This is a genomic window from Gemmatimonadaceae bacterium (assembly GCA_036003045.1).
In the GTDB taxonomy this organism is placed as follows: Bacteria; Gemmatimonadota; Gemmatimonadetes; order Gemmatimonadales; family Gemmatimonadaceae; genus JAQBQB01.
Map to the genome: position 1 here is coordinate 1 of DASYSS010000098.1, position 42,529 is coordinate 42,529.

The 42,529-nt window shown below is 65.9% G+C and carries 34 protein-coding genes; 20 read left to right on the top strand and 14 right to left on the bottom strand.

The window, feature by feature from the left end; genetic code table 11:
- Positions 1-175: 175 nt before the first annotated feature.
- Positions 176-769: a hypothetical protein gene (locus tag VGQ44_21030; GenBank protein HEV8449321.1), complete on the top strand. Its 594-nt coding sequence runs from the start codon at positions 176-178 to the stop codon at positions 767-769.
- Positions 770-781: 12 nt separating this feature from the next.
- Here the strand turns inward: VGQ44_21030 and VGQ44_21035 are convergent, their stop codons facing one another.
- Entirely contained in the window at positions 782-1,093 is a 312-nt protein-coding gene (locus VGQ44_21035; GenBank protein ID HEV8449322.1) for a hypothetical protein, read from the bottom strand.
- Positions 1,094-1,228: 135 nt separating this feature from the next.
- Here VGQ44_21035 and VGQ44_21040 point away from each other — a divergent pair, with 135 nt between their 5' ends.
- A complete protein-coding gene (locus VGQ44_21040; protein HEV8449323.1) occupies positions 1,229-2,059 on the top strand; it encodes a TauD/TfdA family dioxygenase in 831 nt (276 codons plus the stop codon).
- 19 nt (positions 2,060-2,078) lie between these two features.
- Positions 2,079-2,585: a GNAT family N-acetyltransferase gene (locus tag VGQ44_21045; protein ID HEV8449324.1), complete on the top strand. Its 507-nt coding sequence runs from the start codon at positions 2,079-2,081 to the stop codon at positions 2,583-2,585.
- Here the strand turns inward: VGQ44_21045 and VGQ44_21050 are convergent.
- The 4 genes from VGQ44_21050 to VGQ44_21065 are packed head-to-tail and all read right to left on the bottom strand — an operon-like array spanning position 2,582 to position 6,976.
- On the bottom strand, positions 2,582-2,851 hold the full coding sequence (locus VGQ44_21050; GenBank protein ID HEV8449325.1) for a hypothetical protein: 270 nt from the start codon (positions 2,849-2,851) through the stop codon (positions 2,582-2,584). The genes VGQ44_21045 and VGQ44_21050 overlap by 4 nt on opposite strands.
- 34 nt (positions 2,852-2,885) lie before the next feature.
- Positions 2,886-3,932, bottom strand: coding sequence for a trypsin-like peptidase domain-containing protein (locus tag VGQ44_21055; protein ID HEV8449326.1), 1,047 nt, complete (start codon positions 3,930-3,932; stop codon positions 2,886-2,888).
- Between the two features lie 33 nt (positions 3,933-3,965).
- Complete coding sequence (locus VGQ44_21060; GenBank protein ID HEV8449327.1) at positions 3,966-6,638, bottom strand: ABC transporter permease; 2,673 nt, start codon at positions 6,636-6,638, stop codon at positions 3,966-3,968.
- Positions 6,635-6,976 (bottom strand): PadR family transcriptional regulator, encoded by a 342-nt coding sequence (locus VGQ44_21065; protein ID HEV8449328.1) that lies wholly within the window; start codon positions 6,974-6,976, stop codon positions 6,635-6,637. The genes VGQ44_21060 and VGQ44_21065 overlap by 4 nt, the downstream gene beginning before the upstream one ends.
- Positions 6,977-7,394: 418 nt before the next feature.
- On the opposite strand from VGQ44_21065, the gene VGQ44_21070 reads away from it, so the two are divergent.
- From VGQ44_21070 to VGQ44_21110, 9 genes are all read left to right on the top strand, one after another.
- Positions 7,395-8,579 (top strand): hypothetical protein, encoded by a 1,185-nt coding sequence (locus tag VGQ44_21070; GenBank protein ID HEV8449329.1) that lies wholly within the window; start codon positions 7,395-7,397, stop codon positions 8,577-8,579.
- Between the two features lie 62 nt (positions 8,580-8,641).
- The gene (locus tag VGQ44_21075; GenBank protein HEV8449330.1) at positions 8,642-9,655 is read left to right on the top strand and encodes a GNAT family N-acetyltransferase; all 1,014 of its coding nucleotides are present in this window, start codon (positions 8,642-8,644) and stop codon (positions 9,653-9,655) included.
- Positions 9,652-11,355: a thiamine pyrophosphate-binding protein gene (locus VGQ44_21080; protein HEV8449331.1), complete on the top strand. Its 1,704-nt coding sequence runs from the start codon at positions 9,652-9,654 to the stop codon at positions 11,353-11,355. The genes VGQ44_21075 and VGQ44_21080 overlap by 4 nt, the downstream gene beginning before the upstream one ends.
- Before the next feature lie 346 nt (positions 11,356-11,701).
- Positions 11,702-12,685, top strand: a complete 984-nt coding sequence (locus VGQ44_21085) for a hypothetical protein (GenBank protein ID HEV8449332.1) — start codon at positions 11,702-11,704, stop codon at positions 12,683-12,685.
- 184 nt (positions 12,686-12,869) lie between these two features.
- Positions 12,870-13,208: a PadR family transcriptional regulator gene (locus VGQ44_21090; protein ID HEV8449333.1), complete on the top strand. Its 339-nt coding sequence runs from the start codon at positions 12,870-12,872 to the stop codon at positions 13,206-13,208.
- Between the two features lies 1 nt (position 13,209).
- Positions 13,210-15,861 carry an ADOP family duplicated permease gene (locus tag VGQ44_21095; protein ID HEV8449334.1) on the top strand — a complete coding sequence of 884 codons (2,652 nt, stop codon included), beginning with the start codon at positions 13,210-13,212 and terminating at the stop codon, positions 15,859-15,861.
- Positions 15,858-16,373 (top strand): hypothetical protein, encoded by a 516-nt coding sequence (locus VGQ44_21100; GenBank protein ID HEV8449335.1) that lies wholly within the window; start codon positions 15,858-15,860, stop codon positions 16,371-16,373. The genes VGQ44_21095 and VGQ44_21100 overlap by 4 nt, the downstream gene beginning before the upstream one ends.
- Complete coding sequence (locus VGQ44_21105; GenBank protein ID HEV8449336.1) at positions 16,370-17,134, top strand: hypothetical protein; 765 nt, start codon at positions 16,370-16,372, stop codon at positions 17,132-17,134. The genes VGQ44_21100 and VGQ44_21105 overlap by 4 nt, the downstream gene beginning before the upstream one ends.
- Before the next feature lie 158 nt (positions 17,135-17,292).
- Complete coding sequence (locus VGQ44_21110) at positions 17,293-17,778, top strand: hypothetical protein (protein ID HEV8449337.1); 486 nt, start codon at positions 17,293-17,295, stop codon at positions 17,776-17,778.
- A gap of 2 nt (positions 17,779-17,780) precedes the next feature.
- Here VGQ44_21110 and VGQ44_21115 read toward each other — a convergent pair whose 3' ends face one another.
- Together VGQ44_21115 and VGQ44_21120 are read right to left on the bottom strand one after the other, a co-directional pair.
- Positions 17,781-19,547 (bottom strand): ABC transporter ATP-binding protein, encoded by a 1,767-nt coding sequence (locus tag VGQ44_21115; protein HEV8449338.1) that lies wholly within the window; start codon positions 19,545-19,547, stop codon positions 17,781-17,783.
- A gap of 89 nt (positions 19,548-19,636) precedes the next feature.
- Positions 19,637-22,096, bottom strand: coding sequence for a phosphoketolase family protein (locus VGQ44_21120; protein HEV8449339.1), 2,460 nt, complete (start codon positions 22,094-22,096; stop codon positions 19,637-19,639).
- Positions 22,097-22,147: 51 nt separating this feature from the next.
- Between VGQ44_21120 and VGQ44_21125 the strand changes: the two genes are divergently transcribed.
- Positions 22,148-23,392: an acetate kinase gene (locus tag VGQ44_21125; GenBank protein HEV8449340.1), complete on the top strand. Its 1,245-nt coding sequence runs from the start codon at positions 22,148-22,150 to the stop codon at positions 23,390-23,392.
- A gap of 10 nt (positions 23,393-23,402) precedes the next feature.
- Here the strand turns inward: VGQ44_21125 and VGQ44_21130 are convergent, their stop codons facing one another.
- Both VGQ44_21130 and VGQ44_21135 read right to left on the bottom strand, forming a co-directional pair.
- The gene (locus VGQ44_21130) at positions 23,403-25,820 is read right to left on the bottom strand and encodes an ABC transporter permease (GenBank protein HEV8449341.1); all 2,418 of its coding nucleotides are present in this window, start codon (positions 25,818-25,820) and stop codon (positions 23,403-23,405) included.
- Between the two features lie 32 nt (positions 25,821-25,852).
- Entirely contained in the window at positions 25,853-26,845 is a 993-nt protein-coding gene (locus tag VGQ44_21135; GenBank protein HEV8449342.1) for a helix-turn-helix domain-containing protein, read from the bottom strand.
- Between the two features lie 179 nt (positions 26,846-27,024).
- Here VGQ44_21135 and VGQ44_21140 point away from each other — a divergent pair, with 179 nt between their 5' ends.
- Positions 27,025-28,044: a glycosyltransferase family 2 protein gene (locus VGQ44_21140; GenBank protein ID HEV8449343.1), complete on the top strand. Its 1,020-nt coding sequence runs from the start codon at positions 27,025-27,027 to the stop codon at positions 28,042-28,044.
- Here the strand turns inward: VGQ44_21140 and VGQ44_21145 are convergent.
- Together VGQ44_21145 and VGQ44_21150 are read right to left on the bottom strand one after the other, a co-directional pair.
- The gene (locus tag VGQ44_21145; GenBank protein ID HEV8449344.1) at positions 28,028-29,242 is read right to left on the bottom strand and encodes an FAD-dependent oxidoreductase; all 1,215 of its coding nucleotides are present in this window, start codon (positions 29,240-29,242) and stop codon (positions 28,028-28,030) included. The two genes, VGQ44_21140 and VGQ44_21145, sit on opposite strands and share 17 nt — an antisense overlap.
- Positions 29,243-29,254: 12 nt before the next feature.
- Complete coding sequence (locus tag VGQ44_21150) at positions 29,255-29,662, bottom strand: FdtA/QdtA family cupin domain-containing protein (protein ID HEV8449345.1); 408 nt, start codon at positions 29,660-29,662, stop codon at positions 29,255-29,257.
- 311 nt (positions 29,663-29,973) lie between these two features.
- On the opposite strand from VGQ44_21150, the gene VGQ44_21155 reads away from it, so the two are divergent.
- Complete coding sequence (locus VGQ44_21155; protein HEV8449346.1) at positions 29,974-30,294, top strand: C-type lectin domain-containing protein; 321 nt, start codon at positions 29,974-29,976, stop codon at positions 30,292-30,294.
- Between the two features lie 175 nt (positions 30,295-30,469).
- Here VGQ44_21155 and VGQ44_21160 read toward each other — a convergent pair whose 3' ends face one another.
- A complete protein-coding gene (locus tag VGQ44_21160; GenBank protein ID HEV8449347.1) occupies positions 30,470-31,030 on the bottom strand; it encodes a DUF937 domain-containing protein in 561 nt (186 codons plus the stop codon).
- 97 nt (positions 31,031-31,127) lie between these two features.
- Between VGQ44_21160 and VGQ44_21165 the strand changes: the two genes are divergently transcribed.
- Positions 31,128-31,703, top strand: a complete 576-nt coding sequence (locus VGQ44_21165; GenBank protein ID HEV8449348.1) for a DUF2231 domain-containing protein — start codon at positions 31,128-31,130, stop codon at positions 31,701-31,703.
- A gap of 63 nt (positions 31,704-31,766) precedes the next feature.
- Here the strand turns inward: VGQ44_21165 and VGQ44_21170 are convergent, their stop codons facing one another.
- Complete coding sequence (locus VGQ44_21170; protein HEV8449349.1) at positions 31,767-34,190, bottom strand: ABC transporter permease; 2,424 nt, start codon at positions 34,188-34,190, stop codon at positions 31,767-31,769.
- Positions 34,191-34,461: 271 nt separating this feature from the next.
- Here VGQ44_21170 and VGQ44_21175 point away from each other — a divergent pair, with 271 nt between their 5' ends.
- On the top strand, positions 34,462-36,753 hold the full coding sequence (locus VGQ44_21175) for an ammonia-forming cytochrome c nitrite reductase subunit c552 (protein HEV8449350.1): 2,292 nt from the start codon (positions 34,462-34,464) through the stop codon (positions 36,751-36,753).
- Between the two features lie 178 nt (positions 36,754-36,931).
- On the top strand, positions 36,932-38,671 hold the full coding sequence (locus VGQ44_21180; GenBank protein ID HEV8449351.1) for an arylsulfatase: 1,740 nt from the start codon (positions 36,932-36,934) through the stop codon (positions 38,669-38,671).
- 83 nt (positions 38,672-38,754) lie between these two features.
- On the opposite strand, the gene VGQ44_21185 is transcribed toward VGQ44_21180, so the two are convergent.
- Positions 38,755-39,792 (bottom strand): HAD family hydrolase, encoded by a 1,038-nt coding sequence (locus VGQ44_21185; GenBank protein ID HEV8449352.1) that lies wholly within the window; start codon positions 39,790-39,792, stop codon positions 38,755-38,757.
- 301 nt (positions 39,793-40,093) lie between these two features.
- Here VGQ44_21185 and VGQ44_21190 point away from each other — a divergent pair, with 301 nt between their 5' ends.
- On the top strand, positions 40,094-40,432 hold the full coding sequence (locus tag VGQ44_21190) for a PadR family transcriptional regulator (protein ID HEV8449353.1): 339 nt from the start codon (positions 40,094-40,096) through the stop codon (positions 40,430-40,432).
- Positions 40,432-42,529, top strand: a 2,098-nt coding sequence (locus VGQ44_21195; GenBank protein HEV8449354.1) for an ABC transporter permease, incomplete at its 3' end; no start/stop codon positions are given. The genes VGQ44_21190 and VGQ44_21195, both read left to right, overlap by 1 nt.

The following is a 42,529-nucleotide window of genomic DNA, read 5'->3' on the forward strand; positions in this document are numbered from 1 at the left end:
CTCAACGATTCTTCGCGACCGACGACGCGGCGGCCCAGTCGATCATCAGTTGGCAGTCGCCGACCAGCAGTCTCGTTCCCGTGAGCGGGCACATCGTGCTCTCGCCACCTCCGCTTCTCTCATCTGTTCTCGACGGCGCGACGGCGTCCACGCTCTGGCGCAAAGGAGATTGATCATGCGTACCACGCTCATCCCGTTCGTAGTCACGCTCGCGACGAGCGCGGCGGCCGCGCAGCAGCCCGCACCGGCGCGCCCGCCTCAGACGGGCGTGGCGGTATGCCCGATATACGTCGTCGATGGGAGGCCCATCGCGCCTGCGGCGAGCGATTGCGTCCCCGTGCCGGCGCCGGCCGCCCGCAACGTTCCAGGAAACCTGTCGCCGACGGTCGCCCCGCCACCGGCCGCTGACCCTCTCGCGCGTTTTCTCTATCCGCCGGAACTGGTGATGGGCAACCAAGAGGCCCTCGGGCTCACCGACAAGCAACGCTCGGCGATTCAAGACGCCGTCAAGGAGGCGCAGGCCAAGGTGGTCGACGTTCAGTTCAAGATGAGCGCCGAGGTGGAGAAGCTGCAGCGTCTCCTGCAGGTCTTCACGCCCGACGAGCCCAGCGTGCTTGACGAGGTCGGTCGCGTGTTGACGTTGGAGCGCGACATGAAGCTCACACAGATGACGCTCATGGTCCGCATCAAAAGCCAACTGACCGAGCGCCAACAAGGGCTGCTCGATCAGATGCGCGTGAGCTGGATTCCGCGCCCCGCGAAAGAGTGAGCCGCGTCGCGGCTAGTGCGGCGTGATGACCGTCGATGGCAGCGACGACGGCCGCGCGGGCGCGTCGTGACGGTCGGCGAGGATGCGCGCGGTGAACCGCTGCGCCTCCGAGATGCGCTCGACCTCGATCGCGAGCGAATCCAGCGCGTCCATCACGCGTGAGTTCGGATCCTTCGCTTCGCCGCGGATCTGCTGCGTGAGCATCATGCGATCGAGCATCGTCTCGGCTCGCTGCGCGCGCTTGAGGGCCATGATCCACAGCGTCCCCAGCAGGATGGTTACGGGCGGGCACGCCAGGCCGAGCACGAGGACAATGTCCTTCATCGCCGATTTCTCCGTTGGTGTTCGTCGCGGACCGGAGTCGCTTGACGCCTGTACGAAAGCGCCGATCTGGCGGTTTCGCCAGCCGTTCCGCCCTCGTCCTTCCGTCCCTTTCGACCGTCGGCCATACTAGCTCCCATGGACTATCGAACCATTCAGGTCACGCCCTGCTCGCCGGTCATCGGCGCCGAGATTCGCGGCGTGGACCTTACGCAGCCGCTGTCCGACGATCAGTGGAACGAGGTCCTCGACGCGTTCCACGAATACGCGGTGATCTTCTTCCGCGACCAGCGGCCGATGACCCCGGAACAACACGTGGCGTTCGGCAAGCGCTTCGGCCCGCTGCATTTCCACCCTGCCGCGCCGCATATGGAGGGTCATCCCGAGGTCTTCGTGATCCACGCACACAAGGACTCGAAGATCGCCAACGGCGAGTTCTGGCATTCGGACGTGTCGTGCGACGTGGAGCCGCCGCTCGGCTCGATCCTTCAGATCCATCTGCTCCCGCCGTCTGGTGGCGACACGCTCTTCGCGAGCATGTACGCCGCCTACAACGACCTCTCTCCGCGCATGCAACAATACCTCGAGGGCTTATGCGCGGTGCACGAGTCCGAGCACATCTACCGGGGCCGCTACTCCGATCGGGGTGTGAAAGACGCGGGCAAAGTCTACCCAACCGCGGTCCACCCGATCATCCGGACGCACGTCGACACGGGGAGGAAGTCGCTGTTCGTGAATCGGACGTTCACGACGCGGATCGAAGGCTTGCCGGAGGACGAGAGCAAGGCAGTTCTCCAGTTCCTGTTCAACCACGCCGAAAGCCCCTGGTACCAGACCCGTTTTCGCTGGCGCGAGAACGACGTCGCGTTGTGGGACAATCGCTGCACGCAGCACATGGCGATCTGGGACTACTGGCCCAATGAGAGAAAAGGAAACCGGGTCACGGTGAAAGGAGAACGGCCGGTCTGACGGCATTGATTCGCGTCACATGAATTTCTTGTTCCGACCTCTCACGACGTCCGACGTTCCAATGCTGCACGAGTGGCTGAGCCGCCCGCACGTGGCGGCCGTGTGGACGCCGACGCCATCGATGGAGGAAGTGCGCGAAGAGTATTTGGGGAACGCGGACGACCCGTCGTTCCCGCGCGCCTACATCGCGCATCTCGACAGCACGCCGATTGGTTTCATACAGTCGTACGTCGCCGCGTACTCAGGCGACGGCTGGTGGCCGGACGAGCGCGATCCCGGCGTTCTCGGCATCGATCAGTTTCTCGCCGACGAGGCGCGGCTGAACCAGGGAATCGGCTCGGCGATGGTACGTGCGTTCGTCGACCGATTGTTCGAGGATCCGACGACCACGCACGTGCAGACCGATCCGAGCCCGACCAACGCGCGCGCGATTCGATCGTATGAGAAGGCTGGGTTTCGTCGCGTGGGTGAAGTCGACACGCCCGACGGACCGGCGCTGCTGATGATCCGCGAACGGCCGGCTTAACGCAGAAATCGGCGCGCCAGCGACTCGAGCCGGTCGTCGCCGCTCGCCTCGGCGCGCGCGCGAATCCGCCGCACGTGCTCGTGCAGTTTGGGTTCGCCCCAATAGTATCCGGTGGCTTGTTCGGCGCTGGCCGTTTCACCTTCGCGCGCGGCCTCGAGCAGCACCTCCGCCGCCACCGCGTCGAACGACGGATCGTCGCGTGTGGGAAGGACGTACTGCTTCCCCGGCCCTCCCCCGGCGTCTTCGTTCACGAACGCGCGCGACATCGTTCTCTCCGATCTCCGTCTTGTCGGCGCGAAACTAGCGCGCCGGATTCTCGGCCGGAATGATCGGGAAAATCCGCCGGGCTCCGTCTCGAACGATCGTGATCGGAACCGTCTTCCCGATCCGCTCCTGCGCGAGGAGGCGTTGCAGGTCGTCGACGCTGGCGACGCTCGTGCCGGCCAGCTCGACGACGATGTCGCGCGGGCGCAGCCCCGCCGACTCGGCCGGACTGTTCGGCATCACCGCCGTGATCAACACCCCGGCGGCACTGTCCAGATGGCTGATTTGGACCCGCCGCCGCGAGAGCGTGATCGTCTGGCCGCTCACGCCGATCCATCCGCGCTGCACACGTCCGTGGCGAATCAATTGCGGAATGACGAAGCGCGCCGTGTTCACCGGAACGGCGAAACAGATCCCCTGTGCTCCGGCGATGATCGCCGTGTTGATCCCCACGACTTGCCCGCGCGAATCGACCAGCGGACCGCCGGAGTTCCCCGGATTGAGCGCCGCGTCCGTCTGAATCACCCCGTCGATCAGACGTCCCGACTGCGAGCGCATCGTGCGACCGAGCGCGCTGACGACGCCGGACGTCACGGTGGATGAGAAGCCGAGCGGATTGCCGATCGCGATCACGACTTGCCCCGCACGCAGGCGCGATGAGTCGCCGAGCGACGCGGCGACCAGCGACGGAACATCGACGCGAACCACCGCAAGATCGGTGTCCGGATCGACGCCGACCAACTCCGCCGTATGGCTTTCGCCGTCGGCGAAGGTTGCACGAATCGTCGACGCGTTCTCGACGACGTGACTGTTCGTGAGAATGAACCCGTCGGGCGTCAAAACGAAACCCGAACCGGCACCAGTGCGTTCGGAATCCGGCGGTCGGCGTCCGCGCGTGCGACGACCCGGAGAAGCGTTCAACGAGATCTCGAGATGCGCTACCGCGGGCGCGACCCGATCGACCGCGCCCACGACGGCGGTCGAGTAGGCGTCCAGAAGCTCCGGGCTGTTGTCGTGCGTTTGTGCCTGTTCCGACGAAACGGCGGAGGCCGGAACCCGATTGTTCCTGAGTAGCTGCAGCATACTCTTGGAAAATACGGATGCGGAGAAGGCCGTTCAGGTTCTCAGCGCTTCGAGCGGGTCGATCCTCGTCGCCCGCCTGGCGGGCACATAGCTCGCAACCGCCGCCACCAGCGCCAGGAGCGCCGCGACGATGGCGTACGTCTTCACGTCGTGCGTCGTGATTCCGTACATCAGCGCCGCCAGAAACCTCGCGAGCCCGCTCGCGACAACCGTTCCAGCGGCGACTCCTGCGACGCCGAGCACGATCCCCTCGCGGAGCACCATCCACTGCAACGCCCCTCCTTGCGCGCCCAGGGCCATACGAACTCCGAATTCGTGCGTGCGCTGCGCGACGAGGTACGCGATCACGCCATAGACGCCGACGATCGCCAGCGCGAGTCCCGTTCCGCCGAGCAGGATGAGTAGCCACATCGTGAAGCGCGGTTTTGCCTGCAGATCGGAGAATGCCGTCTCCATGGTCGTCGTGCCGGAAAGCGCGAGATCCGGGTCCACCGTTGCAACCGCGCGGCGGATCGACGGGAGGAGCGTCGAAACCGGGAGCGCACCGCGAATCAGATATGCCATCGAGAAGTTCTGCGGCCACTGCGCGCTCGGCATGTACATCTCACGCGGCGGATCGACGGCCTTCCCTTTCGCGTGCGTGTCGCCGACCACGCCGACGATCGTGCGCCACACCGGTCCGCTGTTGGTCGTCGACGCGCAGCTCGTGATCAGCTGCCCCACCGGGTCGGCGTCGCCGTACAGATCGTGCGCCAACCCACGCGTGACAATCGCGACGGGCGGCCCGTCGGCCACGTCCGTATTGTTGAAGGCGCGCCCTCGAATGACGGGCTCCCCAATCGCACCGAAGTACGCCGCATTGGCGCCGCGCATGTTCGCGCCGAAGGCGCCGTCGTCGTGGCCGTTGCTCCCCGGACGCATCGCGTTGCAGTTCCACTGCCAGCCGCGCTGCACCGGTGCGAGCGACGTGCGCCCCACCGACTTCACACCCGGAATCGCGGCGAGCGCTTCATCCAGCCTGAGAAAGCCCGCCTCGAGCGCTCCGGGCGCCGTGGCGTAGCGCCGCGGCGGGAGCATGATGTTGGTGATCAACAGATTGTCGGTGGCGAATCCGGGTTGAACGGCCTGCACAAGCATCGCGCTCCGAATCAGGAGCGCAGCGCCGACGAGCAGCACTTGCACGAGACACAGCTCGCCGACGACGAGCAACCCACGCACGCGATCGCGCGCCGACACCGACGCCTCGCGGCCGCCATCCCGCAGCGTTTGTTGAAGATCGGTTCGCGCGGCGCGGAGGGCGGGCAAAAGGCCGAAGAGCACCGCGCAGGCCACCGCCACGGCGAACGTGAACGCCACGACCGCCCCATTGAGCGTTGAATCGCGCAGTCGCGCCATCCCCGCGGGACTCGTGACCAGGAATCGAACGCCGCCCCATGCGACGGCCAGACCGAGAACACCTCCGGTGAGAGCGAGGATCAAGCTCTCGACGAGCAGTTGACCGACGATGCGGCCGCGTGAGGCGCCCAGCGCACCGCGAATCGCGATCTCGGCTCGCCGCGTCTTCGCCCGCGCGATCAGCAGGTTGGCGACGTTGGCGCAGGCGATGAGCAGCACGAGCATCACCGCGCCAAGCAGCGTAAGCAGGAGCGTGCGATTGACCGGTCCGACCATGTCGTCGGCGTAACGATGGACGTCGACGTCCTCGAACCCCGAGTTGGGATATTCTTTGGCCAGTCGCCGCTCGATCCCGGACAACTCGCTGCGCGCCTGGTCGATCGACACACCCGGCTTCACCAGCGCATGAACCGACAGCTCGTGATCGCTGTGGTCGTTCCAGCGTGCCGGCGGCACCTTCATCGGCACCCAGACCAGCTCCGCCGGCCATCCGATGGTGTGATCATACGGCGCGACGCCGACGACCGTGTAATCGGTCCCGTCCAGCGTGATCTGTTTGCCGAGGATCGACGAGTCACCGCCGAGTCGCGTGCGCCAGAAGCTCTCGGACACAACAGCCACCGGTGTCGCGCTCTGGCGCTCGTCGTCGGCGCTGTAGTAGCGGCCGAGCACCGGCGGGATGAACTCGACGTTCCAGAAGCTGCCCGTCGTCGACAGCGTCTTGACCGGCGCCGGATCGCCGCGGCCGGTCATCGTTCGATCGCCGCCGCCCCAGAACGCGCCAATGACGGCGAGCGAGTGCGCGTTGTCGCGCCACGTGGCGTAATTCCCGAAGGTCACGGAATTGACGTTCGCGCCAGTGCGTTCACCGACGGTGATGATGCGGTCGCTGTTCGCGAACGGCAGCGGCTTGAGCATCACGCTGTACACGACACTAAAAATCGCGCTGTTGGCGCCGATGCCGAGTGCCAACGTTGCCAACGCGGCGGCGGTGAATCCCGGAGCCTTCCGCAGTTGTCGGACGCCGAACGCGACGTCCTGCTTGATCGTCTGCCACCACTCGGTTCGTTGCATCGTCTTCTCCCGCTGCCGGCTGAGGGTGTACAGCGTTTCCCCGATGCGATCGACGTCGCCGAACTTTCGCTTCGCCGCGTCACGCGCGGCGTCGCGCGACATTCCCGCCGCTATCAGCTCCTCGATCGTGGATTGCAGATGGAAGTCGAGCTCCTCGTCCACGTCGCGCGTTGGATTCCCGCGGAGGAATCGCGCATACCGGCGCCACGCGGGAACGCGGTCGTCGCCCGGGATCACGCCGGCTCTCGCCGCGCGGCCATGATCTTTCCGATCGCGCCGGTGAGCTGGGCCCACGATTCCGACTCCGCATCGAGCTGGCGCCGTCCGCTCGCCGTGAGTCGATAATACTTCGCGCGACGCCCGTTCTCGGTGAGCGCCCACTGCGCCTTGATCCAGCCCTTGTTCTCCATGCGATAGAGCGCCGGATACAGCGACCCTTCCTCGACCTGGAGAAGGTCCTCGGTCGTGTGCTGAATCCATCGCGCGAGTCCGAAGCCGTGCATCGGTCCCCAGGAAAGCGACTTGAGGACGATGAGATCGAGGGTGCCTTGAAGGAGGTCGAGGCCGCGCGTCATGCTCACCTAGACACTCTAATGGAAGAGAAGGTTTGGAACGAGTCCCGGGCTCCGGGACGGCCATCTCCGAAACTGCCCGAGGCCGAAACTGCCATCGCCCGAAAGTGCCATGGCCGAGACCGCCGCAGCCTCGGAGTTCCCCAGTCTCCGGATCCGGCAGTCTCGCAGTCCGGAGTTCGGTGCCGATACTATATCTCCGGAGGTTCTGGCCTCAGAACCGCGGCCGGGGGGCCCGCGGAACCTGCCGGGACGCCGCCGACGCAATTTGTCCGCGCCGCGCGGCCGTTTGTCGTTCTTGCCTCGGTCCACCTCATCCGTCTGTGTGGTTCGCTCACCCCCCGCAGTGACCCAGTGAGCGCATAAAGGAAAGTTTATTTTGCCTTTCAGCGGAGTTCGCCAACCACTAAGATTCTCAGGCGTGAGCACGCCGAGACCGCCTGTCCTGGTCCTGGGATCGGGTTTGACCGTGCTCGGTGCTATTCGCCTGCTGGGTCGCGCTGGATTTACGCCGCTCGTCGTCAGCGACCGGCCGGGCATCGCGAAGAAATCGCGCTGGTTCCGAGCCGCCCCGCGCTCCACCTCGAGCGCCAGTCCGCGAACCGATCTTCCGGAGTGGCTGTCTGGCCTACCCCTCGACCGCGCAGTTCTGTTGCCCTGCGAGGACGACTGGGCATTGCGCGTCGCGAAGTGTGCGTCGGAAGTCGCCGAGCGTTTTCCGACGAGCCTTTCGAGCTACGCCTGCTTGGAGACCGTCATCGACAAAGGGCGCCTCGCCTGCGTGCTGGACGACCTCGCGCTTCCGCATCCCCGCACGATCCCGATCGATGCCGACGAGGAAGGAGCCCCGCGGCCGCAGTCGGCGCTCGAGCACGTGTTCCTCAAGCCGCGCGATTCCGCCGCGTTTCACCGCCAGTTCGGCGTCAAGGCGTTTCAGGTGACGACCGACGCCGACCTCGCGGCCAGGCTGGCGGACGTCAGGCGACTCAACCTCGCGGTACAACTACAGGAGTACGTACCCGGGCCGCCGTCGAACCACTACTACGTCGAGGGCTTCATTGACCGCGACGGACGGCGGCGGGCGCTGTTCGTTCGACGTCGGCTGCGCATGTACCCGGCGGACTTCGGGAACAGCACCTTCTTCGAGAGCGTCGATCCGTCGGCCGTTTCCGACGCGGTGGCCACGGTGACGACTCTGCTCTCGCACGTCCGCTACCGCGGCATGTTCAGCGCCGAGTTCAAGCGCGACGCGCGCGACGGTATCTGCCGACTCATCGAGGTCAACGCCCGCCCGTGGTGGTACGTCGAATTCGCCGGCCAATGCGGCGTGAACGTTTGTGGAATGTCCGTGCTCGACGCGCTGGGCGAGGACGTCCCGGAGACGATCGGCTACCGCCTCGGCAAATCGTGCGTGTATCCGTACTACGACTACTTCGCCTGCCGAGAACTGCACGCGAGAGGTGAGCTGACCACGTTCGAGTGGATGTCGTCGTGGCTGCGGTCCACCCAGCCGGTCTTGCGCTGGAGCGATCCCTTTCCCGCGTTCAGCGAAACGGCCACGCTCCTCAAGCGGCGCGTGGCCTCCTACCTGCGTCGCGCCGGCTGATGGGGTGGGACGTCGAGGTCCGAGCCCTCGAGCAAGATGCGTGGCCAGCGTGGGAGAAGTTCGTGGCGAGCGCGCCCGGAGGAAGCGTCTACAGTCTTCCCGGCTACCTCGACGCGCTGTGCACCGCCGGCGGCGGACGCTTCCGAATTCTCGGCGTGATGCGCGGCGAGGAGATCGTCGGCGGGGTCGCGCTGTACGAGCGAACCTCGCGCGGCGGGCCGTTCGTCTCTCCGCGCCTCCTCTTGTACTACAACGGCGTCGTCGTCCGGCGGTATGAGACGTCGTACCCGTCCGAGGCGACCGCGCGCCATGTGAAGATTCTCACGGCGCTGGAGACGGCGCTGTCGGGAATGCAGCTCGGCAGCATCAACCTCCGCTCGCGTGGGCTGCACGACGTGCGACCGTTCGTTTCGAAGGGATGGAGCGTCGCGCCGAGCTACAGCTACGTCGTCCCGCTCGACCTCGCGGCGGCGTGGGGAAAAGTCGAACAGAATCTGCGCCGGCTCATCGATCGCGCGCGCAACGCCGGCATGACGCTGAGCGACGCCGATGATTCGTTCGACGACTTCTTCCGGTTGCACGAGGCGACGCTCGACCGCCATGGCGCGGGTGTCTATTTACCTCGCGAGGCGTTCCGCAAGTTCTGCGGCGCGCTCGGGCGAAACGGCTTGGGCAAGCTGTATCAGGTTCGAACAAAGGACGGCGCTCCGGCCGCCGCGCAGCTGGTCCTGCTCGGACCGCACTCGGTGAGTCATACCGCGTGCGCCGGAGCGGACCCCGAGCTCAACAAACAGGGCGCATCGGCATTCCTGCGTTGGAGCGCCTTCGAGACGCTGTCCGCGCTCGGCTACAAAGGAAACGACCTCACCGACGCGTCGCTCAATCCGGTCACTCACTTCAAGAGCCAACTCGGCGGGACGCTCGAGCTTTCGCTCGTGCTCCAGAGTCCGCGCTCGCGTCGCTACGTCTGGAACGAACGGGCCGACACCGCGGTCGCGCGCGCGCGAAGCCGGGCGGGCGCGCTCGTGAGACGCATCGCGCGGCGCGGTGCAAACGGGAGCGAGGGAAGCGCGTGACTCCGCGCACGGGCGCCGAAGCATTCTGCGATGCGTTGCAACGCGACGGCGTCGAGTGCGTGTTCGGGTTGCCCGGCACGCAAACGGTCGAGATCTACGACGCGCTGCGCTCGAGCCGCATCCGTTCCATCGTGCCGACGCACGAGTTGGCCGCCGCCTTCATGGCCAACGGCTACGCTCGCGCCTCGGGGGCGCCGGGCGTTCTGATCACGATCTCCGGCCCGGGCGTCGCATTCGCGGCCGCCGGCTTGGTCGAGGCGAAGCTGGACGGCGTTCCACTCGTTCACTTCACGATCGCGCCGGCGACGGGACCGACGGGCGAGCCGTCGTTTCAAGCGTTCGATCAGGCGGCCTTCGCCCGCCCGATCGTCAAGGCCGTGCTGCGAGCCGACGAGCGCGAAGAAATTCCGAGAGTCGTCCGCGAAGCGCTCACGATGTCGATGGCGCCGGAGCCGGGCCCGGTATTCGTCGAGTTTTCGGCGCGCGCGTTGCGCGAGCGAGCTACTGATTCAACCGCGACGATCGCCGACGCTGACGAATCGAAGAGCGCGGCGGATGATCCTTCGCTCGACGAGTTGGTGGAGGCTGTCGCATCGGCGACGCGGCCCGTGTTCTACATCGCGTGCGACTGCAGCGGATCGGCCGACGCGCTGGCGAACGTCGCGGCGCTCGGTCGTATTCCGGTGCTCGTCCCCGCACCGTCTCGCGGCGTCATGCCGGAAGACCACGCGTGGTCGCTGTGCTGCGACGATCAGCGCACGTCGTTCGATCACATCCAGACTGTCGTTTCGAGCGCGGACCTCGTCGTCGTCGTCGGCACGCGGCTCAGCCACGTCGCGACGGCGGGCTTTCGACTGAAGCTTTCCCCCGAGCGCGTGGTCTGCGTGTCGGATTCGGGCGCGACCCTCCCGCACGGATATTCCGCGCGCGCGTACGCGTCTTCGTCGCCATCTCGGGCGTTCGCGCGTCTTTTGGCTTCGTCGCCACGCTTCGGATCGACGTGGTCGGCGAACGAGGTGGCGCAATTGCAACGTGGCTTCGGCTCGGCCACGCCAACGGATCCCCCCGAACCGGTCGTCGAGGGAGGAACGCCGGCCGCCTTCTTCGGCGCGCTGCGCGCCGCGCTCCCGCGCGACGCATTTCTCGTCACCGACTCGGGTCTCCATCAAGTGCTGGCCCGCCGGCACTACACGGTGTTGTCGCCGCGCGGGTTCTTGTATCCGAGCGACCTTCAGTCGATGGGGTTCGGGCTTCCCGCGGCGATCGGCGCCAAGCTTGCCGCTCCCTCGCGAACGGTCGTCGTCGTGATGGGTGACGGCGGACTCGCGATGACCGGACTCGAGTTGCTGACGGCGGCACGCGAGCAGATTCCGGTCGTCGTCGTCGTGTTCAACGACGGCCAGCTCAACCTGATTCGTCTTCAGCAGCTCAAGGAATTCGGACGCGCGAGCGGCGTCGAGCTGCTCGTTCCCGACCTCGAGCAGTTCGCCGACGCGGTCGGCGCGCGCTATTTCACCGCGGCGAACGATTTCGCGGAGGCGATGGCGGCCGCGATCGCGGAGAACGGACCCGCGTTGATCGAGGTCGCCGTCGGCGATTCGAGAACAATCGCGGGAGTTCGCGCGAAAAGCCTCGCCCGCGAAACCATGCGGAAGGTCGTAGGGCCGGGCGTCGTCAGCTGGCTCAAGCGGCTGCGCTAGACTCGCTCGCTGTCACGGCCGCAGCGGCCGTGAGAAAATGCTGTCGTGCGTCGTCAGGGCCGGCTTCGGCGACACGCCTGCCTTGACGGACCCCAGCGACGCGAAGAGCGGAAGTGGCGGTCTTGCACGACGCGAGCGCGGTCAGCGCGATCGGCCATACGGCGCGCGAACAGGTCATTTGTCCAAGCCCCCAATCGGGTTTTCGGACGACGGCTAAGCAACGAGGTTGCGCAGTCAGCATCGAAATCTCAACGCGGCCGGGTGACTGGTGTCACACTCTAATGGAAATTTCCGTATTTCTTTTGTGAAAACGCCGCCCTCCCCTCCCCCCAAGGCCGCTCACCCCATGCGCATTCGACTCGCCGCTCTCGTCATCGCGGCCGTTGGAATCTCCGGCCGGACCGCCAATGGCCAAGAGAAGCAGACGCAGTCGACCCCCGCCCTGATCTGCGGCGCTCACGAGCCCGAGATCAAGGTCGACTCGCTGACCGATTCCGTCCGTGCCTGCATGCGCCATTTCGAGGCCGACGTGATGCGGGCGCAGTTCGAGCATTCGTACATCACGAGCACCTCACTGACCGGCAGCCAGCCCCGCCTCGTGTTCGAGGGCAACATCGCGCCGGCGTTCTCCCTCGTCACGCCCGGCAAGAACATCGCCCTCGTGCTGACTCCAAAAGTCGTGATGCGCATGTTCGCCGCGAACTCGGTTCCGGTGAAGACGCCCAGCTACATGCCGCGCATCACCCTGTATCGGTTTGCCGAGCCCACGGTGCAAAGCGTTCGAGATTCCACCGCGCGCTTCATGTTCCTCACGGTCAGCCATCATTCGAACGGCCAGAGCGGCCCGTTTCTCAATCCCGACGGCTCGGTCAACCACGACACCGGGAATTTCTCGACGAACTTCGTCGAGTGCGGCGGGGTGATTGGTGTCGCCCTGAGCCCCCTCACCAGCATCACCGGGCGATCGTCGATCGAAGTGCATGGACTCTATGACGACTCGTCGAACGTGCACTATAGCCACCTTCGGCCGCACGTCGGTTTCAACCTCAGCCACAAGGGAGCGCACAACGGCAACGGCGAGTGGAACGCGATCTCGATCGACGTGGCCGTCACGTATCTCTCCGGCGACGTCGCGGTCCCGTTTCACGGCCGCGGCAGATTCCCGCTCACGACGAACATCATCTACCGTCCGAGCTGGGCGCGCGAAATCGCGTACCTGGTGAGCGGCTACTGGGGTCAGGACTACTACAACACGTATTTCGACCAGAGCCGATCGATGGTGCGCTTCGGCATATCCGCCGGCACGATCAACGGAAGCTTCGGCCGGTGAGGCATCCCCGCGCTGCCTGATTGATACAATCGGCGCGCCGAGACCGTGGCCGAACCTCGTTCTAGTTCGGTGCGGCCAGTACGCGACGCGCTACCCTGCGACGTTACCCGGTCCCGCGTCGCGCCTCTTGACGCCGGGGAAACCCGCGGCCAACTTGATCCCTCACTTAGTGAGTGGAGAGCTGATGACGCGCGACGCCAACGCGCTGCTCCACGGCGCGCTCGACGTGCTCGTGCTGCGGACCCTCGCCGCCGGGCCCATGCACGGCTACGGCATCACCCGGTCCATCGAGGAACGCACGCGGCACGAGCTCGACATCCTCGACTCCGCCCTCTACAAAGCGCTCCAGCGTCTCGAGGCGGCCGGCGCGATCGACTCGGCCTGGGGCGTGTCGGACAACAATCGCCGCGCCAAGTATTACTCGCTCACCACGCAGGGCCGGCGGACGTTGCGCAGCGAGACCGCGACATGGAAGCGCTTCGTGGCCGCCGTGACGGGCGTGTTGGAACCCGACGAGGCGTGAGATGCAACGCTTCTCATCGAAAGTCCCGGCAGGCGTGCGCCGCCTGGTCCGCTTGCCGTGGACCCGCGAGCGAATGAAACGCGACCTCGAGGACGAATGGCGCTTTCACCTCGAGGCTCGAGCGGCCGAGCTCCGCACGCAGAATCCGGAACTGAGCCAATCCGACGCGATGGCCGAGGCACAGCGTCGCTTTGGGGATCTGCAGGAGCTGCGCGGCGCATTCCAGAAACTCGAAAGGGTCAGCGCGCGCCGGTTGTTCCTGGCCGAGTGGCTCGACGATTGGGCGTACGACCTGCGCTATGCCATCCGGCAGTTCAGACGGTCCCCGGGATTCTCGTTCGTCGCCGTGTTCACTCTCGCCATCGGCATCGGCGCCAATGCGGCGATCTTCAGTGTCGTCAACCGAATCCTGCTCGATCCGGTGCCCTTCCCCGGCGGCAATCGAGTGGTCGCGCTTCGACAGGTGTCGGCGGACGGCGGCCTGATGTTCCCGATGGCCGGATCGATGGTGCGCGCGTGGGCCGGGCACGCCACGACCATCGAAGCCATCGCGAACCTCGGCGAGCGACAGGTGCATGCCGACGAAGCCGCTGACCGCGATTCGATTCAGGCTGCCGTGGTCACGTCCGAGTTCATGAGGGTGGTCGGCCTTCGGCCGGCGCTCGGACGATCATTCAACGCCGACGAAGCGCGGAGCGGGTCCGGCGTGGTGATGATCGGCCACGCGCTCTGGCGCGGCAGCTACGCGGGGCGACGCAGCGTCATCGGCTCGACGATCCATCTCAACGGCAAACCTTACGTCATCATCGGCGTGACGCCCACGGGGATGGCGGTGCCGATGTCGCTCAGTCCTCCGCCCGACGTCTGGCTGCCGTACGACCTCAACGCGATTCAAGGCGCGACGTTTGGAGCGTTCGCGCGACTGCGCCCCGGCGTGACGACGGACGTCGCGTCCGCGGAGTTGCAAGCCGCGGTGCGCGCGCTTCCCGACTCGATCTCCGACTCGAACCTGCGCGCGCGCGTCGTCCGCCCGCGCGAGTTCGTGGAAGCGCGCGAAGCGACGACGTTGCGCGTGCTGTTCGCCGCCGTGGGGCTGCTGGTCCTCATCGCGTGCGCGAATGTCGCGAACTTGCTGCTCGCTCGAGCATGGAACCGTCGACGCGAGTTTGCGGTGCGTGTCGCGCTCGGCGCCGGGCGTTCACGCTTGGTCAGGCAAGTGATGGCGGAAAGCCTGACGCTCGCGGTCGTCGGAGGATCGCTGGGCGTGCTGCTCGCCTGGGAAGGGCTGCGCATCATCATCGCGATGCGACCGCCTTCGCTTCAGCATCTCGTGGCCGTTCACCTTGACTCGGCCGTCGTCCTGTGGAGCGCGGCCCTCGCGCTCGGGTCGGGCCTGCTGTTCGGTGCCGCGCCGGCGATTCTGGCGACCGACTCGATCGGCGACGCCATGCGCGCGAGCGCGGGTGGTGCCGGAGGAGCCGCGAATCTCGTCGCGCGGAAAATTCGGGGCGCGCTCGTCGTCAGTGAAGTGGCGCTTGCCCTCGTGCTCCTCGTCGGTGCGGGACTGCTGGTTCGTTCCTTTGTCGCCCTCCAGCACATGGACGTCGGCTTCGACCGGCGCGGTCTCATGTCGATCGGCATCCACTTTGCTCGGGGCGTCGAGGTGCAGCAGCGGGAAGACCTGCGCGCCGCGTTCGTGGCTCGCGTCGCAGCATTGCCCGGTGTGACCGGAGCGGCAGTCGGTACACTGCCGAGCACCGGGTTCCTCGTCGGCGCCGAAGTACAGCGCGAAGGCGGGGGCGGTGGCCAGCCATCGCCCGTAAAATCGTTCACGGCGGGCCTCGTGACGCCGAACTATTTCACCGTCTCGCGCATCCCGATCGTCGAGGGCCGCACTTTCGACTCGACGATCGCCGGTGCTCACGAAGCAGTCGTCAATCGCACGCTCGCGCGCCGGCTCTGGCCCGACGGCCACGCCCTCGGCTCTCGGTTTCGGACGAGCCCGAAAGGCGATTGGACCACCGTCGTCGGTATCGCGACCGACGTGCGAGTGCCGTGGTTCGGCGGCGACCGAAGCGACCTTCAGATCTACACGCACCCGCCGATCAACATGTTCGCCCTCGGCCTGTTGGTGCGCTCGTCGCTGCCGATCGGCGCGTTGATGCCGATGCTTCGTCACGCCGCCGAGGAGACCGACTCGCGGATCACGCTCGGGCAAGCGACCGACGCCGACGAGTTGGTGTCTCAGGCGCTGTCCCCATCGCGGTTCGCGACGACACTGCTCGGGGCGTTCGGCGCGATCGCGTTGCTGCTGTCCGCCGTCGGGCTGTACGGCGTGGTCGCCTATGCGGTCAGCCAACGCACGCGAGAGATCGGCGTGCGGGTCGCTCTTGGCGCGAGGCCCGAAGAGATTCGTCGATTGGTGGTGGGGCATGGGGTGCGGCTCGCGACGATCGGCATCGCGATCGGGCTGGCGGGTGCGGCGGCGGTCGTCGGCATGATGAGAGGCCTGCTCTATGGCGTCGCTCCGCTCGATGTCACGACGTTCGTCAGCATCGCCGTCGTTCTTCTCGCCGTCGCCGCGCTTGCGTCGCTCGTGCCCGCGCACCGAGCGTTGCGAATCGATCCGATGGACGCGCTCCGCGCCGAATGAGGATTCACTCGGTCCGCCTCGCGCTTACGGTCGCGCTTCTTGCGGCCGGTTGCCGCCACCACGTCGAGCCCGAGCCGCTGCCGGCGATGCGACCGCACTGTTGGTGGAACAGTCAGTATTTGGCCGTCGCGCCCGTGTGGGTGGCATCGCGGTTCGAGAGCGCCATGGAGTCCGGCGGCTATCCGAACCCCCGGATGCTGCGCGATGCCGACAGCGCGTGGGCGACCGCCAATCCGCGACCGGCCATTTCCTCGAACGGGCCCGCGTATTCGTTTCGTGTGGTCGCCTACCCCGCGAGCGACAGCGTCGCGTGCGCTTGGCGCGGCGTGGCGGATGCACCCATCGCGCGAAAGCCCGCCGGCGCGCTCACGTGCTTTCATGTCAATGCGTTGATCTATCGGCCGACGGGCGGCTGGACTCCCGCGGACAGTGAAGCCTCGCGCGGCCGTGTGCTCTCGCTGTGCGGCGATCTTTACAAGGAAGCGGTGGGTGACTTGGTCAAGCTCAAATGAGCATCCACCAATGGTCGCGACACCTGGCGCCGTTCGGCGTGGTTGTGGCCTCCCTGTTTTGTCCGACGACCGTTCGTGCGCAAGCTGACGGCGCGCCGGGTGACTTTCTCAAAACGTCCGCTGTTCCAATCGCGACAGCGCGCCGGGGCTGTCTCGAGCTCGGCGACGGCGCCAACACCGTGGACGTTCGTCAGGTCGGTCCATGCGTCTCGCTCGGCTTCAAGGCGATCGGGGTCGCCGATGGATCGCGCTGGTATTCATCGATCGCTCACCGCCGGTGGTTACTCACCGACCCGGCCAAAAGTTCGGCGGATACCGCCGCCGAATCCGAGCTCGTTCTCTTCAGCGTGGACACGCAAGCGGCAACGCGCGACACGCTCGCGACGCCGGTCTGGCATTACCGGTTCGAACCCGAAATGCTTCGGTCGGTCACTCCGCAGGTCGCGGTGGTGAACGGCGCCGTACTCGTCGCGATTGACAGGTGCGTGAATGGCACGGGCGGCTGCAGCCAGAACTTTCTGCTCCGGCGCGACGCCAAATGGAGCATCGTGCGGCTGTCCTTTCTCGATTCGCTGAACCGCCAGTTCCCACAATCGGTCAACCACGGGTATCACGTCGACGTTCGAACGTTGCGCGGCGACGCGGCGGTCTACTCACCCAACGACGCCAACTGCTGTCCGTCCCGCGTCGCCGAGATGAAGTTGCGGCTGCGCGGAAATGCGTTGGAGATCGTCGAGCTACGCGTTCGGCCCAGCAACTGATTCCGCCGTTCTCCTCGTACAAATCGGCGACGCATCTCGAATAGTGAATTCGATCCGGCGGGCTCCCGTGCATCGGGCGGCTTGACAGTTTCTTACGCCTCCCTATCGTGCGTGCGTAGCCTCTCCCCCACCCGTCCACACTCGCCCCCAGAGGCCCTATGTCCGTCGCGCAACGAAGCAGGATCGCGCTCGTCACGGCGCTGTGCATCTCCGCCTGCGTCAAGCACGAACAGGCACAGGATACGGCCAAACTCGGCCCGGCGGCCGCACCGCCCGCGCCGGCAACGCCGGCGGTGACGCTCGCCGACTTTGCCGGCAAATGGCAGATGTCGGCCACACCGGAATCAGGCAAGGACACGACCGCGGTGAAGTTCACGATGACGGCGAGCGCCGACACGAGCGGCTGGATGGTCGAATTCCCATCAGGCGTGAAGACCCCGCTCCAGGTGCGGATGTCCGGCGACACTCTGATGTTCAAGAGCGCGGCGTTCGCGAGCCAGCGTCGCAAGAACGCCAAGGTGTGGAGCGACGGCTGGGTGCGCCTCGACGGCGGCAAGCTCACCGGGATCACCACGGCGCACTACGGGGGCACCGGACCGGATTCCGTTTTGAGGCAAAAGACCCAAGGCATGAAGCTGCCGTAGCTCTACACGAGCAGCTGCGTATCGAAGAGCCGAGCGTAGACCCCGCGCTCGGCCATCAGCTCGTCGTGCGTTCCCTGCTCGGCAATCACGCCGCCGTCCAAGACGAAAATCATGTCCGCACGCTCGACCGTCGCGCGGGAATGGGCGATCGTGATGGACGTGCGCCCCTGCATCAGACGCGACATGCCGTCGAAGACCGCCTTCTCCGACTCCGGGTCGAGCGCCGCCGACGGTTCGTCGAGTAGGAGAATCGGCGCGTCACGGATGATCGCGCGGGCGATCGCGACGCGCTGGCGTTGGCCGGTCGACAACGTCTGACCGCGCTCGCCGAGCACGGAGTCGTAGCCCTCGGGCATTTGGCGGATGAACTCGTCCGCGTTGGCCATCGTCGCGGCGCGGATGATCTCGCCCTGCGACGCGCCGGGCTTGCCGTACGCGATGTTCTGCGCGATCGACGCGTGGAAGAGAAGCGCGTCTTGCAGCACGAAGCTGATCTGGCCGCGCAGCGACTCGAGCGTGAAGACGCGGACGTCCTGGCCGTCGATTTTGATCTCACCCTTGAGCGAATCGTACAACCGCGGGATCAGGCCGATGAGCGTCGATTTGCCGGCGCCCGTCTGGCCGACGAGCGCCACGCGCTGGCCCGCCTCGACCACGAGGTCGATGTCCTCGAGCACGAGACCGTCCGGCTGATATCCGAACGCGACGTGTGAGAACTCGATGCGCCCCTTGAACCGCGGCGCGCGCTTGGCGTTCGGCCGCTCGCGCACTTCGCTGTCGATCGAGAGCAGCTCGCCGACCCGCTCGAGGCTCACCGCCGCCATCGACAGCGTGTCGCTCATCTTCGACAGGTCCTTCATCGGCTTGTACATTTTGTCGAGATAGAGCACGAAGACGAGGAGCGCCCCGGCACTCAGCTCGTTGCCGATCACGAGCCGGACACCAAACCAGAGCACGACACTGGTGCCGATGGCGACGAGCACGTCGACTTGCGGTCCGAGCCTCGCCTTGAGACTGCGCGCGCGGAGACTCAGGTCGACGATCGCCTGCGATTCCTTGTCGAGCCGCTTTTCCTCGAGCTGTTCGCCGGCGAACGCCTTCACGACCCGCGCCGACGATATGGACTCCTGCGCGACCGACGCCAGCTCGCTCTGTTTCTGCTTCACGTCGCGCGAGGCGTGCTTGATCCGGCGCGTGAAGCCGTAGATCATCGCGAACAAAAAGGGCGCCACCGACAACCCGATCAATGCGAAACGCGCGTTGAGGTAGAACATCACGCCGATCATGCCGACAATCGTCAAGGCGTCGAACAGAATACCAAGCATCGCCGAGGCGATGAAGCTCTCGATCGAGTCGATGTCGCTGGTGAGACGCACGAGCATGTCGCCGGTTTGGCGCTTGTCATAGAAGGAGAGCGACAGCCGCTGCACGTGATGATAGAGCAGATGGCGCAAGTCGAACCCGACCCGCTTGGCCACCGTCGTCGCGAGGAAGTCGTCGAAGTACGACGCGACCGCGCCGATCAGCGCGATGACGATCACGGCGAGCGCCGCCACGTCGAGCGCACCGAGTTTGTTCGCGTCGCCGACGTGCGCCGCGAGCCAGCCGGGCATCGGCTTGGTCCCCAGGACGTAGTCGAAGATGACCTTGAGGGGCCACGGCTCGGCGAGTCCCATCCCTGCCTCGACCAACATCGCGAAGAACGCGACGGAGAGCAGCGGCCAGTACGGTCGTAGCAGTCGAGCCCGATTCAGCCGGCGCGTCGCCATGTCTGCGAGCGTTGCAACGGCCAAGCCCGACCTGTCAGAGCGGGCCGAGCGTGAACGCTAACGTTTTCTCTCGGAGCTTGTGGCACTCCTCAGTCCGTCCAGCGCCAATCCCGAATCTGGGGGAGATCCTCGAAGTGCTCGCGCGTGTACGCGGTGGCCTGCTCGAGGTGCTTGCTCAACTCTTCGGTCAGGTCGTGCGCGCGACGCGCCGACAGCGGTGAAAATCGGATGGCGAGAGCAGCGAGATGGAAACGGCTCATGTGGTTCAGCGCGACCATGTCGAATGGCGTGGTGGTCGTTCCCTGCTCGTTGAACCCCCTCACGTGAAAGCGCGACGGATCGGGTCGCCGGTGCACCAGCTGGTGCACGGCGAACTGGTAGCCGTGGAACGCGAAGACCACCGGCTTGTCGCGCGTGAACAGGGCGACGAACCGCTCATCCGACATTCCGTGCGGATGGATGGACGGCGCGAAGAGGCTCATGAGGTCCACGACGTTCACGACCCGCACGCGCAGCTCCGGAGCGAGGCGGCGCAGCCACCACGCCGCGGCCACCGTCTCCAGCGTCGGCGTGTCGCCGGCACACGCGAGGACCACGTCCGGTTCGTCCTCGGTGTTCCCGGCCCATGCCCACGTCGATGCGCCGGCCGCCGCGTGCTCGCACGCCGCGTCGATCGACAACCATTGGAGCTGCGGCTGCTTGTCGATGACGATCAGGTTGACGTAGTTGCGCGAGCGCAGGCAGTGGTCGGCGACGGACAGCAGCGTGTTCGCGTCGGGCGGCAGATAGATGCGCGCGACGGTACCGCGCTTGGACAACATCACGTCGATGAGCCCGGGCCCTTGGTGGCTGAACCCGTTGTGGTCGTTCCGCCAGCATGTCGACGTCAGAAGGATGTTCAGCGAGGCGACGGGCGCGCGCCACGGCAGATTCACCGCCTCCTCGAGCCACTTCGTATGCTGCACGATCATCGACGCGGCGACCATTGCGAACGACTCGTAGGTCACGAACAAGCCGTGCCGGCCGGTGAGCAAATACCCCTCCAGCCAACCTTCGCAGAGATGCTCGCTCAAGACTTCCATCACGCGCCCGTCGGCGCTCACGTGATCGTCGATGGAGAGGCGTCGCTCGACGAGGCACCGCGACTCGACCTCGAACACCGCGGACAGCCGGTTCGAGTCCGTCTCGTCGGGACAGAAGAGGCGAAAGTTCGACGGGGCGGCGTTGGCGAGAAATGTGTCGCGCAACAGCTCGCCCAGCGTACGCGTCGACTCTCGCCGAACATGCGCCGGCTTCGGCACGTCGACGGCGTAGCGGCGAAAATCGGGCAGCACGAGCGGGGCAAGCAGACGCCCCCCGTTGGCGTGCGGATTTGCGCCCATGCGGCGATCGCCGCGCGGCGAGAGGGTCGCCAACTCGCCGACGAGGCCGCCCTGATCGGTAAACAACTCCTCCGGGCGGTAACTGCGCATCCAATCGTCGAGCGCCTGCAACTGGTCCGGGTCGCTTCGCGCATTCGGCAGAGGCACCTGGTGCGCGCGGAACGTGCCTTCAACCGGTTTGTCCCCGACGACTTTCGGTCCCGTCCACCCTTTCGGCGTGCGCAGCACGATCGCCGGCCAGGTGGCGCGTGCACGAATGCTCGACGCGCCGCCGATGCCCGCGCGCGCATCCGATTGAATCGCTCGAATTCGATCGAAGCATTCGTCGAGCACGGCGGCAAGACTCTGATGGACTTCGGCGGGCACGTCGCCCGACACGACGAACGGCTCATAGCCCTGGGCTCTCAACAACTCGCAGACCGCTGTGTCGTCCTCGCGGCCCAGGACGGTCGGCCCACTGATCTTGTACCCGTTGAGGTGGAGCACAGGCAGCACCGCGCCGTCGCGCGCCGGATTCAAGAAACTCGTGCACTTCCACGACCCCTCGAGCGGCGCGGTTTCGGCTTCGCCGTCGCCGACCACGGCCACCACGGTGAGGTCCGGGTTGTCGAACGCCGCGCCGAACGCGTGCACCAACACGTACCCCAACTCGCCGCCTTCGTGGATCGACCCTGGCGTGGGAACGCTGACGTGGCTCGGAATTCCGCCGGGCGTCGAGAATTGTCGAAACAACCGTCGCATCCCGGCGATGTCTCGCGTGACTTCGGCGTAGACCTCCGAGTAGGTTTCCTCGAGGTACACGTTGGCCACGAGCGCCGGACCGCCGTGTCCCGGACCGGCGAGATAAATCACGTTCGCGTCCCGCTCGACGATCACTCGATTCAGATGCGCGTAGAGCAGGCTCAAGCCGGGCGACGTCCCCCAATGTCCGAGAAGGCGGGGCTTGATGTGCTCCCGACGAAGCGGCTCCCTGAGCAGCGGATTCTCCTGAAGGAAGATCTGCCCGACCGTCAGATAGTTCGCGGCCGCCCAATACCGGTCTATGCGGCGCAGCGCGTCGTCGCCGAGCGGGCCGCGCACGCGGCGCGTCTCCGCCACGGCCGGCTCTTCGGTCGCGAGCACGGCGCTCGAGACGCTTTCATCGAATACGAATCGTGAGTCCGACACGGCCCACCCCCGCCCTCGGCTGACGGTACCTTCTTCGTCGAATCCCTCTCCGTGCGCATCCTCGTCCTCAACGTCGGTTCGTCGAGCCTCAAGTTTCAGCTCGTCGAAACGGATTCCGACGCAATCGCAAACCATCACGACCGGCGGCTCGCCCGCGGGCAGATCGAACGAATTGGCGGCGAGGCAATTTGCACGCTCGCTCGCGAGGGCCAACCGGCCGCCACGACCACGGCCGCCCTTCGCGACCATGACGCCGCCATTGCCTACCTCATCAATTGGCTCACGACCGCACAGCGCGCCGCGCCGGCCGTCGTCACGCGCGTCGGCGACATCGACGCCGTTGGACATCGTGTCGTCCACGGCGGAGAGCGCTTCACCGCGTCGACCCTCGTCACCGACGAAGTCCAACGCCACATCGAAGCGCTGATCGACCTGGCGCCGCTCCACAACCCGCACAATCTGCGAGGCATTCAAGCTGCACGAGCCGTGCTCGGAGCGGGCGTCCCGCAAGTCGCGGTGTTCGACACGGCATTTCACCAGACGCTTCCCGAGCGTGCCTACCTGTACGCGATTCCCTATCAGCTCTATCGCCGCTACCGGGTGCGGCGCTACGGCTTCCATGGCACGTCGCACCGCTACGTGGCATACCGCTACCGTGAGCTGACCGGCCGCGCTCGTGACAAGACGCGCATCATCACGCTCCACCTTGGGAACGGCGCATCGGCGTGTGCGGTCGTCCAGGGCGACTCAGCCGACACGTCGATGGGATTCACGCCACTGGAAGGTCTGGTCATGGGCACGCGATCCGGCGACCTCGACCCTGCCGTCCTCGATTTCGTCGCGACGAAGGAAGGGCTCGACCTTCGCGAAGTGGATCTGCTGCTGAACAAACAGTCGGGCCTACTCGGGATTTCCGGCCTCACGTCCGACATGCGCGAGCTGATCGCCGAGGAGGGCGAGAACGGCGACCGCCGCGCCGCGCTCGCCATCGAGATCTTCTGCTACCGCGTCAAGAAATATCTTGGCGCCTATCTCGCGGCGATGAACGGCGCCGACGCGATCGTGTTCGCCGGCGGCATCGGTGAACACTCCCCGATGATCCGTGCACGAATCTGCGCGGATCTCGATTGGCTCGGCATTCGCGCCGACGGCGCCGCCAACCAGAAACTCGACGGCGGCGAGGGTCGGTTCGATGCGAGCGGCTCACGCGTCGAGCTGTGGGTGATTCCGACCGACGAAGAGTTGCTGATCGCCCGCGACACATGGCGCGTCGTGAACGGAGCGACACCGCCATGAGAATTCGTTCTTAGCCGCCGCGGAATACCGCGGCGGGATCCGCCTTCATCGCGGCTCGCGACGGGATGAAGCACGCCAGCGCCGCCGTCGCCAACAGGAGCGTCGCGACAGTCACGTAGGTGAGCAGGTCGGTCGGTGCCACATGAAAGAGCAGGGTGCCGACCAGGCGACTGCCCTCGAGCGCAATACCAAACCCAATCGCCAAACCGACCAGCACGAGCGTCAGGCCCTGTCGCATGACGAGGAGCAGAACGCGCTCCTGAGTCGATCCGAGCGCGAGCCGAATGGCGATCTCCGGCAGCCGATTCGCGACGCCGTACGCGATCACGCCGGCGAGTCCCGTCGCGCTGAGCACCAACGCGACGATCGCGAACGACATGAGCAGCGTCGTCGTCAAACGCGGCTCGGCGAGTTGTGCGCCGCGAACCTGCTCGAGGGTCTGCACCGACGAGACGGGCTGTTGTGGATCCACGTCGTGCACCGCGCCGCTGAGCGCTTTCGCGATCGGGGGTGTCGGGCCAGCCATGCGCAAGAACACGCGCAGATCGCCGACTCCTTGGCTCGCCAACGGGAGATACACCTCATCGGTGACGTCCTTCGCCAATCCGGCCGCGCGCACGTCGCCGACGACCCCGATGACCGAGAGCCAGTGGCGTCCGCTGTCCGGCGAGATTCGGCTGCCGACCGGATTCGCTCCGCTCCAATACTGCTTCGCCAGCCGCTGGCTGATGATGGCCGGCGGCGTGTTCGTATCCCGATCCGCCGCGCCGAACGTACGGCCGGCGAGCAGCGGCACGCCGATCGTCTTGAAGTAATCGCCACTCACCGCGGTCACGTCGCTGTGCGGCGTGCCGGCCGACGCGTTGGACCCTTCGATCTGAAACTTCACGTCCTGCGGCCGGTTGATCGTCAGCGGCAGCGCGCTCGCCATCGAGACCGATGACACACCGGGCAGCGCCTGCAGCCGGTCGATCAGCGCCGACGCGAAGTTCCGCTGGAGCGCGTTCGTGTTGTACTTCGTGAAGCTCAGCGTGAGGCGCGCGGTGAGGACGTTGTTCGTTTCCAGGCCGGCGTCGACGCGCTCGAGCGCGATGAGGCTCCGCCCGATCAGCGCCGCGCCGACGAGCGTCACGAACGCGATCGCGACCTGCGTCGCGACCAAGGCGCCGCGCAAGCGATGCTCGCCGCGCGACGCCATCGCGCCGGTGTTCCCCTGCCGCAACGCGTCGGCTGGACTTCGCCGCGCGGCGGCGTGCAAGAACGGCGTTCCGGCCACGACGACCGTGCTGACGAGACAGAGCACGAGCGCAAAGAGAAAAACCGCGGGGCTCATCGTGATCTCCGCGGCGCGCGGCGTGAAGTGCGTCGCCGTCGTTCTGAGCAGGCCGATTCCCGCGGCGGCGAGGCCGACGCCGAGCACCCCACCGGTCGCGGCGAGGTACAGATTCTCGAGCAGAATCTGACTGAACAGCCGGCCCTCGCCGGCACCGAGCGCCGAGCGGACCGCCATCTCTCGCGAACGGCGCAACTGCCGCGTCAGCCCGAGATTCGCAACGTTGGCGATCGCGGCCAGCAGCAAAAAGGCCGCCGTCGCGAGCAGCGTCAGCAAGATCGGCTTGGCGCGCGCCGTCATCTCGTCGCGCGCGAGCGTCGCGTCGTAGTGAAGCCGCTGTTGAGCCGGGTATGCCTCGGGGTGCGAGGCGTGATTGCGCGCGCCGAGCGTGGCGAGCTCCGATCGCGCGCGATCAAGCGACGCGCCCGGTTTGAGCACCGCGAACGCCCCCACCATCCGCATCCCGAAGTCGTTCATCATCATCGGCGCGGAGCGGAACGGACAGGCGCCGGCGGGCATGAACATCTGGTCGTTGTTGGGATAGCTCGGCATCGGCGGTAGAACACCGACCACCGTGTGAATCTTGTCGTTCATCGTGAACTTGGCGCCGATGACCGACGAGTCGCCGTGGAACTGCTCCATCCAGAACGAGTGCGTCAGCACGACGACGGGTGGAGCGCCCACCACCTCCTCCCCCGGGCGGAACGTGCGTCCGAGCATCGGCTTCACGCCGAGCATGTCGAAGAAGCGGTCGGAGACGACCCCCGTCTGCACGCGCAGGGGCTCGCCATACCCGTACAACTGAAAGGACATGCTGTGATACTCGGCGACACCGCTCATCGACTGAGTCGCCGCGTTCAGCGCCGCGACCTCGCGCATCGAGAATCCTTCGTCGGGCGATCGCGTCGACGGTTGCGTGAGATGGACGAACCGGTCGCCGACGCCGATCGGCAGGCGGCGAAGCAGGACTCCATCGACCATGCTGAAGATCGCCGTGCTCGCGCCGATCCCCAGGCCCAAGGTCAGCACCGCGGCAATCGAAAAGGCCGGCGCTTTGATCAGCGAGCGCAGAGCATATCGCGAATCGTCGAACATGTGCACTCCCTCCCCCGTCACAGACAGCGTGGTTACGTGAATGGTTTGTCCACGAGGTTGAAGCGGCTTCTATAGTCGCGCGGCAACACGCCGAATCGCCGCCCGAACGCCCGCCGAAAGGCATCGTCGCTCGCGTACCCAACCGAGCGCGCGACGGATTCCACCGTGGTTCGCCGCAGGGCCAAACGCCGGCACGCTTCGGTGAGACGCGCCTCTTCGACGAATGCGGCCGGCGTCTTCGAGAACCGCTCTCTGAATGCCCGCGTGAAATGCCGCACGCTCAGGCACGCCCGCGCGGCGAGCGCCTCGACCGAGAGATCGGTTCGAAGATGCGCCGGAATCCATGCCGCGAGATCGGCGAAGCGATCGGTCGCCTCGACTTGAAAGCGCAGCGGCTCCGAGTATTGATGCTGGCCCCCGGACCGCTTGAGGTAGACGACCATCTCGCGCGCCACCGCGAGCGCCCCCTCGGGGCCGATGTCGTCCTCGATCATCGCAAGCGCCATGTCGACGCCGGCCGTGACGCCGGCCGACGTGCAGAACTTGCCGTCCTTGAGATAGAGCGCATCGCTGTCGACGCGGAGCTTCGGGAACCGTCGCTGTACGTCGGCCGCGAACGACCAGTGCGTGGTCACGGCACGTCCGTCGAGAAGGCCGGTCGGTGCGAGTCCGTAGATCCCGGTGCAGACGCTGGCGATTCGCCGAATGCCCGGTGCGCGTGCCGAGATCCACGCGGCGGCTTCGTCGGCAAGCCCCGTCTTTCTCAGCCCGCTGCCGCCCGGGATGATGAGCGTGTCGAGGCGAACGTTGGACGGGACGACGTAGTGCGCGCGGAACTCGAGCCCCGACGCCGCGGCAAAGCGCTTGGCGCGAAGCCCGACGATGACGACTTCGTACGGCGGCTCGCCATCGACCGTGTACTCCGGCGACCGCAGCGCGTCCGACGTGAACGCGTCGGACGGCCCCACGAGATCGAGCGCCTGAATGCCCTCAAAGCCAAGAAAACCGATGCGGCGTGTCGGCATGGCCCAAACTACGCCCGGTCAGCGGATGGCCGAAAGGACAAGTTTCCGACGATTCAGGCCATCGACCTGGCCGCCGTCCGACCGGTTCAAGAACAGCAAAGCGTTCTGTATAGGGCACCAGACGAGATCGGGGCGCGCTCGCACCTCACCGCTGCCTTGTGGTCCCCATACCTTGAGCCATGCCGCCTCGCGTCAGCGTGTGCATTCCTACGTACAACGGCGCCGCGTTTCTCGCCGAAACGTTGGCCAGCGCCGTCGCGCAGACGTTCGAGGACTTCGAGGTTGTCGTCGTCGACGACTGCTCGACGGACGGGTCGGCCGAGATTGCCGAGGGGTTTGCGCGCTCCGACTCGCGCGTTCGAGTCATCCGAAACACCCAGCGCGCCGGATCGGGCGCCGCCAACGCCAGGATCTACGTCGCGCAATCACAGGGCGAGTGGATCAAGCCCCTCAACCAGGACGACCTCATGGCGCCGACGTGCCTTGCGCGCATGCTCGAGGCGTCGGCGCGAGGACCGCTGGTCGTCTGCTGGCACGCATGCATGTTCGAGGCGGATGTCAGCGCGCAGGTACGCGGATGGTACGCGGAGGGGCCGACGCTCGCCGGTGAGTTGCCCGGCGACTTCGCCGACGCCGACACCGTCTGCGCCGCCGTGTTGCGACGGCCGACGGAGAACTTCATCGGGCCAACGAGCTCAGGATTCATCCACCGCGGTTGCTTCGCGAAGCACGGATCGTTCGACCCCGCGTTTTCGTTCTTTCCCGACCTCGACTACTGGACTCGCGTCGGTACGCGCGAGGGAATGGCCATCGTCGCGGAACCCGCGCTCACCTTCCGCGTCCACAACGCGTCGATCAGCGCCGGGATACGCGGCGATCCGCGACGCGCATTTCGCATGAGTCTTCAGCAATTGCGGCGCAAGCTCCAGTTCGCGCGCCAGCCGGGCTTCGAGAACGTGCGTCGCGTCGCCGCCGGCCTTTCCCCCGCAATCGATCTCGAGGAGTGGCTGCGAACGTCCGCATTCGAGATTCGGTGGAACGCCATTGAGACGCGCTACCGAAAGCGCGATCCCTGGCCGCTCGAGCAGTGGGACGCGCTCGTCGCGGCGGAGCCCGAACTGCAAAAAGTGTCTCGCGAGCTCGACGCCGCGCTGTCGCTCTCGTCCCGCGTTCGTCAGTTCGTCAAGCGCAGATTCTGACCGCCACCTGCTCCGCCAGCCACGGCGCCATCGAATATTTGCCGGTGTCGACCGAGATGTAGCCGCGGTCTTCGGTCATCGTGAATTGATCTCGCCTGTGCAGCGCGCTCGCGCGATCGGCCAACGACCCTCGGCCGATCGCATACACCCAACCGGCGTGGACTTCGATCGACTCTGCCGACGCCTCGACTCGCGCCACGTCCGGGAAGAACCGCGACAGCGCGGCGAACGTCTCGGCCCGCACTCGAGCGAGTCGCTCGGCTGACGTCAGCGACTCCGTGAGTGGCGGCGCGAGCTCGCTCCCTTGGGCGAGCAGTCCGGCCTCGTACCACGAGAGGTACAACCGTCCGTCGCCGTACTGCTTGATGTCGCCAAACGGTCCCGTGCACACCGTCGCTCCTCGGATCGCCGACGGTTTCGCCTTGGCGTAGATCGCCGCGCGCAGGCGGTGCGACCAGGGCGCCGGCGGCGTGATCCCCATGGCGGCGTCCACTACGGGACGTCCTTCCCACAGCGCGTTCACGACTCTGTCGAAGCGACTGAGCTCGATGCCGTCGGGTTCGGACGTCACGTCGAAACGGCCATCGTCGCGGCGGCACACGGCGCGCACCTGAACGCCGGTATTCACCTCGATGAGCGGCTCGGCGCGCACCGCGGCGGCAATCGCGTCCGCCACCGCCACCGTCGAAACGGAGCGCTCCGGCACGCGGAACCCCGCAACGACTTGGTCCGACGCCGTCAGGTCGGCCAGTTCCGACCCCGACAGCCGGTGCACACGCGCCGACCGCAAATCGCGCAGGTATGTCTCGCCTTGGCCCGCCCGCGCCGCGTCGGCGATCATGTCGGCGATCGAATCCGCGTACTCGGCATACGCCTCCGCATCGACTACCGAGCGACGATGGATCATGTAGACGTCGTCATCGCTGGCCAGCGCGTCGAGTGAGCGTCCCGTCAACCGCTTCACCAACGCCTTGAACGCGAGCGCACCGGGAATGAGTCGCGCCGCGGTGTTGCGGGACGGATCGGCGGGATAGAGAAAGCCGAGGTGGATCTTCCCTTCGTTCCACCGGCTCGCGCGCTGCATGACATCGTGCGCGCGATCGACGAGCGTCACACGTTGCCCGCGCCGCGCGAGCTCCAGCGCCGTGCAGCAGCCGAGCATCCCGGCGCCCAGCACGGCGATGCGGCGATCACTCACGATCTCGGCACGTCAACGCGCCGTGCGTTCCGCACGCCGCAACGCCACGAACTCGTCCCAGTCGCGCAGATAGTCCGCGTCGTCGTGCGGCGAGTCCGTCAACACGAGACAGACGGCCGACGCCGTGAAATCATGCAACCGGAGCCAGTGCATCGGCGGAACATGGAGCGCTCGGCACGAATCCAAGAGCGCGTAGTCGGCGGAGTCGCAACCGTCCGATGCGTGGACACGAAACGATCCGGCGACGGGCACGATGAGCTGGCCCGTCCTGCGATGCGCGTGACCACCCCGCTCGCTCAGGACGGAGTGCAGAAAAAAAGCATTGCGGACCTCGAAGGGCACGACGTCGAGCGACGTCAGAATGCCCCGCGCGTCCTCGAATCGCGGTAGGTCGATCCACTCGAGTTGGTTGAGACTCATGACGGTTGCATCGCGGAAACTCGGTCGCCCACAAAGTTAAGCGGGCACGGCAGATGGTTTTTTCGAGCGCCTCGCCCCCGGCAAGCTCCAGGATGTCACCGATGAGTCTCTGGGTCTTTCGCCGCACCGAAACCCCTCCGGACGTCCGCGCGGTTGCCCCATCTTTGCCACTCGTGCTAGTAAGCGGCGCGTGCGGGATCGTTGAGGCCTGGGGTGGCCACGGCGAGGACCGTCTCGCGTGATGTCAGACTCAGCCCAACGAAACGCCCGACAACGCGCCTCGACCTTGAGCAGCACTGATGGAGGTACCCATGACTAGACTCTCAACTCTGCGCTTGATTGCCGGCTTTGTCACCTCGGTAGCGATCGGCGCATGCTATTCCTCTTCGGATCACCTGTACGGTGTCGCCTACGGCACGTACGAGCCGCCCCTCTCTCCCGTCGAAGTGATCCCGACGTCACCAGGCTTCAACTACGTCTGGGTTGGCGGACACTATCGCTGGACCAGCGACAGATACGTCTGGACGCCAGGATCTTGGGTCGTTCCGGCCCGTGGATACTCGGTGTGGGTGCCGGGCCGCTGGGATCACGACGGTCACGGCTGGTACTTCGTCAACGGCCACTGGCGCTAACAACTCCGCTAGGCTGACGATCTGGAGCTCGGAGTCATCGCACGCCGAGGCTCCGAGCTCCTTTTTTCCGTGCGTGTCGCCAAACGAGAACGCCGGAGGGGCGTTTGCCCGACCGGCGTTCTCATGACAACTCGAGTTGCTGCCCCCTACCCCGCCGCCCTCATCTCGATTCGACTCAAGCGCGCGGCGCCTCGGCGCCTCCTCCCGAAAGCAGCTTTCCAAGCACTCCCCCGATGTTCGGCGAATTTCGCTGAGCGTTCTGCGCCTCCTGATGCAGCGCGCCGGCGAGTTGTCCCGCGTCGATCTGCGAAACGTTCTGGTTGCCGAACTGGCGCCGCGCGAGCACGCCAAGGACGACGGGCGAAAGCATCAGCAGGAGTTTGCGAGCCTTGTCGGATTCGAGCCCGCTCGCCTGCTGTACGCTCTGTTCCACTGCGTCTCGGTGCTGGCCGAAGACTCGGGCGAGCAGCCCACCGGTGCTCGCGACATCGGCCGGCGGACCGGCTTGGAAAGCGCTCGAGACGTTTTCGGTGATGTTCGCGTGAGCCGACGCGGCCTGTTTGATGGCGTCGGCACCGGTTGGGCTCGACGCGTGCCGTGCCAGGCCGCCGACGATCATCGGCAGAGCGGCAGCGATCGCGGTTCGCGCGGCGTTGGGGTTGATTCCGAGTTGCTGACTGATCTGTCCGACCTGGTTGTCCCCGATGTACTGCTGTGCGTTGTCGAGCAGCGCCATTGTAGCCTCCGTTTTGTCCACGTGCTCATCTTCGATAGGCTGTTCGGCACAAACGATTGGACTGAAGTCCAATTTCTCCGACTCAGCTGTTGGACGGGTGAAGACGCATCGCAACGGCTATGGCACGTACCTCGCACAAGCGGCTCATGGACTGCAAGCCGACGCGACGGTAACGGAGCCCAACGCCATGGAAGCGCGTGTCAAATTCGCCGGCCATCCGGTGCACCAGATGCTAATCGTCTTCCCACTGGGCTTATTGTCGACGGCCGTGATTTTCGACGCGATTCACCTGGCGACCGGCAGCGTCACGGCGTCGATGTCCTCGTATTGGATGATTGCCGCCGGCGTAATCGGGGGTCTGTGCGCGGCCGTATTTGGAGTCGTCGATTGGTGGGCGATTCCGAAGGGCACGCGCGCGTACCGTCTTGGCCTGTTGCATGGAATCGGCAACGTCTGTGTCGTCGCGCTTTACGCCGTGAGTTGGTTTCTGCGTCGTCCTGACCCGGGTCATCCGTCGGCAACCGCGTTGATCACGATGCTCGTCGGCGCGATTCTCAGCCTTCTCACAGGGTGGCTTGGCGGTGAGCTGGTGGACCGCCTCGGCGTCGGTGTCGATGATGGAGCGAATCTCGATGCGCCGAGCTCGCTATCGAAAAAAACGGCGCGACTCTAGAGACTCACGACCCGGCGCCCTTAACACGGCGTACGAACTCACAAGTCGCGCGTTCCTTCGGGTCTATTCCGCTCGCAGCGCGACGACCGGATCGACCCTCGCCGCTCGGCGAGCCGGCACCACACACGCGATGACCGCCACCACCCAGAGTCCCGTCGCTGCCGCCCCAAAGGCGAGCGGATCGTACGGATTCATGCCGAGCAAGAACGATCGTATCAGCTGCGCGCCCCCGAGGGCGAGCGCGAGGCCGATCACGATGCCGATCGCGGCGACACGTACACCCTCACCTGCCATGAACCGCGCCACGCCGTTGGGCGTTGCACCCACGGCCACACGAATCCCGATCTCGCGAGTCCGCTGGCTCACCGCGTACGCGACGATTCCATAGACACCGATCGCCGCCAGCAAGAGTCCGATGATGCCCAAGGTCGCCGACACGACACCCGCGAGCCGCTGCGGCAGGAGCGCCACCGACGTGTACTGCTCGAACGTGGTGTTGTTCATGAGAGGCAGATCCGCATCGAGCGCGCGCAGCGTGGTTCGTCCCGCCGTCGCCGCGGCCGTGACGTCGCCGCGGATCAGCGCCGAAATCTCATCGACTTTCCCCTGCCCCATCGGCAAATACACCATGAACCGCGGCGACTCGGCGAGCGATCGCACCTTCGTGTCGGCACTGACGCCGACGATCGGATAGCCCTCGTTCGCACGACCGACGATCAGCTTGCGCCCGATCGCTTTCGACGGCGACCCGAACACTCGCCGCGCCAACTCGGCGCTCACGATCGCGAACGATTCACTGTTTGCGCGATCGTTGGTCGTGAACGCGCGCCCCGCGACGACCGGGATTCCCATCACCGTGAAGTAGTTGCTCGACACCGACGCAAAATCGGCGGTCCTGCGGTCGCGGTCCTCAGGCGTCACGCGGAACGCGATCGTCGAGTTTCCGGTGCCGAGCGGCGGCCGTGACGTGAATGCAACGGCTCGCACCCCGGGCTGCGCCAGGAGGGTCGTTTGCCATTGGTCGGCCAACTGGCGGCCGGCATCGAGTAAATAGTTGCGCATTCGGAGGTCCGTCGAGACGACACGCAAGTCCCGCATGTCGAATCCGGGATTCACGTTCAGCGCATTGCCGAGCGCCCGCGTGACGAGCGCGGCGTCGACGAGCAAGAGCAGTGTGAACGCGAGTTGCGCTGCGACGACGATGTTCCGTCCGCGTGACCGGCCCGACGCCGTGCGGCCTTCGGACTTGAGCATCGACATGACGCCGAGTCGCGTGCTGCGCAGCGCCGGGAGAAGCGCGAACAACACGCCGACGACGAGAGCCACGACCAGCGCGAACGCGATCACGCGTCCGTCCACGCGGATGTCGAACTCGATCGGCACTTCGATCGGCGGCTTGAACGCGACCATCGCGCGCGTCGCGATGATCGCGATGCCGATCGCGAGGACGCATCCCGCGAGGAACAGCACGACCGTTTCCGTCATCAGTTGACGCACGATGGTCGAGCGGGCGGCGCCGAGCGCGACGCGGACGGCCAGCTCGCGCTGTCGTTGGACGCCGCGAGCCATGATCACGCCGGCGAGGTTGCCGCACGCGACGAGCAGGATCAAGAGCGAGAAGCTCATGAGCAGCGCCATGAACACGGCGACGCCCTTTCGCGCTTCCGGCGGCATCCCGGAATACGAGAAGAGGTCGACACCGTGCCCCTTGATCACCTCGGGATGGTCCGCCTCGATCTGCTTCGCGATCGCTTCCAATTCTCGCTCGGCCGACTGCACGGTGGCACCGTCGGCGAGACGGCCCGTGAGCTGGAAGGAGTTGAAGTCGCGCGAGTCGAGGCGCAGATCGGGCTTCGTGACGTTCGACATCGCGATCGGCGTCCAGAGGTCCGGCTTGATGAAGGAGATGAACGACGCCATCTCGGGCCGCGCGACGCCGATGACGGTGAAGGCATGCCCGTTCACGCGAATCGGACGGCCGATCGCGCTCGAGTCGCCGCCGAGCCGCCGCTCCCAGAACGAGTGGCTGACGACCGCCACCGGGTGCGACCCGACGTCGGGGAAATTGTCTTCTTCAGGCAAGAAGAACCGCCCGAGCTCGGGCGTCGCTCCGAAGACCTTGAAGTAGTTGCCGCTGACGTTGAACCCGACGGCGAGGCCCGCGTCGCCGGTCGTCGCGACGCTCAACGGCGTGATGTCGGCCGCGGCGAGGTCGGTGAGCGAATGCGACCGGTCGCGCAAGTCCCTGTACTGCAGGAACGAGAACGAATGGAAGCCCGATCCGTCCGGGCTCGTTTCGTACGCGTAGACCAACCGGTCGGCGCGAGGCGCGGGGATGCCGCGCAGCAGCAGCCCCTCGACCATCGAGAAGATGGTGGTCGTCGCGCCGATTCCGATGCCGATCGAGACGATCGCGATCGCGGCATAGCTGGGAGAAAGTCGGAGTTGGCGGAGGGCGTATCGCAGGTCGCGAAGGAGGGCGTCCATCGGCTCGCTCCGTGTCGGAGTGGGTGGGTCACGGAGCCTACGGCGGTGATCCGGCTGAAGTTTCCGCGGTCGCGATCGAAGAGTCGCGCGCTCGGGAACGGGCTCCGCCCAAAGTCCAATGGTTCGTTTGCAGGGACAGGGGCGACCATCGATGGGTCTTCCGCCTCGAGCCGGTGTGCCGAAGAAGAGCTCTTCACGCCGCGTAGCGCCCGCGCAGAACAATCCGTCTCGTGGAACACGGGGACCACGACGCGCGACGACGCTTGGTGGGGTGGCTGTCGCGGTCCTGGTCGCTGTGGGCGCGACCGCGGGGTTGCGGGCGGTTCTCACGCACTCGCCGTTTTCCCGCACCGCCGCGACCACGGCAGCGGCGGTCTTCGTCGGCAGCGAGCGGTGCCGATCCTGTCACCGCCCCGAGAGCGATGCGTGGCGCGGTTCGCATCACAAGGCCGCGATGGCCGAGGCGACGGCGAAGACCGTGTTGGGCAGCTTTGCCGACGCCACCATCGAGTACGCCGGCATGACGAGCCGGTTCTTCAAGCGCGACGGGAAGTATTACGTGCGCACCGACGGCAGCGACGGGCGTCTCGCCGACTTCGAGATTCGTTACACCTTCGGCGTCTACCCGCTTCAGCAGTACCTGGTCGAGTTGCCGAACGGAGGCGGGCGCATTCAAGCCTTGCCGATCGCGTGGGACGCGCGGTCGAAAGCCGAGGGCGGCCAGCGCTGGTTCCACCTGAACGCCGACGAACGCGTGACGAGCACCGACGAGCTCCACTGGACACGCCCGTCGCACAATTGGAACTACATGTGCGCCGACTGTCACTCGACCGCGGTGCGCAAGAACTACGACGCCGTCGCCGATCGATTCACGACGCAGTGGTCGGAAGTCAGCGTGGGGTGTGAAGCATGTCACGGTCCGGGCTCGCGTCACGTATCGTGGGCGACCGCGGGGGGGGGCGCGTCACGATCCGATTCGACCTACGGGCTGGTCAACTTGCTCAACGAGCGCCGCGACGTCCGATGGTCCGTGAGCTCGGCGACGGGCAACGCGATCCGCTCGCATCCGCGGTCCAGCGAGCGCGAAATCCAAACCTGCGCGCAGTGTCATTCGCGCCGCGCCCAAATCGCCGACGGCTACACGGCCGGAAAGCCCTACTACGACTATTACCGCCCCGCGTTGTTGGAATCGCCGCTCTACTACGCGGACGGTCAGCAGCGCGGAGAAGTGTACGAGTGGGGGTCGTTCCTGCAGAGCAAGATGTACGCGCACGGCGTGACCTGCAGCGATTGCCATGATCCGCATGGCGGCGGCTTACGCAATGCGTCCCACGATCGCCCCAGCGGCGTGTGTGCGAACTGCCACTTGGCCACGAAGTACGAAACCCCTGAGCACCAGCATCACCCCGCGGCAGCCGGCGTGACGTGCGTGTCGTGTCACATGCCGACGACCACGTACATGACCGTTGACGCCCGGCGCGATCACAGTTTGCGAATACCGCGCCCCGAGCTTACGACGCGGCTCGGCACGCCCAACGCGTGCAGTACCTGTCACTCCTCGCGCCGCGCAGACTGGGCGGCCCAGCAAGTTGCGTCGTGGCGCAACGGCGATACCGTGTTCCGCGGCCATCAGCGGTTCGCCGATGCGCTCACCGCTTCTGAACGCGGGGAGAGCGGTGCGCAGGCGTTGTTGCGCGCCCTCGTCGCCGACACGTCACAGCCGGCGATCGCGCGAGCGACCGCGGCCTCCGACTTGGCCTCCCCGGACGATCGCGCGACGCTCATGGCGGTGGCGACGGCACTCGACGCACCGAATCCGCTGCTGCGGCTCGGCGCGATGAGATCGCTGCTCATGTTCCCCCCCGCCCGGCGAGCGCAGCTCGTCGCCCCACTGTTGTCCGACTCGATGCGAGCGGTGCGCATCGACGCGGCGGGAATGCACCCTGGCAAAGCGTTCGTGACCGATGACAGCCAGCGGTCGGCGCTCGAGCAGGCGGCCAACGAATTCGTCGCCTCACAGCGCTACGACGCGGACAGAGCGGAAGGCCGGACCCGTCTCGGTACATACCTGGCCGTGCAAGGCGATCTGGCGGGCGCCGGTTCCGAGCTGCTCGACGCGATCAAACGCGATCCTTTTTTCATCCCGGCGTACGCCAACCTCGCCGACGTCTATCGCGCGCAGGGGCCGGCGCACGACGCGGATGCCGAGCAGATTCTGCGACGGGGGTTGTCGCTCGGACCGCAGAATGCCCCTTTGCACTACGCCCTTGGCCTCACCCTCGTGCGCCTCGGTCAAAAAAAGGCCGCGGTGGCCGAGTTCGAGCGCGCCACGACGCTCGCTCCAACCGACGCGCGCTTTCTATATACGTATGCCGTTGCGCTGTACTCGGCGGGTAACGTGAACGCGTCGCTGAAGATGCTCGAGAGACTTCTCGCAACGGACGAGAACAATCGCGACGCGCTCGGCGCGCTGGCGAGCTATCTCAAAGAGCAAGGTCATCCCGAGCTCGCAACGACATACGAGAACCGACTCCGTGCGCTGGAGCTCCAGGATCCGCGGTAAGAGCGATCACAAAGAAATGCGTACGAGCCCTTCGTCGCATTAGTGGAGAACCCGTAGGCCGGGACCACCGGCTTGGATTCTGCCCCCACGAGGTTGGTCGGCCCGACGACAACGCAGTCGATCGCCGAGCGTCATGGCAGTTCTAAGCAGCAACCTCACGCTGAGGGGGAGGACCATCGTGCAAATACATCCATTCGGGCGCAACCGTGGCCGGAGAACGCGGCACGCCGCCTGTCTGGGCGCGGCGCTGTTCGTCACGGCGCTTCCGGCGCTCGCCGGTGCGCAATCATCTCACAAGCCCAACATCTTGTTCATCATGGGCGACGACATCGGCTGGATGCAACCGAGCATCTACCATCGCGGCCTGATGGTTGGTGAGACGCCCAACATCGACAAGATCGGCAACGAAGGCGCGATCTACATGGACTACCTCGCCATGCAGAGCTGCACTTCGGGCCGCAACGCGTTTTTCACCGGCATGTATCCGCTGCGCACCGGGATGATCCCGCCGCAGCTGCCGGGTAGTCCTTCGTACCTACGTCCCGGCACGCCGGCGCTCGCCGTCTTTTTGCGCGATCTCGGATACACTACGGGCGAGTTTGGCAAGAATCACCTCGGCGATCACACCGAGGCGTTGCCGACAGCGCACGGTTTTCAAGAGTACTGGGGCTATCTCTACCACCTCGACGCGATGCAGGGCGTGAGCTTCCCCGACATCAACTCTGCCCCGAACAGACAGGCCGTCGCGCCGCCGTGTAAGAACACGCCGATTCCCGGCGTCCCGGAAGTGGCGGGCGCGGTGGATCCGAAAACGACCATTTGTCTCACGCCGCCGCGCAACGTTCTCTACTGCAAGTCCGCCGACGGCACCGTGGCAAACCAGATGTGCCACGACGAGGGACCGCTGACGCTCGACCGCTCCAAGACCGTCGACGAAGAGATATCGTCGCACGTCGTGGACTTCCTCGACCGAAACGATCCCAAGAAGACCGGTAAGCCGTTTTTCGTGTGGTACAACCCGGCGCGCATGCATGTCACGACCGTGCTGTCCGACAAATACCAGGCGATGGTCGGCACGCGCGGCGGTAAGGACTGGGGCGTCAACGAAGCCGGCATGAAGCAGCTGGACGACAACATCGGGGTCGTGCTCAAGAAGCTCGACGACATGGGTCAGGCCGGTAACACGATCGTCGTCTTCACGACCGACAACGGCGCCGAGCAGATCAGCTTCCCGGACGGCGGGATCACTCCCTTCAAGGGACAAAAAGGCGAAGCGTGGGAAGGCGGCTACCGCGCGCCGATGGTCGTTCGTTGGCCCGGCGTCATCAAACCGGGCACGGTGAAGAATCAGATGTTCGCCGCGCTCGACTGGGTACCGACGCTCGTGCACGCGGCCGGCGGCCCGAAGAACAACGAGCTGCGGTCTGAGATCGAACAGGGCAAATACCCCGGCATCGTCAAGACGACCCTCGACGGCTTCGATCAGTACGATTACCTGACCGGCGCCTGCGACCAGTCGGCTCGCGATCACTTCTTCTACTTCTCAGGCTCGACGCCGTCGGCTGTGCGCTACAAGAATTGGAAGATGTACTACACGATGTCGCAGCCGGGACCTGCCGGGTGGATCATGCCGCTGATCCCGTTCCACTTCACGCTCGTGCAGAACATCAAGCGCGACCCGTTCGAGCAGAACGTCGGCGTCGACCAGAAGTCGGCGATGAGCCTCGGCGGCGCCCTGGGCGGCCCGTTGACCGCGTTCCAGTACGACTGGAACATGCTTCCCATCGGCCAGCAACTGTGGCTCAAGGAGCTGATGACGTACAAGGATTTCCCGCCGCTGCAGCAGCCCGAGGCCTACAACCTCGACGGCATCATTGCCGAGGTGAAGAAAGCGGCGCACAACAACCCGAGTGAGTAGCTGACGTCGTCGCGAATCCCTGATAGACAGCACAGTCAAAGCGCCCACGCGTTGGAATGAAATCCAGTGCGTGGGCGCCTCGCTCATTTCTGCTTCTTCGCGACCTCCCCTCCCGCGAAGATCCGATTCCAATCGCTCTTCATGCTGACCACCACCCAGCCCTTCTTCATCGCTTCGTCGTACAAAGCCTGAGTGAACGTTCCCACCTTGGTCGCCGGCAAGCCGTTCGCCGGACCGTAGGCGTACTCCCGCTGCGCGTCGTCGTGCAACACGAGCATAGCGAGCCGAGCGCCACTCACTGCTGTCGTGTACTCGAGCATCTGCCGGTCGCCGTCCGAGTTGCCGAACGCCGCGTTCGGTCTTCGGCCGATCATGAGGTGGATGCCTTCCGGCTTGCCGGCTTTGTCGTCGTTCAGAAAGAGCTTCGGCTCCTTCGTGAGCACCGGCTTCCCGGCCGCGTCGTAGCCGTACTTGATTCCGGCGGCCGTGCCGACGACCTGTTCCGGCGGTATGCCGTAGACTTCTCGCGCATACACCCGGACGAAGTCCTGTCCGCCGCCGGTCACGATGTACATCTTGAATCCGTTGGCGCGAAGGTACGTGAGGAGCTCGAGCATCGGCGCGTACGCGAGATCGACGTAGCGCTTCTTCCACCGCCCATCGGTCGCCGTGTCGATCCACCGCTTGGCGTCGGCCCGGAACTGTTCGACACTCATGCCCGTGAGCGTCGCCATGAGAATTTTCTCGAGATCGGACATCGTCAGCTTCGCGATCGCGTCGCGCTTTCCTGAGAGCACGGTCTTGAATGGCTCGACGTCCGCCAGCTCGGGCCGCGCCCTGACGACCGCGGGCACGCGATCCAGACAATAGATCACCTGCGTGTACATCGGCTGCTCGACCCAGAGCGTGCCGTCTTGGTCGAACGTGGCGATCCGCTCCTCAGGCGCAACGTACGTCGCGCTTCCTTGCGTCGTCGTGGCATTCACGAAATCGACGATGGCCTTCTTCGCGGCCCCTTCGTTCCACGAAGTCAGCGGATCGGTCTGCGCAGGGAGCGCGGATGCTCCAACGCCGCCCGCGACCATCGCCGCGAGCACGATTGCTCTGAGAATGACTCGCACGGCTCAGCCTCTCGGTGGGGCAAGCCGTACCCTAAGTGCTCAGAGCGAAACCGCGAGATTGGACGAAGGTACGCCTACAACTCGGCGAGCCGGCCTCGACCGATCAACCTTCCACGCAACGCCCATTCCTGACGCTACCGCCTGTCGCCGACGCTTACAGTCTCGCCCCGCTCCCAAATCCCGTTTAATGCGCACCGCGCCGTCACGTTCTCCTTTTTAATGCGCACCGCGCCGTCACGTTCTCCTTGACAGCCAAGGAGAGCCACCCTACTCTCTCCTGGCCTACCTAGGAGAACATCCAGTGTCGCCCGTGGAGCTCCTCCCCGGCACCCTCGACTTGCTGATTCTCAAAGCCCTCTCCCTCGGCCCGCAGCACGGCTACGGGGTCCTCCTCCGCATTGGTCAGATCTCGGCCGGGCATCTTCCGGTGCAACAGGGCACGCTCTACCCCGCCCTCTACCGTCTCGAGGATCGCGGCCTGCTCGCCACCGAGTGGGGCACGTCGGAGAACAACCGCCGCGCAAAGTTCTATTCGCTCACGACCGCGGGCCGCAAACAACTCCGCGACGAACGCTCGAGCTGGGAGCAAATCGTCGCCGGCATGACAGCGGCGCTCAAAGCCACGCCGGAGTCTTTGTGATGAACCCATTCAGCCGCGCGCGCGTCCTGCTCCGCCGGGCGTTCAATCGCTCGGCGGTGGAACGCGAGATGGACGCCGAATTTCGCAGTCACCTCGCGCATCGTGCCGACGACCTCGAGCGTCGCGGAATGTCGCGTGACGCCGCCGAGCGAGCGGCGCGCGTCGAATTCGGCGGCATCGAAGCGCAGAAGGATGCCGCGCGTGATGCTCGAAGGTTGGGCATGCTCGGCGAGCTTCGCGCCAACATCGCGTTCGCCGCGCGCGGCGTCGGCCACCACCCGATTCAGTCGCTCATCGTCGTCGTTACGCTGTCGCTCGGACTCGGCATCAGCGCCGTGGTTTTTTCGGTGATGAACGCGCTCGCATTCCGCGCGCGCGTCGACCACAATGCGGCGTCGTTCGTACGCATCTACGCATCGTACCGCACCGATACCACCGGCCCCTCGTTCGCCGGCCCGGTTCCGCTGCGGGACTTTCTCGCGTTCGAGCGCGCGATGCGCACGCTCTCACCCCCCACGGGCTGGCAGTTCGTGCAGCTGTCGCTCTCCGACGGAGCGCACCCAACATCGGGAGCACTCGTCACCTGCACGTTTTTCGACGTGTACGGACCGGTACGCCCGATCGTGGGACGCGTGCTTCAACGCGACGACTGCGACTCGCGAGCGCCGGTGGCGGTGATTGGCGAGGCGCTGTGGCGATCGAACTTTGGCGCCGACTCGCAGATCGTCGGCCGGGTTTTGCCGATCAACGGACAGACCATCCGCGTCGTTGGAGTTGCGCCGACGTTCAGCAGTGCGTCCACCAGCGATCAAATCTGGCTGCCCTACACCCTTCGGGGCCGGCTCCATCTTGGGACCGACGACCCGGCCTCTCCGAGCGCGATATCGCTGTTTCTCGATGGCCGACTCGCCGCCGGCGCGACGCTCGGCGACGTCGCGGTCGAAGCGCGCGTGATCGCCGCACAACAGGATCAGCTCACGCCGGGCCGGCGCACCGCCGTCGTCGCGACGGACGGCTCGATCATCTCACAGCCCGGGAACGGCATGGTCGTTGGCGGCACCGTCGCGGTGGTCTTCATCGCGCTCGCCTGTCTCGCGCTCGTCGCGTGCGCGAGCGTCGTCTCGATTCTCCTCGCCATCGCCCACACCCGTCGAACGGAGATGGCGCTCCGCATGGCGCTCGGCGCAGGCGCTCCGCGGCTGGCGGCGATGCTCGGCACCGAGTCGCTGCTGCTCGCCAGTGTCGCGGGGGTGTTCGCGTCCGCGCTCACTTTCAGGCTGCCGCGTGTGCTGATGGAGTGGCTCGTCCAGCGGCCCGTGAATTTTTCCCTGTCGCCCGATTGGCACGTCTTCGCGTTTCTGATGATCACGACGCTGTTGGCCGCGTTCGTTGCGGCCAACGCCCCAATCCGCGCCGTGCTCTCACTCGACTTGAATTCGACACTGCGCCGCGTGCCCGATCGGACACACGGCCGAATGAAGCGCGGGAACGCGCTCATGGCCGCGGAGATCGGCGGAGCGACGGCGCTCCTCGTCGCGACGATCGCGCTCACTCGGCTGCCCGCGCGGATCAACGACTCACCGCCGCGGTTCGACGCGCGGCACGTGTTGGCGACGACTCTGCGCGCGCCGCAACCGGTGGGAGGTTGGCAAAGCTTTCATGACGGCCTTGGCCGGGCGTTAGCGACTGTGCCGGGCGTTCGCGGTGTCGCGTTCGCCAACGCCTCACCGGCGGGCGACGAAGGAACCGGTGTGCTCGAGGTGACGACCGCCGAGAAGAATCGCCGCCGAATGCCGTGGGCCGAAGTGTCGCCCGACTACTTCGACGTCTTTGGTGTTCGCGTCGAACGCGGGCACGCGTTCAGCGCCACGGATGCCGCCTGCGCGGCGCCGGTGTGCCCCGCCGTGCTCTCTCGCGAAGCTGCACGAGAGCTGTGGCGCGGCGTCGATCCACTCGGCAAGCGCCTCACGGTGGATGCGACCCATTCGCTCGAGGTCGTCGGCATCGCCTCTGACGCGTCGAGCGAAATCGCCGAGGCGGCACAGGCGCTGATGCTCTACACGCCGTGGCGCCCAAACGCACGGTTGTATCAACCGT

What these genes read in the sequence shown, in the direction of transcription:
- VGQ44_21030 (HEV8449321.1), top strand. Translation starts at nt 176, where the DNA reads ATGCGTACCACGCTCATCCCGTTCGTAGTCACGCTCGCGACGAGCGCG.
- VGQ44_21035 (HEV8449322.1), bottom strand. Translation starts at nt 1,093, where the DNA reads ATGAAGGACATTGTCCTCGTGCTCGGCCTGGCGTGCCCGCCCGTAACC.
- VGQ44_21040 (HEV8449323.1), top strand. Translation starts at nt 1,229, where the DNA reads ATGGACTATCGAACCATTCAGGTCACGCCCTGCTCGCCGGTCATCGGC.
- VGQ44_21045 (HEV8449324.1), top strand. Translation starts at nt 2,079, where the DNA reads ATGAATTTCTTGTTCCGACCTCTCACGACGTCCGACGTTCCAATGCTG.
- VGQ44_21050 (HEV8449325.1), bottom strand. Translation starts at nt 2,851, where the DNA reads ATGTCGCGCGCGTTCGTGAACGAAGACGCCGGGGGAGGGCCGGGGAAG.
- VGQ44_21055 (HEV8449326.1), bottom strand. Translation starts at nt 3,932, where the DNA reads ATGCTGCAGCTACTCAGGAACAATCGGGTTCCGGCCTCCGCCGTTTCG.
- VGQ44_21065 (HEV8449328.1), bottom strand. Translation starts at nt 6,976, where the DNA reads ATGACGCGCGGCCTCGACCTCCTTCAAGGCACCCTCGATCTCATCGTC.
- VGQ44_21085 (HEV8449332.1), top strand. Translation starts at nt 11,702, where the DNA reads ATGCGCATTCGACTCGCCGCTCTCGTCATCGCGGCCGTTGGAATCTCC.
- VGQ44_21090 (HEV8449333.1), top strand. Translation starts at nt 12,870, where the DNA reads ATGACGCGCGACGCCAACGCGCTGCTCCACGGCGCGCTCGACGTGCTC.
- VGQ44_21095 (HEV8449334.1), top strand. Translation starts at nt 13,210, where the DNA reads ATGCAACGCTTCTCATCGAAAGTCCCGGCAGGCGTGCGCCGCCTGGTC.
- VGQ44_21100 (HEV8449335.1), top strand. Translation starts at nt 15,858, where the DNA reads ATGAGGATTCACTCGGTCCGCCTCGCGCTTACGGTCGCGCTTCTTGCG.
- VGQ44_21105 (HEV8449336.1), top strand. Translation starts at nt 16,370, where the DNA reads ATGAGCATCCACCAATGGTCGCGACACCTGGCGCCGTTCGGCGTGGTT.
- VGQ44_21110 (HEV8449337.1), top strand. Translation starts at nt 17,293, where the DNA reads ATGTCCGTCGCGCAACGAAGCAGGATCGCGCTCGTCACGGCGCTGTGC.
- VGQ44_21115 (HEV8449338.1), bottom strand. Translation starts at nt 19,547, where the DNA reads ATGGCGACGCGCCGGCTGAATCGGGCTCGACTGCTACGACCGTACTGG.
- VGQ44_21130 (HEV8449341.1), bottom strand. Translation starts at nt 25,820, where the DNA reads ATGTTCGACGATTCGCGATATGCTCTGCGCTCGCTGATCAAAGCGCCG.
- VGQ44_21135 (HEV8449342.1), bottom strand. Translation starts at nt 26,845, where the DNA reads ATGCCGACACGCCGCATCGGTTTTCTTGGCTTTGAGGGCATTCAGGCG.
- VGQ44_21140 (HEV8449343.1), top strand. Translation starts at nt 27,025, where the DNA reads ATGCCGCCTCGCGTCAGCGTGTGCATTCCTACGTACAACGGCGCCGCG.
- VGQ44_21150 (HEV8449345.1), bottom strand. Translation starts at nt 29,662, where the DNA reads ATGAGTCTCAACCAACTCGAGTGGATCGACCTACCGCGATTCGAGGAC.
- VGQ44_21155 (HEV8449346.1), top strand. Translation starts at nt 29,974, where the DNA reads ATGACTAGACTCTCAACTCTGCGCTTGATTGCCGGCTTTGTCACCTCG.
- VGQ44_21160 (HEV8449347.1), bottom strand. Translation starts at nt 31,030, where the DNA reads ATGGCGCTGCTCGACAACGCACAGCAGTACATCGGGGACAACCAGGTC.
- VGQ44_21170 (HEV8449349.1), bottom strand. Translation starts at nt 34,190, where the DNA reads ATGGACGCCCTCCTTCGCGACCTGCGATACGCCCTCCGCCAACTCCGA.